Origin of the sequence: Bacillus sp. BF2-3, from assembly GCF_008368795.1 — a bacterium.
GTDB classification, from domain to species: domain Bacteria; phylum Bacillota; class Bacilli; order Bacillales; family Bacillaceae_G; genus Bacillus_A; species Bacillus_A cereus.
The window spans coordinates 230,686-288,356 of record NZ_QOSA01000002.1 but is presented as its reverse complement, the minus strand read 5'-3'; the positions used below and the strand labels follow the sequence as shown (position 1 = coordinate 288,356).

Genomic DNA, 57,671 nt, shown 5'->3' with positions numbered 1-57,671 from the left:
CACTCTTCCATTTATGATTATCTATTTTCGCACGAAATTTAAAGGAAACACCTCTTAAAATTAAAGCAAGAAGCATAAATACAAATGGAATATAAAAACCACTAAATAAAGTTGCATACCAGTGCGGAAATGCCGCAAACATGGCTCCACCAGCACAAACAAGCCATACTTCATTCGCGTGCCAGAACGGTCCTATTGTATTTAAGTAAACTCGTTTTTCAAAATCATTCTTTCCTAAAAACCTCGAAACCATTCCTACACCAAAATCGAAACCTTCCAGTACGAAGAATCCAACAAACAAGATTGCAATAACTAAAAACCACAACTCATTAAGAGATAACATACTCTTCCTCCTTATCAAATGGATCATGGCTTTGATAATCCTTTTTCGTTTTCTTATTCGTGTGGCCCTTAATGGTACGAACGAATAAGTACACACAAATTCCACCCATAATTAAATACATTGATGTGAATGAAATAAGTGAGAATAATACTTCACCGAATGTTACATTTGGTGATACAGCATCTTCTGTTTTCATTACACCAAATACTACCCAAGGTTGACGACCCATTTCAGTCATAATCCACCCTACTGTATTACCGATGAATGGAAGAGAAATTGCATACACCATTAATTTTAAATACCACGTTTTTTCAGCTAAACGATCTTTTCTTGATAAGAACCATCCGTAAGCTCCTAGAAGAAGCATGAATGTTCCACTCATTACCATCGCTCTAAAACTCCAAAACATTGTATGCACTGGAGGAATATAATCTCCAGGTCCATATTTTTCCTCATATTGTTTTTGAATTTGATTCATCCCTTCAACTTGACCGCTAAACTTATCATACGATAATAGACTTAGCATATAAGGGATTTGAATTTCAAACGAATTTTCTTTCTTCTCTGTATCAATTTTCGAAAATACTGTAAATGGTGCTGGATCCTCACTTGTATTCCATAGCGCTTCAGCTGCCGCCATCTTCATTGGATGTGTCTTAATTAATTGTTGCGCTTGTGCATGACCAAAGAATAATACAAGCGCCGTTGTAATTGTTCCAACAATGATAGAAATTCGGAAAGATTTTTTAAATACTACAGTTTCTTGTCCTTTTGTAATTTTCCATGCACTTACACCAGCAATAAAGAATGCACCTGTTGCAATTGCCGCTGTAATTGTATGCGGGAATTGTACCCATAGTTGTGGGTTTTGAATAATGGCTAAGAAATCATTCATTTGCGCACGACCATCAGCTGCCATTTCATACCCGACAGGTGACTGCATAAATGCACTTGCAGTTAAAATCCAGAATGCTGATAACATCGTTCCAATTGAAAGGAGCCAAATACACATTAAGTGAATTCGCTTCGGTAATTTGTCCTCACCGAATACCCATAAACCTAGGAATGTAGACTCAATGAAAAATGCCAGTAATCCTTCAATTGCAAGCGAGGGACCAAATACATCACCTACAAAACGTGAATACGTTGACCAGTTCATACCAAACTGAAATTCTTGTAAAATACCTGTTACTACACCTACTGCAAAGTTAATAAGGAATAATTGCGTCCAAAACTTTGCCATCTTCTTATATACCTCTTGCCCTTTTACCACATACAACGTTTGCATGATCGCAATAATAAAAGCTAAACCAATTGACAGCGGAACAAAAAAGTAATGGAAAATCGTTGTTGATGCGAACTGTATTCGTGCCAATTCGAGCGTTTCCATACTAAAATCACTTCCTTCATAGTTTTTATAATAAAAGTTAATTGAGCAATCTTATCAAACTCAATTATTAAGAAATACGAAAAGACAAAAACATTTTGTATGTATTGTCGAAAAATATGAAGTTTCAGTTTTTCAAACTATTGTAATGCTATTTTTTACCTTTTCACTATTTCTGTAGTGTTTTATTCGTTAATCGAATTGTATAATATACCTGCATAGTAAATTCAGGTTATTTTTGACGTATTATTGACATCATTTTGTCTGAAATATGTCTTTTGTCATTTTTTTGAATCAGATTTTTCTCATTAGCAAAATGTGTTTTTTCAATATACTTCTTACTTTTATATCTATAAAACAATCGTTTTTTCTTCATACGCTTGACTTTTACTCGGAAAAATGTCCTCGAAAGCACCCACGATAAATGCTTATTTTTTGTCAAGAGAAAAATGTATTTTCAAAATTCAAACTCGAAATAATGTTATTCAAAAATAGAAAACAACTTCCCTCTTCCTCGACTAAAAGTTCATTTTTTTGTCATTTTTCCAGAACAAATAAAAAAACTGAGAGTCGATTAAACTCTCAGTTTTTTTATTTATTTTGCTGTATGTTTTCTAACGGCTGGTAAAATTTCAGTAGCAATTAATTCAATATTTTTCTCAATTTTATCAAATGGTACACCGCCAAAATCAATTTGTGCCATAAAGCGTTGTTGGCCAAACAATTCATATTGGTAAAGCATTTTCTCAATGATTTGTTGTGGGCTACCAACCATTAAAGCATCACGGTAATCTATTGCATTTGTAAATTGCTGTTTCGGATACCCATCACCACGCAGTGTAAGCATACCAGCATTAATGTGAGGGTAATATTCACTAAGTGCATCTTGTGAATTTTTTGCCGTATAAAATAAACTCGTTGTCGCAACTGGTAAACTAGCTGGATCAAATCCGCTTCGCTGAGCAGCCTCGCGGTAAGCATCTACTGACACTTTAAAGTTAATTGCTGGACCACCAAGTGTTGTTATCATCATTGGCACACCTGCACGTCCTGCTTTAATTGCACTAGCTGGTGGACCTCCAACTGCACGCCAAATTGGTAAGTTATTATTTTTCGCTCTTGGAATCACCGATGCATGTGCGAGTGGTGCTCTAAACTGTCCATTCCATGTTACATGTTCCTCGTTATTAATTTTTAATAAAAGATCCATCTTCTCTTCGAATAATTCTTCATAATCATTCACGTCATAACCAAGTAAACTATATCCTCCAATACGAGATCCACGACCAGCCACAATTTCTGCACGTCCATTAGAAATCAAGTCAATTGTAGCAAAATCCTCATATACTCGTACCGGATCAGATGTACTTATTATCGTTGCTGAACTTGCAATTTTTATATTTTTCGTAGCTTGTGCAATAGCTCCTAAAATAACTGTATGAGCTTGTGTTGTAAAATGTGTTTGATGACTTTCACCGACAGCAAACACATCAAGTCCTGCCTCATCTGCTAACTTAGCTGTTTCAATTAGTTCATGAATTCTTTTTTCTGGCGTAATTTTCTCCCCATTATGTGGATTTAAAACATGATCACCAATTGAATATAATCCAAACTCAATTCCTTTTCTTGTATCTATACGGTATTTTTCCATAGTTACTCTCCCCTTTAATAAAGTAGTATTAGTTTTTTTCTAAAAACGTTGGTAAGTCAAGTTTATCTCCGTATTACCTACACCATCACTTGATTAGTCAATTGATGGTGTAAAAAAAATTACTCTTGCGGTAATTCTTTTTTTTCACTATGCTTATGAACTTTCGTCATCAGCTCATATAATATTTTCTGCTCTTCTTCATTTAATACATCATCAAAAAACGAAGATTGAAATGCAAGTTGTTCTGGCAATGCTCTCTCTAAAGCTGCTTCTCCTTGCTCTGTAAGACTAATTGTTTTCGTTTTCCAATCTTGTTTTCGTACAATATATCCTTCTTTTTCAAGACGAGTTAACATTCGAGAAATGCCACCTTGTGTAACAGTTACCTTTTCAGCTAACTCCATTTGTGTTAGTGGTTGATACGTACGTATTTGCAAAAGCACATCAAATTGAGCTGTCGTTAAATCAAAACGTTTTAAAAACTCATTTGACATTTGATTACTTTGGTTCGTAAATCGTATTAAACGTAACCATATTAATGATCCTATCGTATTATCACGCATGTTTGATCACTTCCTAGCGTTAATCTTACTATCACTTTACTACGCAAGTGATAAAAAAGCAAGAGAAAATGTAATAAATATAGCGATAAAGTATTGCATAAATAATGATAAGTAAGAATTCATATAAACATGAATTCTTACTTATCATTATTCTTAGCTTTTCATTTCATTCATTACTATATTTAAAGCTGACATAGCTTTTGGCCAATCACTTTACTACGCAAGTGATAAAAAAGCAAGAGAAAATGTAATAAATATAGCGATAAAGTATTGCATAAATAATGATAAGTAAGAATTCATATAATTCTTACTTATCATTATTCTTAGCTTTTCATTTCATTCATTACTATATTTAAAGCTGACATAGCTTTTGGCCAACCAACGTAAAAAGCCATATGTGTTATTAATGCAACCAATTCATTCTCCTTAATCCTATTTTGTTTAGCTAGCTTCAGATGAAATTGTAATTGTTCTGTATTACCGAGACTGATTAGTGCTGACACAGTACACAAATTTCTTTCCCTTAATGTTAAAGTGGCATCCCGCCACACTTCCTCAAATAATATCTTTTCACTATAATGAGCAAATGCAGGTGCCATTTCTCTCATTTTCTTTTTAATATGTACTTCAATAAGTTCATTTTTCATTTTTTTCTCCCTTTATTTTCATCATTTGTGCTATTCCTTGACCAAATGACCAGTTTTCAGCAGCTGTCTCATTTAGTGTAATAAAAATATTCGAAGTTTTAACGTCGGAATATTCCGTAATTTTTAAAGATATCGATTGATACAAATCTTTTTTCTGTTGCACCGTTCTTCCCGGTCCACATGTAATAGAAACATATATCATATTCTCTGTTCTCTTTTCTCCTCTTTCCAACAAATAATATGGATTATATAAAAATTTATTTTGTTGGTAAGGTAAGAACATTTGAAAATAATCATTTTCAGGGATGTTAAAATGTTCAATTAACGAAAGATGGATACATTCCCCCATTTTTTCCAACTCTTCTTCATTTAATATGTTTTCAGGATAATAAATCTTCACAAAAGGCATAGACTTTCATTCCTTTTCTTATTTTTAATATACAACAAAATTTCATCGTGAAATGTGTAAAATCTCATATACTGTAGCACCTTTATTTACTATAATATCAGGCTTCTCTTCATAAAACTCAAACCTACTATATCCCCATTTATCCGGATTATAAACGATTACATTCCCTAAACACTTTTCATTGTTTTGTACATTTTCATTCATCATGTTTAATTGAGTCCCAATCAGCGTTTTACTTTGAGCAATACTTCCTGCATATTCAACAACATATCTACTTTTCTTAAATCCATCACTTAGATTAACAACTAATGGAACACCTATATGTATTTGTTGCCAACCAAACGATTGTAAAATATTATCGTAATACCCTTCAAAGATAAATTTATTCATCCCTTCATGCCCATTCCAAATATATAAAGGTGCATAGCAGTTATAAAAATTCCCGTCTTTCTCCGTTTCCGTAATTAAATACGCTTTAAAATTTAGTGCTTGGAAACCATCAGTTTTATAACCATTATCCTTTACCCTTTTCTTAATAATTTCCATGTCATAATCCTTTGGCAAAATGACCTTATATTGCATTCCAATCATGTTTATCACTCGCTTTCAATCTTATATACATTATGATAAATCGATAAGTAGCTAACGTAAAATAGGTATAAATTATGTTTGGTATCATTTATAATGATAGTGCATAAGGGGCTGAGATATATGGAAATAAATGATCTTATTATATTCAAAACTGTAGCCAGTGAGGGTTCTATTAGTAAAGCTGCTAAAGAGTTAGGTTATGTTCAACCGAACGTAACTGAAAGAATCAAAAAATTAGAACAAGAATTAGAAACACCCTTACTACATAGAGATAACAAAGGCGTTTCCTTATTACCTTCTGGTGACATTTTATTAGATTACACGAATCAAATATTAACTCTATTAGAAGAAGCGAAAGATAAAATTAAAACAAGTGGGTCTTCTTATATAATCGCGACGTCACAATCGATTTTGACTAATTATTTAAGTAAGCGTATTAAAGAAAATTTCATGAATTATCAAATATATGTAGAAAATAGTAGTCATTTGCCAAAATTACTGCAGCAACAAAAAGTTGATATGGTCATCACTTATGAGGATGATTCTGGTGCAGGTTTTAAAAAAGTATTTACTACTTCAATTTCTATAGGCTTACTAAAAGATCAAGAAAAATGTATCATTGACTATTCAAAGGAACTCTTCTTCGTTAGCAATGACAAAAAGTGCCCTTTTAGAAATAAGACGATACAATTTCTAAAAGAAAATAATTTATCTCAGCGTCAACTTCAACAATTAGATTCTTATTCGCTTATGGAAGAGTTTATTCAGGACGGAAAAGGGATAGCCTTTTTGCCGATTAAAAATGATAAATTGGTACCAATTGAAGATGTTCCAGTTGAAAAATTAGCTGTTCATTTTTTTACAAATCAAAACTCTTTCAAACAAATCCCTGATGAACTATTCGGTTAATAAAAAATCCCTCCTTTATGAATCTAAAAGAGGGATTTTCATATTCTATACAATTGATTTTTCACACATTTTGCTCCACCTCTGCACTTTTCTCCTTCTTATTCCGCTTCATATTCTTCAGTCCCTTAACCGTGCCAACTAATCCTTTCGGGAAAACTAGCAATACGATAATGTACAATAAACCAAGAATAATCGTCCATCGTTCAAAGATCGGATACTCTGTAGCTAGTTCTGATAAATAATATTTTAGAGATTCAATAATTCCAGCTCCTGCAATTGCTCCAATTAACGTTCCAACCCCACCAATCATCGTCATCAATAATGCATTTAATGTCATTTCAATTGAAAATACAGTCGTATTAACAAAACGCAATGTGATAACAAATAAACCACCGCTAATCGCAGCTACTACTCCTGCAACAATGCTAGCAATAATTTTATAATGAAGCACTTTATATCCTAGTGCTTCAACACGTTGCTCATTTTGGGAAATTGCCTTTAATACTTTTCCAATAGAAGATTTGGTGAAAAGACGTAACAGAACAAAAATGATAAGTAAACATATAAGTGTTACATAATAAAACGTAAAACGATCACGGAATACGTCTGGTACACCAAATGTAAAACCATCTCCTCCGTGAGTAAGCCCACGCCATTTTTCAGCAAGTACAAAAAATAACTGTGAAATAGCAAGTGTTAACATTGCATAAAAATGACTTTTCAATCGTAAAGAAAGCAAACCAATTATATAACTAACGATTGCCGAAACGATAATTGCAGCTACTATTCCAATTAAAAAGTTCGTTATTGATACGCCTTGTCGATCAAATAAAAGCGCTACCCCATATGCTCCTATCCCAAAGAACATACAATGACCGAACGATACAATTCCTGTATACCCAAGCAATACATCAAAACTCATTGCAAAAATAGCAAAGATGAAGATTTGAGTGAACAAAATTAACAGGCTCCGTGAATCATTTACGAACGGAAATACACTTAAACAAATGAGCATACATACTCCGAAGTATACTTTAATTCGGTCCGATGTGTTGTTCACCATTTCACCCCTTTTCACCAACAAGTCCAGTTGGCTTCACTATTAAGAAAAATAGTAACATTAACATATTAATTGCAAGTGATAAATCTGGTATAAAATACGCTGTAAAAGCACCAGCTAACCCGACAATTAAAGAAGCAATAGCTGAACCTTGAACGCTTCCTAATCCACCGATAATTACTACTATAAAAGCTAAAATTGCATACTGCATGCCCATCTCGGCGAAAATAACGCCCGAATACGGTGCTAATAAGAATCCTCCCAAAGCTGCCATCCCTGCCCCTAATAAAAAGACGAAAGAAAATATCGCTTTTACATTAATACCAAGCGCTTGAACCATTTCTTTATCCATTACACCTGCACGGATCATAAGACCTATCTTCGTCTTTTTGAGTAATAGTAGTAGTGCAATGTAAATAATTATCCCAATCAAAATAACAAATAGACGATATTTAATTAATATAATACCTCCGAATGTAAAACTTCCTTGTAACCATAACGGTAATTTTGCACTAATAGGGTTTGGCCCCCAAAATATTTTAATACACTCACTAAGAACGAGCATTCCTCCAAGCGTAACGAGCAGCTGTCGAACATGATTTCCATATACCGGCCTAATAAGAAACCTTTCTAAAATAAATCCTAGGAACATTCCCATGGCTACTGCTCCAACTAAAGCTAATATATAACTTCCTGTCACATTAAATAACCAAACACCTGTAAATGCTCCCCATGCAAATAAACCACCGTGTGCAAAGTTTAAAACGCTCATTAAACCGAAAATAAGTGAAAGACCTGATGCTAACAAAAAAATGAGCATCCCTGTTGAAATCCCATTTACAAATAAATTGATTAACACATCCATCCTTTTCACCTCGGATTCATGTTAAGAGATTCCTAAATATTTATGACACATTTCCTTATCCTTTTTTAATTCATTCATAAAACCGTTATGAACAATTCGTCCGTTATCCATAATGTAAAAATAATCGCCAATTTGACTGGCCATCATAAAATTTTGCTCAACAAGTAAAACTGTTGTTTTCTCTTTCATCTTCAAAATAGCTACCATTAATTTCTCCACCATTATCGGGGATAGCCCTTTGCTCGGTTCATCAATAAGTAATAATCCATCACTATTAATAAACGCTCTTGAAATAGCCAACATTTGCTTTTGCCCTCCGCTCAAGAGCCCACTTTTCTTATTCCAAAACTGCTTTAAATCCGGAAATAGTTCCAGCATCCACTCTATTTTCCCTTCTACTTCCTCACCTTTTCCCCTAGCAAGAGCGAAAGTTTCTTCTACTGTCAAATCATGAAAAATACCTTGATTTTCTGGTACATACCCTATTCCTTTTCTTGAAATTAAATGTGTAGGTAATCCACTCACTTTTGCACTATCATAATAAATTTCACCATCTGCAATGCGGTGAAACCCCATCACTGAACGTAATGTCGTTGTTTTCCCTGCCCCATTTCTACCAAACAGTACAGTAATCGTCCCTTTCTCAACAGCAAGAGATACTCCTTGCAAAATATGAAACTGATCTAAATACGTTTCTATATTATTCACTTGTAATAGTGCCACTATATAATCCCCCTAAATAAGCACTTTGTACACGCTCATCTTTCATAATTTCTTCTGGCAATCCTTCAGCCAATAACTCTCCATGAAATAAAACGATAAGATGATCTGACAAACCTAGTATCATATCCATTTTGTGTTCGATAAGTACAATTGTGCTCTCTGGATGTTTCTTAATATTTTCAATCACTTGTAATATAGCAGGGACTTCCTCAACCGAAATACCTGCCGTCGGCTCATCAAGTAATAACACATCCGTTTTTAAAGCTAATAACATCGCAAGTTCTAGCTTCCTTTTCTCTCCATGTGCCAAATCTTTCGCTAATACGTTCTCTTTTTCATGAAGTAATACTGTTTTTAAGAAACGTCTCGCCTCTCCAACTTGTTGCTTTAATTTTGCTGAACTCGGGAAAAAACTATAGTAATCTTGTACGAATGATTGAACACTTAAACGGACATTTTCAAGTACCGTTAATTCTGGGAATATGTTTGTAAGCTGAAAAGAGCGACCGATTCCTAAGCGTGTTCGATCTGAAATCGATAGTTTTGTAATATCTTGCCCTTTAAAATACACTTCACCTGTTGTGGGTGAAATCTGTCCACTTAGTAAATTAAATAACGTTGTCTTCCCCGCACCATTTGGCCCAATAATAGAAATGAGCTTTCCTTTTTGGACAGTTAAATTTACATCTTTAATAACTTGATGTTCACCAAAAGATACACTAAGATTTTTCGTCTCTAGCAAATGTGTCACGAAATCCCTCCCTTTAAAGCCGTGAGTATGAAAGAAATATGTATAAAGAGGGTCCCCCCTCTTTATACAAAAACAACAGAAAATTCAGTCTATTTATTTTGAACTGGTGGTTCTGTTTCTTTCATCGTTAATTCTCGCTCTAACACTGGCACCGGATAATCAACACCGTCTTGCTTTTTCAATGTGATAGAATACAGTGTCTGCATCGCTTGGTGGTCCTTCTCTCTAAACTTCATCTTTCCTTTCGGTGTATCAAATTCCATTCCTTCCATTTTCTTAATCAAGGTATCTACATCTGTATCACCTTTTGTTTTCTTTAAGGCTTCTACAATAGAAATTGCTGCTGACATTCCTCCTGCTGTAAACAAATCTGGCACTGCACCATTAAAACGTTTTTTATGCTCTTCAACTAGCCAATCATTCACTTTATTTTTTGGAAGTGTGTGATAATATACAGAAAAACCTTGCATACCTACTAATGCATCCATTGTTTTTAATGCTGGTATATCTGGCGCACCTGTAGAAATTTTAATACCTTGCGCTTCCACATTCATATCTTTCAACTGTTTCCAAGGTGAATTTGCCCCTGCCCAAACGATAAATAAATAATCTGGTTTTGAACTAATGATATTTTGAATATTCGCTGTAAAATCTGTTGAATTTGTATCCGCGTATTGCTCATTCACAATGTTCGCACCTAATTTTTTCGCACCCGCTTTAAATGCAGCAATCCCTTCACGACCAAAAGCGTTATCTGGGGCAAATGTTGCAATCTTTACATCTTTTTTCGCAATTGCTGCTGCTCCTGCAATCGCATCTTGTGAGGAACTTCTTCCAGTTCTAAAAATATATTTATTCCAGTTCTTCCCGGTAATACTATCCGCAACTGCCGGTTCTACAACCATAATCTTTTCATATTCTTCAGCCAGTGGTAAAACCGCTAACGTATCACTTGAACTAGACGATCCAACTAAAAAATCAACTTTCTCTTCTTCTAATAACTTCGTAGCTTTTTTAACTGCTACATCCGCTTTCGTTTCTGTATCTTCTACAACAAACTTAATCTTTTTCCCATCTACTTTCCCAGTTCCACCAGTTGCATAATCTAACCCTAATTCAAATCCGTTCACTGTTTGTTTTCCATACGATTCTAGCGGTCCTGTTAAAGAAGCAAGAACTCCTACCTTAATCGTTTTTTCATCCTCTGTACTTGTTTTCTTTCCTGAACAAGCTGCCGTTATTAATAACGAACCTAAAACACAGCCAGTAAACATTGTTTTTAGCCACTTACGTTTTTTCATCGACATTGTGATCCTCCCCATACTTTACTTTCTGATAGAATCAAACACGCCAAAATCCCCTGTCCGTAATCATGACTAACTAATTCGATAGATAATGGAAAACTCTTGTAGTACCCTCTACATTCGGCACAAATATATAATCACCTTCCTATGTAATGGAAACGGACATACAATCAATATATATTCTGCAATCCAATTGAAAATACTGTTTCATTTCAGTAATGACCATACAAAAAGACTAACTTATTTTTAAGTTAGTCTTTTCCCCTTAATTAGAGTTAAGTTCTACTTTCTCTAACCCTTCAGCCAATTGTTTCTTATCTAGTCCTTCTCCTATTACTACTAAGTTTGTCGGGAAACCGAAGTCTTGTTCTAATAAAGTTGGTACTCCGAACGAATATTGGAATAGGTGAGGGTATTTATCTCCATGGAATTTCACAAAACCTTTCACTCGATAAATACTATCTGGTAAATTCGAAAGCCATTCATATAATTTGTCTTGATCAATCGGTTTCGTAAATTGATATGTCATTGTTTGTATATGTAAATGCTGTTTGACATGTAGTGTCTCGTGTTCCTCATCATTTGGAAATTCTGCTTCTTCTATATCTTTTAAAGATATATTACAATACTTTGTCTCATACATTTTCGCATGATCATTTATTGCCTTTACTTCTTCAAATACTGTATTCTTATCTGCATCTGTTAGTAAATCTGCTTTATTAACAAGAATGTGACTACCAAATTTCAGTTGCTCATGCAATAGCTGTTGTACATTTGCACTTAATATACTTCGATTTAACCACCTTACTGCATCTAAAACGACTACAATTGATTTCACTTCCAGAAAAGGAGCTAAAATTGGCGAGACACACGCGTCTAACACTTCAATTGGATGCGCAACACCTGTCGTTTCTATATAAATTACATCTGGTCTTTCTTGTTGGTATAACGAATGTAATTGTATTTCAAGCTCTTCTTTTAACGTACAACAAATACATCCTTTAAGAAGTTCTCTTAAAACATTCTCTTTTCCAATAATATCTGTATCTACTGAGTATTCACCAATTTCATTCATTAATACTGCAACTTTTCTATTCTTCTTTTTCTCTGCTAACAATAAATTTTGTAATAATGTTGATTTTCCACTACCTAAAAAACCACCTAATATATGAATCTCCACTTTATTCATTCAACCGACCATCCATTTCTTTACTTCAAATGTATTCAAAGCGTAATAATTACGATTTATATTTATCATTTTATTAAAAGAATGACCATTTGTAAATATAAGAGATTCACTGTTCATTTACTTCATATGCAACTCTAACTCCAGACTCAATTGCCCCTTGCATCCATCCATGTGTTAATGTCGTATGCTCTCCTGCAAAATGTACTTTTCCAGATGGTGGTGTAATATACGGAAATAACTCGAGCTCTTGGCCTGGTTCGAAAGCTGTAAATGCACCGCAAGAATACGGATTTTTACTCCAGCTAAAAGATGTTCCAGTGACAAACTCACTATAGACGATGTCACCGTATATTTCCGCTAAATTTTTTAATGCGTACCGAATACGATCTCTTTGCGGGAGACTATCCCATGTTAACGCCTCATCTGCCCACGTATAACTTGCTATAACGATAGCTGGTCCTGGAGTATGAATGCCATAACTCGGATAGTATGTAAACCGTATCGGTAAATCAGTAATAGATTTACCGCCACACTGTCCCGCTTTCTCCCAAAATCTACTTTTAAACTCTATTGCAATTTTAGTTGCAGCAATATAATTTAATTCACGAATTGCTCTTTTTTTAAAATAAGAGAATAAATAGTATGGCTGAACTTCTACAAATCTTAACGCTGAAAATGGAATTGTAATAATAGCAAAATCACTTGTTATTGTAAATTGCTCTAACGTTTGTTCATGATTTCCTTGTAACATTACTTTATTATCTTCTTGTATAATTTTATCAACCTTATACGGCATTAAAATATGTTCCCTTAATTGTGGTAAGAATGCATTCGATAACTTATCCATTCCACCAGTTATTTCATAATATTTCGTTGTTGAAGTAAAGAAAATCATTTCACGTAATACTTCAATTAAGGACATTCCCATATAAGCTTCCATATCAAGAAGTACCCCAATCATATCTATCGCACCATCTGAATAATACTCCATTAAAAATGAACCAAGCGAATACGTTTTATACTTTTTTTCAACGATAAGCCAGTTTTTATCAGGATCCTTCTTAATGTAATTTAGTATTGGTTCTAATACTTCAATCATTAGCTCTTCTGCCGTTTTTCCTCTTTCTTTATCCAAAACCGGATATTCAAGTACACTTGGATCATTTTCAAACACATTCAATCTCGTTTGAATGTTATTCGTATAAATGATATCTGCAAAAGTTTTATTTATAAAAAGGTTTAAAGGTAGTTTAAATTTATGAATATACGCTAAGGTTAACTTATGGGTGTCAGGGATTCTCATCGGTCCCGCATTAAAATATAAACCCACACTAAATGGTTCCCGAATCGTATACACTCTGCCACCTATTCTGTTATTTGCTTCTATAATCGTTACTTCGTGCCCAGCCTCTTTTAATAAAGAACCTGCAACTAATCCAGAAATCCCTGCACCTGCAATCGTAATCCGTTTTGGGTTATTCTTTTTAACAAGCCCTGCATGAATAATATGAAGCATTTCTTCCATTGCTAATGGATTCCCCATGCCATTTCCCCTTTTACAAAGGATTTTACTGAATTATATTCGGTTCACTGAATTCCTATGTTTTGTTCGCGGATTTGCACGGATACATTTTCAAATACTTGAATATCTTTTATAAAATGTAATAAACTAGATATGACTCTATAGAAGTAAGACGTATTATCTTACATAATAAAATCAATGAAATTGCGAGGAATTTTGAAATGAAAAAAGGTATTAACCGTGTTGTATTAGTAGGAACAGGAGCAGTTGGATGTAGTTATGCTTACTGCATGATTAACCAGGCTGTAGCTGAAGAATTTGTTTTAGTCGATGTAAATGAGGCAAAAGCTGAAGGGGAAGCAATGGACTTAAGTCATGCTGTTCCATTCGCACCAGCTCCAACTAGAGTATGGAAAGGCAGCTACGAAGATTGTAAAGATGCTGACCTTGTAGTTATTACAGCTGGATTACCACAAAAACCAGGCGAAACACGTTTAGATTTAGTTGAGAAAAACGCTAAAATCTTCAAACAAATCGTTCGCAGTATTATGGATAGCGGATTTGATGGCATCTTCTTAATCGCAACAAACCCTGTAGATATTTTAACTTACGTAACTTGGAAAGAATCTGGTTTACCGAAAGAACGTGTAATCGGTTCTGGTACAACGCTTGATTCTGCTCGTTTCCGCTATATGTTAGGTGAGTACTTCGATATTGGTCCACACAACATTCACGCTTATATTATCGGAGAACACGGCGATACTGAACTTCCAGTTTGGAGCCATGTTTCCGTTGGTATCCAAAAACTACAAACACTGCTTGAAAAAGACAACACGTATAATCAAGAAGATTTAGACAAAATTTTCATAAACGTCCGTGATGCAGCTTACCATATTATTGAGCGTAAAGGCGCAACTTATTATGGTATCGGTATGTCACTTCTACGTGTTACAAAAGCAATTTTAAACGACGAAAATAGTGTATTAACTGTATCAGCTTACTTAGAAGGTCAATACGGTCAAAAAGATGTTTATATCGGGGTACCTGCTGTTTTAAATCGCGGCGGTGTTCGTGAAATTTTAGAGGTTGAATTAAGTGAAGATGAAGAATTAAAATTCGACCACTCTGTTCAAGTATTGAAAGAAACAATGGCTCCGGTTCTTTAATTAAGATAAAAAGCAATCCAATTTATTTTGGATTGCTTTTTATTTTCATTATCTCCTATGACTTTTTAGTGATTTTCTATCATTTCTTATTTTTTAGTCGCATCCTCATTATTTATATCAAGTACATCTAATAAAAAGATAAAGATTGGTATCCCGATAATAAGCCCCCATATTCCAAGGAAATGCTCTGAGAAGATAAGAATCATAAATGTGTAGAATATTGGTAAATTTGTTTTTGCAGACATAAACTTCGGATTTAAAAAATAACTTTCAAGAGCATGGATTACTGTTATGAATACGAGTATGTATACTACGTACATAACTCCGCCTACGTTGTAAGCAATGATACAAAGTGGAAACAAAGAAATAATCACACCTGCAACAGGAATCAACCCTAGTAAGAAAATCATAACAGCTAATACAAGTAGCTGTGGAAATCCTAAAACGATTAATGCAATGACAGTAAGAATACAATTTACAACGGCAATTAAAAACTGAGCCTCAATTACTTTGCCGAACGATCTTGCAAATCTTTCACCAAAATATGCAATTTCTCCATAAAAGATTTTTAACTTACTATCTTTAAACTTTGATGTAAATGTAATAATACGCTCTTTTTCTAATAAGAAAAATAAGCTTAAAATTAGAGATAATAATATTTGTAAACTTACCTTTCCTATATTTGCTATTGATTGATATATGACGTCTACACCTTGTTCTATATATTTTGATACTTCCATCCCATTAATTGTCGAAAGTACATATTTAACGATTTCATTATCAGGTGGATTTTGAAAAAACAGTTTAAATTGATAAATTAATTGTGAAATTTGTATCGTCAGCACAGGTAAATATTTATATAATGTTGTGCCTATAAAGGAAACTAGTATTATATATAAACATGCAATAACAATTTTCCGGTTTACTTTCAATTTTCTTGAAATAAAACGTTGAAATCGATCCATTAAAAACGTCAGTATAAACGTAATTAATATTAAATTAATCATACTTTTTAATGCGTATAATACAAGCGCTACTATTATTAAAACGAGAAACCGTTGAAACCCTCTACTTCGAAAAAAACTCTTTACTTCATTCATTAAGAATTAACCCCCCCTTCAATGGATGGAAATTGAATATATTACATTTTATGAACTCCTATAGACAATCTTTCTTACTAATTGAGAAGAATCCTTTTTTTCTTTTCATATTGTTAGATTCGTTTAACTGGAATCCACCAACATAATTTCGGTGGCAGTTATTTTTCATATAATCTTTTATAAACTAGGTGATTTTCTATTTTTAGACTGCTGTTCATACGCATATCCAATATTGAAAAGCTCTTTTTCACCAAACTGTTTCCCTACAAACACTACACCGATTGGTTCTCCATTTTTATCATATCCAGCAGGAACCGCTAATTCCGGATAACCAGCTACAGCTGATAGAAGGACTTCATCGTTATTAATCATAACTAGAGAATCCAAACCTTTTTCTACTAAATACCTATCTAGCTCTTTTCTTGCATTTTCTTGACTCGTTTGCACTACGTTTTCAAACTCTTCTTTCGTTATAGCAGATTTTTCAGACCCTTCAATTAATGTTTGTCCGTATTTTATTCGTCTTTTACTATCCTTTTTATTAAACGCTATAATCTCTTCTAACGATTTTACCGGTACATTCTTTTGCTGTGAAAGATAGTCGTTTACATTATGCTTGAACTCATATTCTAATGTTTGCAAATTATCTACACCCTCAGCACTTAACTGGATATTATCAGTTAATATCGCACCTGCATCTTGAAGGTCTTTTCTAATTTTTTCTACTACTACTTTTCTATTTTCATCTTGTTGGTCTACAGAAAAAAGAAGCCCTATCTTTTTCCCTTTTAATCCATCTATTGATAAATCCTTTGTATAATCAATTCTTTCTTTATCTTTCATTTTTTCTGTCATAACATCTTTTTCGTCATAACCTATCATTGCATTAAATAACGTTGCTACATCTTTTACTGTTCTTGCCATAGGTCCTGCTGTATCAAGAGTTTCAGCTAATGGAATAATTCCTGTTCTACTTACCATACCTAAAGATGGACGTAACCCAACTACTGATTGCTGCGCCGCTGGTGCAACAATCGATCCCGTCGTTTCTGTTCCAATTGCAAGCGGCGCAAAATCTGCTGCAACTACTGTAGCAGATCCTGAACTTGATCCTGAAGTATCGAATGTAATCGGACCGTACGGGTTTAAATTTTGTCCTTTCTTCCCGCTATACCCGCTTGGCATTGTAAAAGATAAATAGTTCGCCCACTCAGACATATTCGCTTTTCCTAAAACAAATGCTCCTTCTTCTTTCAACTGCTTCACAATTGTTGCGTCTTGATCTGCAATCCAATCTTTTAATACATAAGTTCCTGCACTAGTCGGCATCACTTTTTCCGTCTGTACATTATCTTTTACAACGACAGGAATACCATATAAATTCGAATTTTTGTTTCTACCCCGCTCTTGATCTAACTTTCTTGCTTCTTCCATCGCATTAGGATTTATCTCTGTAACAGAATTTAATGTTATTCCATTTTGATCATGTTCTTGTATTCTAAAGAGATAAATACTCGTTAATTCTTCATATGACAACTTTCCATCATCAATCATTTTTTGAAGCTCATCTACAGTCGCATTTACGACTTCTCTTTCTTTTATCTTTACATTTTCTATATTGATTCCTTTAAGCTGATTATGTATCGGTTGTAGCACTCTTTCTTTATCATATACAATACGCTCAGGTTCCTTTGGAAAATAATTTTTATACACGTAATATCCGCCGGCACACGCTAATAAGACAATGCCTCCAGTGATAGACAGCGTTACCTTTACCCATTTCTTCATGTTGCTTCCTCCACTCTATAAGATGCTTAGCTATACAAAAAAGAGAGTTACCTTTTACTTAACTCTCTCCAATCAAAATGCTAAATGAAAAAATGAAAGATTTCAATCTAATTACTTCTTTTTTTGCATTTGCTTTGCTAACATTTCTTTCACTTGATTATACGTTAACCCTGAATTTTTATTTAAACGCTTTACTTCCTCAACATCAGTACCTACCACTGTATATTTTTTCTCATCATTCATTTTTCTAATTCCCTTCTCACCGTATTATTTCTTATATTTCTTCCCTAAATGCGCATAAATTAACACCACTACAAAAAAGGAAGCTGTTTTTAAGCACAGCTTCCTTCTCGTTACATATTGTATTTCTTAATAAAATTTCACTACATCTTCAGTAGGCAAGAACGTTCTTTCTGCTGGTTGTTCGTTTGGTTCACCAAATGGCATTTGACCTACTAAGCTCCACTCTGCCGGAATGTTCCAAGTTTCTTTCACTTCAGCATCTACGATTGGGTTGTAATGTTGTAATGACGCCCCAATTCCTTCAGCAGATAATAGCATCCACACAGTATGTTGTAACATCGCATTTCCTTGATGAGACCAGAATGGAAACTGATCTTTGTATAATGGGGCATTTTCTTGCATTTTTTCTACAGTTGCTTGATCTTCAAAGAATAGAACTGTTCCTACACCTGCATGGAAGCCTTTTAGTCTTTCTACAGTCGCTTCAAAGTTTTCTGCTGGTACGCGTGCTCTTAGTGTTTCTTTAACGATATCCCAAAACTTTTCATGCTCTCCATCCATTAATACAACCATACGACCACTTTGCATATTGAAAGATGTTGGTGCATGTAAAGCTGTTTTTAACACTTCTTCAATTCTTTCTTTCGTAATTGCATCGTTTTTTGTTACTTTACGAATTGAACGGCGGTTCACGATTGCTTCTTTTAAGTTTGTTGTAGTTGCTGACATTTTAATTCCTCCAAATGTTTGTTTTATCATTTATTTTGTTATTTCATAACAAGCGAATTAGCAATATCCATCGGTATTACATTGCATACCTTCAAATGAATTTGTTTTATCCTTTTCAATTTCTTTATCAATGACCCTTTCTAGTGTTTCTTTACTAGCAAGCCCTTGAATGACTTCATCTCCAATCATGACAGTTGGAACAGCCATAATATTCGCTTCATCATATGCGTGTTGAATTGCTTCTTGATGCTTTTCTTTATATTTACGAGTTACTAAAGCATCTTTAAATTCCGCCTCAGGAAGTCCTACTTCTACCGCTAATTTTGTTAACACATCAATATCTTCAATGTTTTGCTCTTCTTGGAAAAATGCTGTGAATACGCGGTGATGATACTCATTACCTAGTCCACGTTCTTTCGCAAATTGACATCCTTCGAAAGCTAAATGTGTATATGGATGTGGTGAAACACGTGGCAAGCGCATATCAATTCCTAACTTCTTCGCTGTCGGAAGAATGAAAGCATCCCATGAACCTAATTTTTCTGGTTCATTCCATGGATCTATTTTTGAATATGGACTTGGACGTAATTCAAATGGCATCCATTCAATCTCTACATCTTTCTCTTTCGCTACCTCATCTAATGGACCTTTTGCTAAAAAACAAAACGGACATATAAAATCTGAGTATACTTTCATTTTTACAGTCATAACTTTTACACCTTACCTTATCGTTGTAATCAAATCAGTTACATTGATGATAAAAAAATATAAATATTATTTAAGCATTCATTTTTTCTTGCAAAGTTTCAAACAACTGCCCCATCGTAATATTTCTCAAAACTTCTTCCATCGCGGATTGTGCTTGAATTAAAATAATTTCTAACACCGCTTGAATATTCGCCCCAATTGGACAATCTGGATTCGGTTGCTCGTGAATATGAAATAGCTTGTCTTCTTCGACTACGTTCACTGCATGATACACATCTAACAATGTGATTTCATGTAAATCCTTTAGTAATCCCGCGCCACCCGGTCCACGATTTACGTAAACAAAGCCAGCTTGTTTCAAGTACGACATGATTTTACGAATGACTACTGGATTTGTATTGACACTCTCAGCCATATAGTCTGAAGTACAAAGTGAAGATGGATTGTTTTTCAAAATAGATAAAATATGAACAGCTATGGAAAAGCGGCTACTAATTTTCATCGTAATCACCACCTCGATGTAATCATTATAGTTACAACTAAAAAATAAGTCAATCCTTTTCATAGATTTTTTATAAGCAAATTAAAAAGTGCCCCATTATGATATATGAGACACCCCTTTTTATTCTGCAAATAGCGCTTGAAATTCTTCAATAAATAGCTGTACAGCGATTGAAGAATCCTTTAATGAAGGAACAGCTAAAGCAATTTCTCTCCATACTTGCGGCTCCAATTCTCTCGTTTGCACATTCTGTGGTAAATTCGTTAAAGATAATTCAGCTAATATTGCAATGCCTAATCCTTCTTGAATCATATTTAAAGCTGTAGTAACGGTAGAAATTACATACTCAGCCCGAAGTGGTACGTTGGCTTGTTTAAACATATCAATGATGGGTGGTTCGTATCCGCCCTTACATAATATGATCGGTTCATTCTCCAAATCACGAATTGTAATAGAGTCCTTCTTACAAAGAGGATGATCCTCTCTTAAGATAGCAACCATTTTTCCCTTCGTTAACGGGACAATCTCCATCTCTTTATTAGGCAAAATAACAATTCCTATATCAACAACCCTCGATATTAACCAATCTTCAACTTCTTTAATTGTTCCTTCACAAAGAACGACCTCTAAGCTCGGATACTTCTCCTTAAAATGGTTTATCATTTTCGGTAAGAAATGTGCAGAAGCACTCGGAAAACTCCCAATTCGAATCGTCCCCACTTCGTGTCCTTTCTCCATCGCAACTTCTTGTTCAATCTTCTCTACACCGTTCAAAATCTCTCTAATATGTACAAGAATTCTGTTTCCTACATCCGTAACGAGTAATCCTTGTCGTTTATCACGTATAAGAATCGTAACTCCTAACTCTGACTCAATACTTGAAATGGCATGACTTACAGCTGGCTGCGTCATATTTAACACCCTGGCAGCCTTCGTAAAACTGCCTAACTCAATAGTTTTTATTAATACTTGCAGTTGTGTAATAGTCATAACTAATCACTTATACTCCTTATAAAAAAGATTCATTTTATTTATTACATTCGATATCATATCATAGTGAAATGAATAACAACAAGGAGGTCTTACCGTGACACAGCTTTCTCGAACTAAGACGGCCATAATCCTTACCTTTCTCGTTTTCATGTGGGGAATCAATTGGCCTTTATCTAAGTTTGCCCTGCATTATACACCACCCGTTTTATTTGCAGGCGTTCGAACTTTAATTGGAGGATTCATTTTACTCCTTTTCGCTCTACCCAAATATAAAGAATTACATTTAAAAGAAACGTGGCATTTATACGTTATTTCTTCTTTACTTAACATCATTATATTTTACGGGTTACAAACTGTTGGTCTTCAATATATGCCTGCTGGGTTATTTTCCGCCATTGTATTTCTACAACCAGTTTTACTCGGTATTTTCTCGTGGATATGGCTTGAAGAATCAATGTACGGCTTGAAAATTTTCGGGCTTGTTCTCGGATTTATTGGTGTAGGTGTTATTAGCTCAAGCAGTTTAACAGGACATATTTCTGTTATTGGAATCCTTCTCGCGTTAGGATGCGCTATTGGCTGGGCACTTGGCACAGTATTCATTAAGAAGACTGGTCACCGTGTGAATGCCATTTGGATGGTAACAATTCAGCTTCTTATCGGTGGTCTTTGTTTAATCGGATTTGGCTCAGAATTTGAAAGTTGGTCTAGTATTGCTTGGAGTATGCCATTTGTTAGTGTACTACTCTTTATTTCATTCTTTGTTATTGCAATGGGGTGGCTTGCATACTTCACACTCGTTGGAGCTGGTGAAGCGAGTAAAGTAGGGGCTTATACATTCCTTATTCCCCTTATCGCTATTATTGTAAGTTCAATCTTCTTACATGAAGCCATTACAATGAGCTTATTTATTGGCCTATTATTTATTGTTGTGAGCATTTGTTTTGTAAATATAAAGCCGAAAACACTTGCTGTAAGGCAGCAGGTTGAAGTGAAATAAATATGAGAAAGAGCCTACTATTTGTAGGCTCTTTTTTATATCTTATTTTTTACGACGCACTACAAAAACACACGCACCTACCGAAGATACAATTGCCAAAATAGATAAAACAATTGCTATCAACTGCATATTACTAGTACCTTCATTCTTTTCTACATTAGATACTTCACCATGTTCTCCTGTTAATGACGTACCTTTTGCAATTGTAGTAAGTGAATGCGGTTTTTCAGCTTTCTCATCGCCTGTCCATTCAACAATTTCTCCGTCTTTATATTGTTGATATGCATCCCAAGCTATTTTTTGTTCTTTATCCGGATTTTTAGCGACGAAAGTAAATCGCTGGAACTGACCGGGTAAAATCCCTTCTCCTATTGCTTCCCATACTACAGTTTTCACTTTTCCGGCATTATCTTTCTGCTCTTCCATTTTCCACCCTGGCACTGGTTCATACTGTTGGAATTCCACACCAGACGGTATTTTCAGTGTAACTTTTGTTGTTGCTATATTCTTTTCAACTGGTACTTTTATCGTGTAAGTCTCCCAAGAACCGATGTCAGAAGTTGCTGGCTTCACAGTAACGTGCGCACTAACAGGTAACGAAAACATTCCCATTGTAATTGCTGTTGCGATCATTGTTGTTCCTAATTTTTTTATACGTTCCATTTTCAATTAGCTCCTTTTTATCTATACCTACTCTTTATCCCGCTATTCGCCGGGTAGCCCAATTGATGAGGGCTGCTTAAAGTTTCACTTTATCTGCCACCTACAATAAATTTATAATCCGTATCGAAGCTATCAAGCGATTTCGTTAATCCATGTACTTGTATATTCCAGTTTCCTGTCATGTTAATATACATACCTTCTGCTTCATATTCTCCCGGTGAAACTGCCGAAACTTTAAATGATCCTTTTCCCATATTCATATCTAACGATTGAGTCGTTAATATAATTTGTTCCATATCAGTAACGGGTTGTCCGTTCTCATCCTTTAAAGTAATATGGAATATATTTTGTCCTACTCTATTAGGACTTACATTTAGCGTCATTTCATATTCATTATCTAATTGTTTACTCTCTGTAAAAGGTCCAGTAGGAGGCATCGGTGGTGTTTGTACGTTTGTCATAAAAGCTACGATGACGAAAATGATAATTCCAATGATAAACTCTACTTTCACCGTAGCACCTAATCCTTGCTCCGCTCTCATTTTCCCTTTCACATAATGAATAATTCCCAATATCCCCATGAAAACGAATAAAAGTATCTTTGCTAGTAAAGCTAATCCATACTTCGTATCAAATAACGAGTGGATTGTTGGAATAAAAAATGTACTGTTAAAAAGACCTGTTATTAAAATCACAATGACAGCGCATGTTGCCCACGGTGAAAAACGCTTAATCATATCCCAATACATATTCCATTTGTTATCCTCTTTACGTAACAGAAGAATAATAGACGATAAACCACCAATCCATAATGAAGCTGCGAATAAATGTAAAAAATCCATAACAACAGCAATATCTTTAAACTTTAAACCATATGCGTGACTATTAAATGCTTTCATAACAAGTATTCCAATAAACAGCACTATTGGAATACTCCATACTTTAAAAGACGATAGCTTCTCACGCCTCATCGCAAAATACGTAACGATTATAAGCGAACTAATGAGAACCATTTGAGTAATCCAAACATAACTAAAAACAGAAAGCTGTAACGTTTCTTTTAATAGTAAAGGATTGAATGCTTCTAGCCATGAAACATCAGCATTTATTTTCGCTTGCAGTGGTAGATTGAATAACAAGCTAGTAAATATCCCTAATAAGGAAATCCATATTATGTTCTTACTCCTTGATCGAACCGAGGTTGCATTCCCTTTATACATAATAAGATTAAAGAATAGCACTCCTATAAATAGTGAGAAACTTGTATATAAAATTCCACGTTCCATGATCATATCAATTTGCGGAACATACCCCATCTCTTCCACTTGTACATCGTCTGTTTCCGCTTCCGCTAATCCAATACGGAATGGAATAACCCCTTGAATTGGATGTCCATCAGCTGAAATAGCTTTCCACTGAATAGAGTAGAGACCATTTTTGAGGTTTTCTTTTAATCCGGCTTCTAATAGTTTTTTATTTTTTTTATCAATATGAGCATCTTTTAAATCGACCCTTTTACCTGATGTATCTCTCACGTACAATGTATTAAAACGTGAAACTTGTATGTCCTCATCGAATTCGATTTTTACAACAGATGGTGCTTTCTTCAATGTTTCATTTTCAGTAGGGTTTGATTTCACAACGTACGCATGAGCAGATGCACTTTGCGGGATCAATATGATAAGCACACACACAAGTAATAACAATGTCCCTAACCTTTTCATTACTTTCACACTCATTTCACTTCTTTCTTCCTCATTGCTCTATTTTCATTACTTTAACTTCCAAAGTTTGATTCTGGGCAAAATATTAACCTGATTAAATATAAACTTCTAGAAAGTATAACTCTTTATTTCTCTTCCACCTCTAAACTTCCAATATAATAGTAACTATTATGATAGATACAACTTACATTTTTAAAGCCGATTGTTATTATATCATAAAATATATTTATGTAAGTTATCAAAGAAGAAAAGTTATCGTGAATCATTTGTGAAGAAAATGTGAAATACATAAATAAAAAGGTATTACGTTATTACGTAACACCTTTAAAAAAATATCCCTCTTCTATTTCTCTTCCGGATAATCACAATACTCGATAATCGTTCCTTCAGTATCCGCTGGGTTAAGATAAATTAACCTTCTACCGTGCTTATTAATGCGTAGTGTATGCTCTAATGTCCGAATACCTTGTTCTTTTAACTCTTCTAGAGCCACATCTAAATCATCGACACGATACGCAACGTGATGAACACCTTTACCTTTTTGTTTAATAAAACGGGCAATTGGAGATGTCGTATTATTCGTCGGTGCAAGTAATTCAATTCTATCTCCATCCACTTCAAGAATGGCTACTTCGCTTTCCACACCAGGAGCTTCACTTACGTAACGATCTATTAAAGTTCCTAGTAACACATTTTCATAAAAACGTATCGTACTATCTATATCACGAACTGCGATTCCGATATGATCAATTGTTTTTTTCATTTTATTTCCCCTACTACTTTATTTTTTCTCATTATTAATAGTAACAAAAAAAGCTATAGAAACAAGTTCTATAACTTTTTTTATTTAACCTATTTTCTTATCCGCTCTAGTTGCTGGTTGAACTTGGTTTTTCACTTTTAAAATGCTAAGTCCATATCCGATAAATCCACCGATAATCGCTGGGAAGATCCAGCCTAATCCTACTTCCTGCATCGGAAGGAATTTAGTGAACACTTGGCTTACTACTTCAATGTTAACTCCAGCTGCACTTAATCCATCGAATAAGCTGATGATAAATGTTACGATTAAGCTCACTTGATAAACTTCAGCTCTTCCTTTGAATAATGAATGGAAGAATGTTAAGAAAATCAATACGATTGCTAGTGGATAAATTGCTGTTAATACTGGAACAGAAACTGCGATTAACTGTGTTAATCCTACATTTGCAACAATTGCACTAAATACACATAGCGTGATTGCAATTGCTTTGTAAGGAACATTTGGGAATAACTTATGGAAGAATGAAGAACATGCTGATACAAGTCCCACACTAGTTGTTAAACAAGCTACTGTAATCATTAATCCTAATAATACTCCGCCATATGATCCGAAATAGTAGTTAGAAACTTTCGCTAATACTTCTCCGCCGTTCTCTAAATGTCCAAGCTTTGCAACACTTGAAGCACCCATATAAGAAAGTGCTGTATAGATAATTGCTAAAATAGATGCTGCAATAATTGTCGCTTTTGCACAAACGACCATAATTTGTGTTTTCGTTTTCGCACCTTTTTCTTTAATAGCATTGATAATGATAATCCCGAATACGAATGATGCAAGCGTATCCATCGTTAAGTATCCTTCTTGGAATCCTTTAAAGAATGCATGTGATGTATAAGCTTCCACTGGTGCTTGCATATCTCCAATCGGATGTATAAAAGCAACGATTACTAAAATACCGATGAAAGTCAACTTAATTGGTGTTAAGATTTTTCCAACAATATCGACAATTTTCGCGGGATTTAGCGAAAAAAAACAAGTGATACTAAAGAATATAATTGTGAAAAGAATTAAAGGTGTAGAACCTACTCCTTCTGGCATAAACGGTTTAAGACCAATTTCATAAGAAACATTTCCTGTTCTCGGTATTGCAAATAACGGACCAATCGCTAAGTATAAAACTGTTGTAAACACAATCCCAAACACTGGGTGAGCACGACTAGCTAACGACTGCAAATCATCTTTACCTGAAAAACCAAATGCTAGCACACCTAGTAATGGTAATCCAACACCAGTTACTAAAAATCCAGCGTTAGCAATCCATACATTCTCTCCTGCTGATTGACCAAGCATCGCTGGGAAAATTAAATTTCCCGCTCCAAAAAATAGTGCAAATAACATTAATCCAATAACTACTATGAACGAAAACGGTACTTTATTCGCCATAATATAACCCCCATTCAAGTTTCCTTATCTCATTTTCCAATTTTAACTAATTGAATTTTCTGAACATTTAATTTAAGCATCAACTATTCTTGAACTCATTATAGTTTGCTATATAATATTTTGCAATACTATTTTCGAACTTTTCTTTTATTTTATAAATATACATTTTTTAACATGAAAAATAGACTAAAAAACCAACATGGTCATCCATGTTGGTTTTTCCATTTACTATCATGAATTAAAATTTTGCCGCTACTTTTTTAACGTTTTCTAGACCTTCTTCAACAATTTGTTGTGAACGATCTGGATATTGATTGTGTCCTTCAATTACAACTGTCTCTGGATTTGTAATTCCCCAGAATCCAAGTACCGTTGTTACGTAATTAACTGCCATTTCCATAGGAGCCATTTGCTCTGAAGAGTAATCTGAACCACGAGCACCTAACACAACTACTTTTTTACCACCAACTAAACCTTCTGGGCCATTTGCTGTATATTTAAACGTTTTTCCAGCTTGAGATAAGTATGAAATATATGTGATTAATGGCGCTGGTACTGTAAAGTTCCATAATGGGAATGCAAATACAACCTTATCAGCTTCTAAAAACTGATTTAAATATTGATCTACTGTAGCAACTGCCTTCTCTTCTTCAGCAGTTAACTCCATGCCTTGGCTACGTTTATATCCACCTGAAATCGCGATATTTCCGTAATAAGGAAGATCTAATGCAAATAAATCTAATTCCGTAATTTCTGTATTTGGATTTGCTTCTTTATAAGTACTTACAAATGTTTCATACATTTTTGAACTAACTGCTTGCTCCGCTGGACGATCGTTTGCTTTTACAAATAATACTTTTGACATTGTTTTATTCTCCTCTACTTTTGTATTTTCTTCTTTTTTACCAAATAACGAGCTAAATAATCCCATTTTTTTCACCTAAACTTTCTTATCATATTCATTATTCATCATCACAAAAATTCTTATTCTAAGAAAAAGTTCCAATAGATACCTTAAGTAAAGATACAAAAAACTTTTTGTTATTTAATTACCTTATGTAAGTGATTGTAATATAGTCACTTACTTTAGTCAAGTAACTTTTAATGAAAAATAAAATCTCAATTTAAAAATATTAACTAAAATACAATTGAACACCAAATACATCTTTATTACTTGTATAATAAACTTTGAGAGGAAAATTCATATATAGAAAGGATTTATTCATGAGCACTATAGAGAAGATTCAAACTTTTATTATTCTTTTTGCTGTTACATGCGGCATCGTACTCGGACAATTTAATATGATACATACGTATTCAGACAAATTTATTGTCCCCTTCTTATTTTTCATGCTATATGGATTATTCCTCAGCATTCCATTAAAAGAAATAAAAAACGGATTTCGCAATTTAAAATTTGCTGGAACAAGTCTTACTATTAACTTCTTATGGACACCTTTACTCGCTTGGGGGTTAGGAGCACTATTTCTTTCCGATCATCCAGCACTTTGGGTTGGATTTATAATGTTAATGGTTACTCCATGTACAGATTGGTACTTAATCTTTACTGAAATAGCGAAAGGTAATGTAGCACTTTCTACTGCAATTTTACCTGTAAATTTAATTTTGCAAGTACTGCTCCTTCCCATTTATTTATTTTTATTTGCTGGTGTCATGAAAACTGTAGCGATTTCTGTTTTAGTAGAAAGTATTGTTATCGTAATCGTCTTACCATTTATACTTGCACACGCTACAAAGTTCATTATGAATAAAATGAAAAAAGCTGAAACTCTCGAGAATAAACTCATTCCGTTTTTCAGCTCTGCTCAAATTGTATTTTTAAGTTTAGCAATAGTAGCGATGTTTGCATCACAAGGTAAATATTTACTGCAAAATATGAATGTCGTTTTATTATTACTCGTTCCTGTTCTATTGTTCTTCATCATTAATTTCTTACTAGGACAATTTATCGGGCGCATCATGCATTTATCTTACAAAGATACAGTAAGTCTGAGCTTAACAACGTTAGCAAGAAACTCACCTGTTGCACTCGCTATCGCTGTAACAGCTTTTCCAAACGAGCCTCTTATCGCACTTGCACTCGTTATTGGACCATTGATTGAGTTACCGGTACTAGCTTGTGTGTCACAAGTTTTGTTGCTTATTAAGAAAAAACGGCAATATGCATAATAAAAAACGTCCCATTTTGGGACGTTTTTTATTATGGAAAGATTACATACAACACTTACTTCTTATTTATCAATACAAATGAAATTACCGAAACTACAAACGTAATAATACCAATTATAAATTGATCGGCTCTAAAAATTTTATATGTTATAGAGAATTAACTTTTCGTTACATTAACAGATCCTTTCTAATTAAAAATGATAGGAAACGTAAATATAACGAAAGCTGCCCAAAGTCCGTATATTGGCAAATACTTCGTAACGGCATCTTGGATAGCTTTTGGTCCTGATTTATTTTGCAAGAAACGCATATAGGAAAACATAATCCAAATTAAATTTGCCCAGACCAGTATGTTTACACCTAAAACAGCAAGTCTATTAGGTGTAATCCCGTAAGAAGAAAGTCTGAATACTATGGCTGACAATGCGACAGTGTCAATAATAAGCGCCAGAACAATTAAGGAAAAATTTATATAATCTGAAATGTTCTTTTTCTCGTCCGAGTCACTCTCAACGATAGAAAATATAGTAACAGCCAATACGCCAAGCAGTATTCCGTTGAAGGCCATTAGGAAATTTCGATCCAAGAATGGATTTTTCCCGACCCAAATTACCGTTATAAGATAGATAAGCAAGGTAATCAGGACGAGAGGACTAAAAATTTTAGATATGTATGGTGTAATATTTTTAGCAAGCTTAAGATTCATTGATACTAAGTATGCAGTCACAATAGCGAGAGCCGCTGCTCCAAATAAAACAACATTACTAAAATAGAATTCTCCTATATCTAAGTCAACAAAGCTAAATAAACGCATGGTGAATACCGCAAGTATCATTCCGCTCACTGCCATGCTCCCGTAGAGAAGACAATATTCTAAATTAAATTTAATATAGGCTAATCTTGTACTGCCTTTTGAATATTCATTTCCTGTAAATGCAAGCCCTACTAAGACCCATAAAAATATAGGAAGATGTAAATACGCAAGTATGGTACTGTCTTTATAATTTACTGGCAGCGTATTAAGATAATACCCGGAAATTAGGAACAACGCTGCAAGGGAATAAATAATACTTTTTTTCGGAGTATTATTGTAAACAAAATAAGCAGCAATAAAGGGAATTACACCAAAAGCCAAGTTAATTGGAGCAATTGCTTCCTGCTCAACAAAGTGGAAAATGATCCTGGTGCTTATGCCGGCCAGAATAGCTAAAAGGCCCATGAATAAGAAACCTTTTTGAAACAAAGATGTTTTTTCTTTATTTACTTTCTCCTTGAAATGCAACCTTTCATACCAAGCACCTAGAACTTGAGAATCAGGGTTTTGGTCCCATGCTTGTGAGAATGCTTTTTTAAAAGCTTTCGGATCTTTTCTATACATCTTCTCCAACTCATGGGGGTTATCCATATTTTTAACAATCAAATTGTTAATGTTCATAGTTATACCTCCTCTAATTTTAAAAATAAGGTTGTTACCTTTTAACAAAAGCACCTCACTCATTTATTATGATTTTGATTTTAATACAAGTTTTATCGTTTTACAATAAAAAGTTATTATTTAAAGGATTTTTTTTATCGTTAAATTTTATATAAAAGAAAAACAAAAGAGCATGACAGTTTTATGTCATGCTCTTTTAACAAATTAATTCTCAAATACAAAATTAATCTTATTATCTTTCCACTCTAATTTCGCATCAAACGTTTTCTCGCCCTTTTTAAAGCCTTTAATTAAATCAGTCTTTTCACCTTTTAAGAGCTTTGTCATATTCTTTTGCGAAATTGTTTTACTTAATATCTTCTTTGAAATGGTGAAATCACATTGCGTTGTATTATAGTTAGAACAACCGTAAAACGTTGACTTATCAATTACATCGCCATCACATTTTTTACAGCTACCAACCTTTTTACCCGTTGTAAATTTCGATCCTTTTCGTTCAATCGATTCAACATGTAGTCCAGTGAAATCCCACTTCTCAGACATTTCCACTGCATCTTCAATAATTTTAGCTGATAGCTTTTTCGTCTGTTCCATAAATGTAGCTGGTGAAGCTGTACCTTCACCAATTTCCGCAAGACGTTGTTCCCATTTCGCAGTCATTTCTGGTGAAGCTAGTATTTTATCACCAATTGCGGTAATTAATACTTTTCCTTTATCAGTCGCATACACTTGGTTTTTCTTTACATCTATATACTTACGGTCTTTCAGCATCGTAATAATACCTGCGCGAGTCGCTTCCGTACCTAAACCTTCTGTTTTCTTTAATACTTTCTCCAGCTCTTCATTCTCTAAATACTTACCAGCTGTTTTCATTAACGTAATAAGTTGTCCTTCTGTATAGCGCTTCGGTGGCTGTGTTTTTCCTTCTTTCACTTTCACCTTTACAACTTTTCCTTCTTCGCCTTCAGCTACAATTGGAAGAATGGTTTCGTCATCTTTATCGTCTTGGAAAATAACTTTACGCCAACCTTCTTGAATTTGCTGTTTTCCTTTTGAAATGAATTCAGCACGTTCATCTACAAGCGTTACAATCGTTGTATAGTCAAAGATTGCAACTTCATAATGAGCTGCAATAAGCCTTCTTACGATCATATCGTATATTTTCTTTTCATCACCTGATAGTCTGCTTGGGTTTGTAACTTGCTCTGTCGGAATAATTGCGTAGTGATCTGTTACTTTCTTTTCATTTACATAACGCTTGTTATTCATAATGGATTCAACCGGAGCCGGTAATAAGCCTTTATATTCATCAAACTGACTCAACTTCTGTAAAATATCAGGGAACGTCGCTGCTTCTCCTTGTGTAACATAGTTAGAATCTGAACGTGGATAAGAAACAATCCCTTTTTGATATAGTGCTTGCGTTATATCAAGCGTCTTTTTCGGTGAAAACTTAAAGGCTTTATTTGCCGTTGCTTGCAGTGATGATAAGTTAAATAAAAGCGGCGGCTGAAACTCTTTACGCTCCGTTTTCATTTCCTTCACAACAGCCGGTTTCCCTTGGCAAAATGCCGCAATTTTATTCGCCATATCAGGATCTTTTAAGCGGGATTCATTATCCTTTTCCCATTTTCCGTCATATTTCTTTCCTTCTATATTAAAGGTTGCAAACACTTCCCAGAAAGGCTCTGACTTAAAGTTTTCAATTTCTTTCTCTCGCTTTACAATCAATGCTAACGTTGGTGTTTGGACACGACCAGCAGAAAATACATCATTCATTCCTTTTTTCTTTAACAAAATACTAAAGACACGTGATGCATTCATACCAACAACCCAGTCAGCGCAAGATCTTGTGTATGCTTCGTAATACGTATTAATTGTATCTGATTCATCAAGTAGATTTTTAAATCCTTGGTAAATAGCTTGCTTCGTTAAAGATGAAATCCATAGACGTTTCATCGGCTTTTGCACGTTACAAAGATTAATAATATTTCGTACGATCAGTTCCCCTTCACGCCCAGCATCTCCTGCGTGAATGATTTCTGTTACCTGTGGATTATGTAACAGCTGTTTCACAACGTTAAATTGCTTATACTTTGACTTTGTTACTTCAAATTGAAAACGTTCTGGAATCATCGGTAATGTATTAAGTGACCATTTTTTCCACTCTGCGTGATAATGCTCTGGATTACATAACTGCGTCAAATGACCAATTGCCCATGTACAGTACGCTCCATTTGGAAATAACTCATTCGCTTCTACCTCTAAATATCCATCTTTCCGGCGATATTTAAACTGTGAAACAAGAGCCAACCCTTGATCTGGTTTCTCGGCAATAATTAATTTCATTTTATAACTCCCTATCTGTATTCCAGTGTTACTTTCATTGTCTATATGTTTAGAAGCGATGATAAAACAACAATCTTATTTATCATTCGCGGTTTGTCTCGCAAATGGGAGACCTATAATATTATACGCTTATTCTTTATGGCTTCACAATAGAAACTCATAATATAACAATTTCTTTCACATGCTTATAATTAAAAAAGACGCCCTAAAAAATCAAGCGTTCCTTTGCTTACATCTATGAAATTGTGCAGATAATATGCAGATATTAATAAGCATAAGTACCCTCCATATAAACATATGATGAAATGAACGATAGGACAAGGAGGTATCATAATGTTTGCTTATACGTTAACTACCTTAACACTTTGCTGTACCTCGATTCTTATTACATCCTATATTTCTAAACGTAAGGGTACCCTAATGGAGTATATGGTATTTATTATGTCTTTTAGTATGAGTATCGGTTTAAGTATTGGTTTTTACTTAGGCATTCTCTTTAAGGGGGAATTACTATATTCTACTTTGCTTGCTATTTTAATTAGTGGTTTTATCGGTTTCTTAATCGGTCTACGTTTTCACCTATATACTGCTTTAGAAGGAATGTTCTCTGGATTAATGGCAAGTATGATGGGAGCAATGATTACAGAAATGTTAAACGCTCAACAAGCTCATAGTATATTGTTCATTAGCCTTTTACTTACTATAACGATTACTATGTCCTGTGTGATTCAATTATTATCGGAGAACTTTTCTACTTTTATCCAACAGCGTTTTTTGTTATTACTTTCAATTAGTGTAGTAATTATCGTTGCCGTATTCGCGACATTCCCAGATCATACTCCTTCACCTGGGCATAATCAACATATACATTATTACTTGCAACAAAAATGAATAAGCAGCTATCCAAAGGATAACTGCTTCCTATTATTCTGGCTTATTAGGAATGTTTTGGTTTGGAACATAGTCAGATTTATAATCTGTATAGTTCACTTCCGTTACCATCCCTGCTGAAGCATGGTGTAAATCGTGACAATGGAACATCCACTTACCCGGATTGTCTGCTACAAAGGCTACTTCATATTCTTCACCCGGTTTTAAGTTCAATGTATCTTTTACAATTGGAGAACCTTCTATCGGTTTTCCATCTTTACTCAACACCTGGAAAAAGTGTCCGTGTAAATGCATTGGGTGATCATCCATTTTAGAACGATTTACCAACTTCACTTTTACTAAATCACCCTTTTTCACTTGAATTGGGTCAATATCCGGAAATACCTTTCCGTTAATTGTATATACCATTTCATTTCCATTCATTTGCGTATTTAAGTCCATATTATATGTGGCAGTATACTCTTGATTTAATGTGAAACTACCTAATTTTTTAGTACCATATTTCATTATATCTACTTTCGGTAATTTTTCTTTTTCGTCTGCTTTATCTTTCATCTCTTTGCTGCCATCATACTCAATAACAGCTTTCATTCCTTTTGCACCTTTATTTTTTGAATGGTCTTCAACATACCATTTCCCAGGATTATTAGCAGTAAATTCAATATCATAACGTTCACCCGGTGCGATTGAAATTACTTTATCCTTTATAACTTTTGGATCGTTTATTGGTTGACCATCTGTCGCAATTACTTTTATATCATGACCGTGAACATGTATATCATGTGATAGATAACCAGCATTGACGAGTCGAAGACGAACTTTATCTCCCTTATTCACTTTCAATGGCACTACTAAATCACCGCTTTTTCCATTGATTGTGAATAAATCATACATACTCATATCATGACCTTCCATCTTCATATTTCCATGGTCCATTCCTTCCATATTACTAGAGTCTTTTTTATCACTACCCATGTTCATATCAGAATGATCCATGCCGTTCTTATCATCATTCTTTTCCCCATTTTCATTACCTTTAGATTTATTACCTATTTGCCCTTTTGTCATTTCTTTTAACTGCTTTTTAATTTCTTCTTTATCTGTAACCCATTCATCCAACATTAATGTGTAATCTTTATCATATTTTTCCTTTGTATCTTCTACAATGAGCGCTCCATACAAACCTCTATCTAATTGATTTACAGAATCTTGATGCGAGTGATACCAGTACGTTCCTGGTACGTTCGCTTCAAATTCGTAAGTGAAACTTTTTCCTGGTTCAACTGCATCTTGTGTCACGCCTGGAATTCCATCCATATTATTTGGGACAGGATATCCATGCCAATGAATAGATACTGGTGCAGATAATTCATTTTTTAATGTCACTTTCACCTTTTCACCTTTTTTCACCCGAATTTCTGAACCAGGAGATGAGCCATTAAATGTCCAGACTGGAACAATAACACCGTTACTTAATTTTTGCTTTTCTTCTTTCGCTATTAAAGTAACTTCTGGTCCTTTTTCAACCTTCAATGGTGTTGTAGCTGTTTCAGTCTGTAGTGTTTTTTTATCATTCATATTTTTATGATCATTTGTTGTATTTGTCGTCACAGAACAGGCAGCAATTAAAAATATTACAGAGACTGTAACGGCTGCTAATACAAATCGCTTCATGGAAAATCCCCCCTTTTTCTTTTTCAAAATCATTATAGAAGTTGATTTTCAAGAAAATAAGGAGATGTAATTAGATCTTACGTAAGCTAATTGGAAGATTACTAAAAGCGGAGACATTACAAGAGGCGAATATTTTAGAAATACAAAATATTTTCCTTGTAGCGACTATACTAGCCGTTCTCGTATTTGTTTTGACGTTATTTCTTAAGAAACAATAACACTGCTATTATTAAATAAGAAAAATGTAGCTAAAATACTCTTCACAAAAGAACTTAGATTTTTGTATAATAAGAACTAATGTTCTTTACAGACAATGGACTCAAATTACACAAATATATCAAATAGAAGAGGATTGATATACGATGAAAATTGATAGACCAAAAATTTCACCAGAGTTATCTTCAAAGAATTTTCAAGATATTTTTTATGAAGAAGATCCAACATTAGAAGTCTGTGAAATTATAGACTCCACTTTCGAAAATGAATGTGTAGATAGAGTGCGATTGTATGATGCAGTGATAAAGAATTGTAAGTTTACTAATACAGACTTTAGCAATATTGATATTACAGATGTTTGTTTTGAAAACTGTGATTTATCAAATGTTAATTTAAGCAATTCTTCTGTTCACAGAGTCGAATTTAAAAACAGTAAATTAATCGGAGTAAATTTCACAGAATCTAGCTTAGGAAATGTTAAATTTGAGAATTCAATTTTGAATTTAGCGGCATTTGGAAATTCCAAACTAGAAAAAATCATCTTCAATGAAACTTCATTAAATAATGCAGATTTTTTTGACTGTAAACTTAAAAAAGTTGAATTCCAATTATGTAGTCTTGATGAAGCTAATTTTGATCAGACATCACTGAAGGGGATAGATATTAGTTCTTCTACCTTTGATACACTTACAGTTTCAGTGAACGATTTAAGAGGATGTAAAGTATCAACATATCAAGCTGTTCAGTTTGCTACTTTATTAGGATTAATAATTAAAGATTAGTATTTCGAAGAAAAGAACCCTATCCCGAATCATGGATTTTTTAATTGTCCACGGTTCGAGATAAAGTTCAAATAAATTAGTGATGACTCTTTTATTATTTAACTACAGCTTGGTTTCCTTTTACATGTTCATTATTTACACTCATAAATTCTTCAATTTCTTCAACTTCCCTAATGATATCTTTTGACAAGTTTTCATACCCGTCTTTCGTTACAAGAATGTCATCTTCAATACGAATTCCAATTGATTCTCCTTCAATATAAAGACCAGGTTCAATTGTTATAACCATACCTTCTTCTAACACTCTATCTTTATATGTTCCTACATCATGTGTATCTAAACCAAGGAAATGGCTGACACCATGATAATAGTATTTTGATAACTCTTCATCTTCTTGAATTAAACCAATTGCTTTACACTCTTCTGCCAGTACCTTTTTTGTATGCTCATTTAATGCAGCGAACTTTAATCCTGGCTTAATAAGCGCTGTTGTTTCTTTTAATGCTTTTAATACAATATTATAAATTTGTTTTTGACGACTAGAGAATGTTCCATTTGCCGGGAATGTATAACTAATATCAGCGTTATAGTAGTCTTTTTGAGCACCTAAATCTAGTAATACTAAGTCACCATTTTGAATTTGTGCATCATTATCTTCATAATGAAGAACTGTAGCATTTTTCCCACTCGCCAAAATTGTATTGAACGCATGGTGCTTAATGCCAGATGATTTCAGTGTAAAATCAAATTGAGCTTCTAATTCATACTCCATCATGCCTGCTTTTGCATTTTTTAACACATTGTAAATACCATCTTTCGTTACAGCAATCGCTTCTTTAATAATTTCAATTTCTTCCTCTGTTTTAAATACTCGTAATTCACAAATGTTCGGATATACATTACCAATTGTTACGTGTGGGTATTTTTCTCTTACATGTTTAGCAAATGCTAATGTTTTTGTCTCCGTACCATTCCAATCACGACGTTCTATATCTAAATATAGATGCTTCGCATTTTCTGTAAAAAGTATATTTGACATTGTCTTTTCAAAGCTATCTAAATATACAACTTTCTTTATACCTGAAATTCCCTCTGCTTCTTCGCTAGAAACTGTCTTCCCAATCCATTTTTCCATTACTGGATCTGATTTTTCAATGAAAAGTGTCTCTTCTACACTATTCCCAAACTTTTTCAGCATAAAAATAACATTTGGTTCATCGATTCCCGTTAAGTAATAAAAATTACGATTCGGTACAAATTTATAATGTGCATCAGCTGACATATGCGGTGCTTGTCCCGCAAATAAAATCGTAACGGATTCATCAGGTAATGTTTTCGTTAGTCTTTCTCTATTTTGAGCAAAAAATGTTGATTTCATAATAATCCCCCTAGTGTTCTATGTATGCTTGTAAAGCTAATTGTCCTCTGTTATTCATTTTATTATTGTTATAATTTTTCGTCAATTTTTAACCTTTTAGATGGTGTTGACATAATAAAAATTAAGCGTTAAAATAACTATATATTAGTAAGTAACTAATATAATTAAATCTAACTAGAGGTGAATCAAATGAAAAACATTTTATTCCGTATTAACGAATTGTCAAAAAAAGAAAAAGCAACTGGATTAACAGTTGATGAAAAACAAGAACAACAAATGTTACGTCAAAACTATACAGAAACATTTCGTGGAAGCCTAGATTCCATTTTATTAAACACAAAAATTGTTGATCAAAATGGTCTTAACGTTACACCTGCTGCATTACAAGATGCTCAAATACGTTTAAAATTAAGCAAATGAGTTCCGAGCTAAAGAATTCTAATAAAACATAAAAAGAGCTGGATTTCCTATATAGAAATTCCAGCTCTTTTTATTGTCTTTTTTAATTTAGTAAACGAGCGATACATCGCAATTCTCCACGACACAATCATCGCAAATGCAAGTAAGAAAAACATTCCGCTTAACTCTGCCAAATCAATTGATTGGCTTAAATATGACTTTAATGCCACGCGTACAGCTAATAAGCCTACTAAAATAAATATGAATGCTTTTGACGGTTTCATAAATATATGTTCGCCTTTTATTTCGAACTTAGTTGTTTTAATAAGAAAAATAGAGAAAATAAGCCCTATACTAATTGCCTCGACTATTTCTAACGATGTTAATCGAAACTCTGGTAAAAAGTACATCATTGCGCCTGTACTCATAAAAATTGGCGGCAATATAATTTTCTTTTTCGTTACCGGCTTTTTCGCTGCTTTAAAACGTAGAAACATTACCCCAACAGCCATACAAACTGCTACGACACTTGATAAAAGTGCTATCATACTTTCCACTCCTATCTATTTAAATGACTTTTTTAACAAAATCATAAACCAATAAGTAACTACATGCCACATTATAGAATTTCTTCATTATATTCCTCCTGCTGTAAACTTTCCATATTCGCTGCAATCATTTTACGCAAAGTTTATGAACGGAATATGAACAAAAAAGCCATTCTGCAATTAATAATTGCAAAATGGCTTTTTAACTTATTTTAAATCGTCAATTGTGAAAGCACCTGGAAGTAATTGCTCAACAGTCACTTCTTTTTCATCACCTTTTACATTCGTTAGTAATACAGGCATTTTCGGATCACAGAATTCAGCAATTACTTGTCTACACGCACCACATGGTGAAATCGGTCCATCAGTTTCTCCTGTAATAACTAAGTAACTAAAATCGCGCTCCCCTTCTGATACCGCTTTAAATATTGCTGTTCTTTCTGCACAGTTACATAAACCGTAAGAAGCATTTTCTATATTACAACCAGTATAGACTTTCCCTTCTTTCGTAACTAACGCTGCGCCAACAGGAAATTTAGAATACGGAATATACGCTTTCGATAACATCTTGTTTGCTTCTTCAATATATTTTTTCTTATCCATATTATTTCCCCCTCAAAGTAAATGAAATGATCATTAGTCAGTAATAACTGTATGAACTAATTTAGGAGCCACTGCTGTTTCAGCGATAGAGATGTTCTCATAAATTTTTGCTTTTACATCTTCTACATTTTCACGATTTGCGTAGATTGTTACGAACGGCTCGCCTTCTTTTACTGCATCGCCAACTTTTTTACGTAACATTAATCCTACTGCTAAATCGATTTCATCTTCCTTCGTTGCACGACCTGCACCAAGTAACATAGCTGCAATACCAATCTCATCTGCAACAATGTTAGAAATAACACCTGAAGTTTTTGCAGGTACATCAATTACATACTTCGCTTGTGGCATTTTTTCTGGATTGTCTACAATTGAGCTATCTCCGCCTTGATTGCTTAAGAACTCTTTAAATTTCGCAGTTGCTTTTCCGTTTTTCATCACTTCAATTAGCATTTCACGAGCTTCTTCTAACGTATTTGCTTTTTTCGCAAGTACGACCATTTGACTTCCTAATACAAGTACTAATTCTGTTAAATCTTCTGGACCTTCACCTTTTAACGTATCAATCGCTTCTTTCACTTCTAGAGCATTACCAATCGCAAATCCAAGAGGTTGTGACATATCTGAAATAACTGCCATTGTTTGACGTCCTACGTTATTTCCGATACGTACCATTGCATGTGCTAATTCTTTTGCATCTTCTTCTGTTTTCATAAATGCACCAGCACCTGTTTTTACATCAAGTACGATTGCGTCAGCACCAGCTGCAATTTTTTTACTCATAATTGAACTTGCGATTAAAGGAATTGAGTTAACAGTTCCTGTTACGTCGCGTAATGCATAAATCTTTTTATCTGCAGGTGTTAAGTTTCCTGTTTGTCCAATAACAGCTACTTTGTCACGGTTTACAATATCAATGAATTGTTCTTTCGTAATTTCAACGTGGAATCCTTCTACCGCTTCTAATTTATCAATTGTTCCGCCTGTATGTCCTAAACCACGACCAGACATTTTTGCTACTGGTACATCTAAAGCAGCTACTAACGGTCCTAATACTAATGTTGTTGTATCACCAACACCGCCAGTTGAATGTTTGTCTACTTTAATTCCTTCAATTGCTGATAAATCGATCGTTTCTCCAGACTCAACCATCGCCATCGTTAAATCTGCACGTTCGCGATCTGTCATATCTTTAAAGAAGATTGCCATTGCAAGCGCACTCACTTGATAATCAGGAATACTTCCGTCTGTATATCCATTAATAAAGAATTTGATTTCTTCAGTCGTTAATTCTTTGCCGTCACGTTTTTTTGCAATAATATCTACCATTCTCATTACAATCACCATTCCTTTTTATATTATATAAATCTATTAAAATAATAAGCCAACGATTGTTGCTGATAAGAAACTTACTAATGTTGCACCGAATAGTAATTTCAAACCAAACCTTGCGACTACATTCCCTTGCTTTTCATTTAAGCTCTTAACTGCCCCTGCAATAATCCCAATTGAAGAGAAGTTTGCAAATGAAACTAAAAATACAGAGATAATCGCTGTCGTTCTATCTGAGAAATTAAAGTTTCCTTGTGCTAAATCTGTCATAGCGACAAATTCATTTGATACTAATTTTGTTGCCATAATATTTCCGGCATTAACTGCTTCATGCCAAGGTACACCCATAATAAATGCAAATGGTGCAAATGCATAACCAAGAATTTCTTGGAATGAAATACCGATTACACCTTTAAATACTGCATTAATGAATGCGATAAGAGCAACGAAACCGACTAACATAGCTGCTACTGTAATCGCAACTTTAAATCCATCAATAATGTATTCCCCTAATACTTCAAAGAAGGTCTTCTTCTCTTCTTCTTGTACTTCTAACATATCTTCTTCCTCAGTAACTTCATATGGGTTAATGATAGAAGCAATGATGAAACCACCGAATAAGTTAAGCACTAAAGCGGTTACAACATATTGTGGTTTTAATAACACCATATATGATCCAACGATAGACATAGAAACTGTAGACATTGCTGATGCACATAATGTATACATTCTTTTCTCTGGCAATAACCCTAGTTGTTTCTTAACTGAAATAAATACTTCAGATTGTCCTAAAATCGCAGATGCAACAGCGTTATATGATTCTAGTTTCCCCATTCCATTTACTTTACTTAATGCTAGACCGATAGATTTCACAATAATAGGTAATACTTTAATATGTTGCAAAATACCTATTAAGGCTGATATAAATACGATTGGCATTAATACACTTAAAAAGAACGAAAACTCTTTTTGATTTACTAATCCACCAAATACGAAATTCACACCGTCAGCGGCATATTTTAATAACTCTCCAAAACCATCTGCTATTCCGCTAATTAATATATTCCCTACACTTGTATTTAATAATAGAAACCCCAAAATGAATTGTAATATAACCATCGTTATGATTGGACGATATTTGACTTTCTTTCTATCATTACTAGCAAGCCAAGCGATACCTAAAATCAATACGAGGCCAAAAACACCGATTAAGTATTTCATAAGCCGTTTCCTCCCATTCGTATCCGCTTACATTTTTTTCAATTATTAAAGCAATAGATATACTTTAAACGTATATCTATTGCTTTAACCTTTTATCGATTAGTAGTTATCTGTAGCACCTTTTGCATCATTTAATACGATTGCAACACTAGCACTTGCTCCAACGCGAGAAGCTCCAGCAGCTACCATTTTGTCTGCATCTTCACGTGTACGAACACCGCCAGATGCTTTTACACCAACGTTTGGTCCTACTGTTTTACGCATTAATGCGATATCTTCAGCAGTTGCTCCGCCAGTTGAGAATCCAGTTGAAGTTTTTACGAAATCAGCACCAGCTTTTACTGATAATTCACAAGCACGTACTTTCTCTTCATCTGTTAATAGGCAAGTTTCAATGATTACTTTTACAAGAGCTTTTCCTTTTGCTGCTTGTACTACTTCATAAATGTCTTTTTCAACAAATTCGTTATCGCCATCTTTTAAAGCGCCTACGTTGATTACCATATCAACTTCAGTTGCACCTTTTGCGATAGCATCTTTTGTTTCAAATGCTTTTGTTTCAGTAGTGCTTGCTCCTAATGGGAAACCGATTACAGTACAAACGTCTACATCATGTCCAGCTAGTTCATCAGCCGCTAATTTTACCCATGCTGGGTTAATACAAACAGAAGCGAATTTATATTCCTTTGCTTCTTCGATTACTTTCATAACATCTTCTTTAGTAGTATTAGCTTTTAAAATTGTATGGTCAATTAACTTTGCAATGTTCATTATCTTCACTCCTCATATCTTTTAACAACTTCATTCTAACTCTTAGTTGAACAAATGTAAATACACTTTTGAAATTTTGTTCATTCTTTTTTAAAAAGCATTTTCTTGTAGTAAATAAAGCGCATTCTAACAAAGAACAGTTCATATATAATCAAATTTTCTATGTTAACAATGGTAGTATGTATCTCCATATCCATAATTATTTTTAAAAAGGCAAATTGTGTTCAAAAAAGACTCCTATCATTCATACATAACAAAATAAAAGGAGTTCTCAATATGTTAATTTTGAGAACTCCTTTTATTTCTAACCTTTTTGATAATGTAACAGTTCTTTTGCTGTATGCTGATCGATAATTAATACATTTGCATACCCGCCACGTAACGCACCATCAATTGCTTTTATTTTTCTATTACCACCTGCAACTAAAATAGAGCGTTTCTTTAATTTCAGTTCCTCTAACTCAATTCCAATGGTACGCTTATTGATTTCTTCACTACTAATATTTCCGTCTCCATCAAAGAAACGTGAACAAATGTCACCGACCGATTGTTTTTTGAGTAAATTTGTTTCATCCTTATCGAAATAACCTAATCGGAATAATAGCGCTTCGTCTCGCACTGTTCCTACAGTGAAAATTGCAATATTCGCTTGTTTTCCCATTTCGATAATGTGATGAATATGTCGATCCTGCTCCACTAATTCTTTTGTCACTGCATTATCAAATATAACCGGAAGAGGTAGATTTCTTGGCGTCGTTTGAAAAGCATCTGCAAATAAAGCTATCGTCTCATTCGCATATGTATTTACACTTGAATGACTAATACCACCTTTTAGCTGGACAACCTCTACCCCTTTTACATGTTGCGGTACGATTTTTCTAGCGATTTCATACATAGTCATGCCCCAGCTTACACCAACAATATCACCGTTTTTAACCGTCTTTTCCATATACTCAGCAGCATATTTACTTATATACTCTGTAATCGTTGCATATTCCGGCACTGGAGAAAATACCACATGTGCCTCTAACAAGTTGTACTTTTCTTTCAGTAAATTCCCGACGTTATCTAAATCAGCAAATGGATCAGCGATGCTAATTTGAACAAACCCTTTTTCTTTCGCGTACTTTAACAATCTAGAAATCGTCGGTCTTGAAATATTTAATTTATTAGCAATTTCTTGCTGACTATAATCTGATTGATAATATAATCTTGCAACTTCAACGCTTAATTGTTGTTTATCTTTTTCCATAGTAACTCATTACAAATCCCTTCCTGTATTTCCCTTTCGTTACAAGCATTATACAGCTTTATGCAAAAAAATTCGACTACCGAATTTTATCTAACTGAACTTCTATTCCACTTATTATATACAATGAAACCTTATTGTGTAGATTTACAAACCCAATATAGAAACACTTAAAACATATAAATCGGTTTATATGTAATTCTTTATTGCTTTTCCTGTAGTAACGATAACAAAGCCGTTCAATAAGAAACATGAAACATCGTCTAAAAGCTATTCAAATACCCCTCATAAACAAAAGATACTGTTCATAAGGGGTATGTATTCAATTTAAGTTTATAAAAATCGGATGGAAACACTGCAAGTTCTCACTTATTTAGAATAAGAGAAAAGATGATGTTTTATTTGTTCAATAAAATAATGATGGTGTATATTATCGTTAGATACGCGACTTGCCATAATAGCTCCCTCCATTGAAGATGCAAGAAAAGAAGCGAGCGATATAATATCTATATCTTCTTTAAGTTCTTGTTTCTCTATTCCTTCTTTTATGAGAGAAGCCATTAACATTACTGTATCATCATAACCTTTTGCTGCTGCTTTTTGTAATTCTGGAAATACTCCAGTACTTTCAATTGCGCTATTAAGTAATGGACAGCCTCCAGCAATAGGAGGATTATTAGCTGCATCTTGATATACAAGGAAAATTGCAAGAATTTTATCGATTGCTGTCTTTTTATTTTCCATTGCTTTATGAAAATGACTCCACATAATCTCACCACTTTTGTCATAGGCAGCAAGGACAATTTCTTCTTTACTTTTGAATCTACGATAAATAGATCCTTTAGGTAGTTCAGTAGCTGTCATTATATCCTGTATGGATGTGCGAGTTATCCCATTAGTATTAAATAAATATAAAGATGTTTCAATAATTTTTTCTTTAATCTTATCAACTTTAGTCATACTTTGTAATCCTCCTAATAAAAACGAGCTTAATATTCCAGGTGATATTTACCATCTATTTTCTTGAATTTTTTTGTAAGTATAAATAAGTTTGGAACAAAAATATATTATCCATCCCTATATTATGTGAACCTCAAACCATACAGTTTGAAAAGAGGTAATCAAATTGTATTACCTATATCATTAAAATGAATTTTCTGTCAAAATTAACATGTCCAATTATTTAATTCAGTCCTGTTATACAACTAATTTCACCTACAATCGTAGAAGGTGTAAAAATATATAGTTAATTTTAACGTATAGACTATGATTATTATATATAATTTTTATTAATATGTTTAGCTAAAGTGTTTGAACTACTCCCACTTTCACTTCGTATATTAGGATATCTCCCGCAGTCCTTGCAGTTAAAAGCCTTATCACTTCATTCTATAAAAAGCTAATTGTCAAAAATTAATGAGTACTGAAATTTGCTTGTAAATAAGCAACTGAGATATAAATATATTTGTTATTTACCATTTTTATTTTATTAATAATTTATAAAAGGGGTTTAAAAAACTAGAAACTTATAGTATCATTAGTTTCCGAACCGAACGGTCCGGTTCGGTATTAAATAAATATATTTTAGAAGGAGAACCTAATGCAACAAGAAAAATCAAAGATTCTAAGTAATTTCATTATGGAGGTAATAAAGTGAGCTTTATAAAAATGAATACAAAAGAACTTGTTATGCTAATAGTTTATATACTGTTTGCACTACTTCAAATTGGCTTGTTCATATTATTTGGCATCTCCCTTTTAACTAACAGCAACTTAGTTGAATCAGAATTTGCTCTTAGTGCCATCGGTTTGACTGTACCTGCTATTGTAGGAATCATTTTCTTTAGGAAAGAAATTATTGAAAGTTTTACTTATTTTAAAGAGAAAACAATTTTGAAAATAGTAAGCATTCCTATGGTAGTTTTACTTATGATAATTGTGGAAAATTCTATTATGCATTTTCTAAATACAGGTCAGCCAGAGAACCAAGAACAGATCCTTACAAATGGCGCAGAGATGCCTATTATATTCACATTACTTCTATTTGGGATTATAGGACCAATAATTGAAGAAATTATATTTCGTCATATATTAGTAAATCGTTTTTCGGAATATGTTGGTACTGCTATTGCATCCATCGTTTCGATTATAATTTTTGCAGGTCTTCATTCAAATCAACTTTCGGATCTTGCTATATATTTACCTGGCACGGTGATGCTTACTGCGGCTTATCTTATTTCTAATAGATCCCTTGCATATGTTATAGCGATACATATGTTAAACAATTTTATTCCTTTTATTTAATTGCATATGTCATAACAAGACATATGTAATTGAAGGTTTTGATGCAAAAATACTCTATGTTTCTATCGAGTATTTTTGGTACCAGAACCACTTTTTCTAAGGCATAAGAAATCTTATCAAAACTACAACTTATTAGGAGAGTGTCGGTCATGATTGTAACAACAACTTCTGGAATTCAAGGTAAAGAAATTATTGAGTATATTGATATTGTAAATGGTGAAGCTATTATGGGCGCAAACATTGTCCGCGATTTATTCGCTTCAGTTCGTGATGTTGTCGGTGGCCGTGCTGGTGCTTATGAAAGTAAGCTAAAAGACGCTCGTGATATTGCAATGGACGAAATGAAAGAACTTGCAAAACAAAAAGGTGCGAACGCTATCGTTGGTATTGACGTAGATTACGAAGTTGTACGTGATGGAATGTTAATGGTTGCTGTCAGTGGTACAGCTGTACGTATATAAGTAAATTAAAAAACGGTCCTCCCTTGGAATTTATACTTTGAGGAGGGGCCTGGTTCTGTTGCAGATTTTAAAGAATAAAAAGAGATGTTGATAAAGCATTATACGTCGAAAAAACACAGTTTGAGTGTAAACTGTGTTTTTTTATATAGAAGCCTCATCCCATCACTATCAAGCTAAAATTTTGTGTTAACTTGTAAAAAATGTACATTTTTTACTTTGGGGTATTTTTGAATCCTTAAGCTTATGGGCATGTGCTGGTACCCTCTAATACTGTACAAATTTTTTATAAATGGTTGTAAGGTTCTACGTTTTTGACCATTCTGTACAACGATAACTTTGGTTTATTGATTTCACCTGTAATCTGGTAGCCTATCCTCTGATACAATTTAATGGCAAGTTGGTTCTCTTTCTTTACCGTCAGAGAGCATTTGGCAAAGCCTTGCAGCGAAGCTTGTTCCTCAGCAAACTCAATTAATCTGGTACCTATCCCTAGTCCTCGACTTTCGGGCAGTAAGGCAATTGTTCCGATGTGAAACTCGTCATCTTCTCCCTCCTTCAAGGTAAACATGGAATAAAGCATTTTGATATTCAGAATGTTATAAACAACAAAACCTAGCTTTCGGAACGAAAGCAGCTGTTTAAAAGTGGGCCAGGCAAGACGATTTAAAACGGGTATGGGATAGCAAGTAATCATCCCTAAAGTTTTCCCGTCCATTTGAGCTTCATAGGCGTATTGATGACTAAAACGGTTGTTCTCCTGCCGCCATAGCTTACAAAATGTCCAATCGACTGTGTTCTTCTCCTCAGATCCTGCAAGTGGAAACGCCATGTATTCCAATGCCATTACATTTAGCTGGGCGCCGACCATGGATTGATGAACAGCCTTTACAATAGAGATTTTATTCATTATCCTATTGCTCCTTTTCACTTTCTATATTATTAATATTAATTATCATGGATTTGAATCAGTTCACTTCCCTCTCAATTCATCCTTAGCTTTGAAACCATAATAAAATGTATTTAAAACAAGCTCTGCAGCAGATTTTTTAGCCACATTTCCTTCATGTACCTGTTCCCAGGTATGGAAAAGCAGAGCATAAAGCGTATTCAAAATCCATTCACTGCTAACTGTTTGCTGAAAGTAACCTCTTTGTTGTAGCAATTCAATAACGCGTCTTAAGGGTTCCCTCAGCTTCTCTTCTGCTTCACCTAATTCTTTGTTGTTAAATACAGATGCATCATGACCTAGAAAATAGATTTTGTCACCTAAAGGGATTAACGCTTCAATAAGTTCCGGGATATAGTTTTCGCTTCTTTCCTCATCCAGTGGAATCTGGTTTACAGTATCACTTACCAGTTGTATAGCCCGATGGCCCAAGAACAGCATCAATTTCTCCCTGCTTTCGACGTAGCGATGGAGTGTAGCAATTCCAATTCCCGCATATTCCGCAATTTCATTCATCGAAGCAGTAGGATTTTCAACAAGCAATATAGTAGCTGAATCAAGAATTGCATTAAATCTCGCTTCCTTCAACGCTGACAAGTCTTTCTTCATCGTCAATCTCTCCCTTTTTCTGTATAAAGTCGTCATTTTTGATAGATAAATATATCATTTGATATTATAATAAACAATCTCAAATAAAGTGTCCAGCTGCTGAATGTAGCTTTTCAAAAAGAATTATATTCCTGAAACTGATAGTACTTTGAATGTTTCATTTTTAGCATTTCATTATTTAGATAACGATGAAGAAATTAAATTCTTTAATGTAATAAATACAAGAGCCAAAGGAAATGGTACGAGTTACTTTCTGCATAAAGTTATCGGTTTATTTTAAAATTCACTTCCGGGTATTGGGTTATCAGCCTTTTAAGGGTTGAGCCGTCATCCTTCTGTTTTACATACTGGTCAAAAAATGCCAGGCTGAATTCGTTAATAATACGATGAACTTCCTTTGGATTTTCACCTGGGCTCTGCAACAGAGGTGAGAACAAATGTAAATCGGTAAAGCTTGTATGATCCGTATGAGGAATGACCATTGACATACCACCGCCAGCTAACCCGCGTCCGTATCGCTCCCTCACTTCAAAGGGATCTGCTTCATCAGGCTCTTCTGCATTCATGAGCAGAAATGGTTTTCCAATGCCACTTTCAGGCAAGATTTCACCATACAATGTACCATCCATATTGATAGCTGCTTTGACACGAGAATCTTTTGCAAGTATTTGTGCTGCGGTAGCTCCACCGTAAGAGTGGCCAAACATTCCAATTCGCGAGGTATCCAGTCTTCCTGTAAAGAAACCGGTCTCATCGTTTTCGTTAAGTTTCTCTATCTGATTAAGGATAAAGCTGACATCTTCCTCCCATAATTTTATGTGACTATCTCCTTCATCAGTTAAATTGATGGGCTGTACGTAAGCAGTTCGACCACCTGGAAAGACGGTAGCTGCAGCATCAAAGGTATGATCGATACTTAGAACAATATATCCTTGACTAGCCAACTCCTCAACTTGAAACGTGTTTTGATTACGAAAACCATTAAAACCATGAGAGAAGAGTAATATGGGATAGTGATTCTCTGAGTCTGAGAGTTGTAAATCCATAAACGAATGAGACTTTACCAATTCCATGTGGCTGAATGCAAATGCAGGAATAGACAATGTTTTTTCCAATCCCTTGGAGAGCTCATTTATGTTACGAATATAAGGTTCTGGATCCCCCTTGCTTTTTTCAGCTGCAGGATACCAAATTTGCACCATCAGTTCGCGCCGATCGTTTGGATTTTTTGAATATGGTTCATTTCTCTGATGATCAACCCAATGATATAGCTTCGTACCGACCCTATGTGGACCAGTTGGTTCTTCAAATGAAAATACTGGCATAAGTAAGGGTAGCGCAACTGCTACAGACAAATAGATACATAGTAACGAAGTCTTAACTATGAATATACCCGAACTTCTAAAGCCCTTTTTCCGCCCAGCTAATAAATAGCATAAAATTAAGATAACTGGGGATACATATGCCGGAATCATCTGCCACCTAAAACCTTCTGCCAATAACTGAACTGTAACCATTACAACGGCAATCAAAGTAGCTAATTTAGACCACTTTTTCGTTTCTCTGCCTATTAACAGTATCCAACTCAATAGACTAAAATTCACTACTATCAAAACAACTTCCCAGAAATTCATTGGCCTATCTCCTTTGCATGCATTTTATTTCTAATTAAAGAGGTAGTTTTCAGCCTAAGCAAAAGCAGATGAAACACCTATATAGTTGCACTAATTATGCTTAGTAACCGTTTCATCCACTCTACTCCTTTATTCAAATTAAAAACTTAAAATGCCCAGCTACCTTTACGGAAAATTGGTTCTAAAGTTCCATCTGGTAGAATACCGTCGATGTCCATCTCACTGCTGCCAATCATAAAGTCCTCATGTGTTACTGAAATATTTGCCCCTAACGTTTCAAGTTGATCGTTTTCTAAATCTCTTCCACCCTCTAAGCAAGTTGGATAAGCTTTACCAATCGCTAAATGGTTCGATGCATTTTCATCAAACAATGTATTAAAATATAAAATTCCCGATGCTGAAATTGGTGATTCATGTGGTACAAGTGCTACTTCACCTAAATAGCAAGAGCCTTCATCCACATTAATAAGCTCTTGTAATAAATCATGTCCTACCTGTGCTTCAGCTTTAACAATTTTTCCTTCTTCAAATGTCAGTTTAAAGCCATCGATAATATTCCCTTGATAAACTAATGGTTTTGTATTGCTTACATAGCCATTTACACCTTGTTTCATCGGTAACGTATAAACCTCTTCTGTCGGCATATTAGCCATAAAGATAGTATCATCAGGAGTTTTACCACCTCCAGTAACCCATTTATGCTGTGGTGCTAATGCAATTGTTAAATCAGTACCTGGCGCTGTATAGTGAAGCTTCATATATTTTTTATCGTTCAGTAGGACCGCACGAGATTCTAAATTTGTTACATGTTCACGCCATTTTTCAATAGTACTGCCTTCACCAATACGAACAGCTTTAAAAATAGCCTCCCATAATGCTGGTACTTGATCCTCTGCTGCTAAATCCGGGAACACCTTCGATGCCCACTTTGGTGAAGGAACTGCTACCATCGACCAAGCTATTGAATCCTTCATTACGGCGTTGCGATTGTTTCTCAGAGCAGCTCCTGCTACCTTTTGATAGGTAGCTAGACGCTCAGATGAAATACCTGTAAATTTATCAGGATCTGTAGCATCTATCATTAATAGTGCTCCTTTACGTTCGATCAGCTCATCATTCATTTTGACTATCCACTCTGGGAAGCGATTAAATTCTTCATCTGAGGCATAATCAAAGTAAGCACGTTCCATTTCTTCATCCGAAAAATTAACATGAACACGCCCTGCCCCAGCCTTATAAGCCTCTTTCACAACTATACGGGCGAAATCCAATGCATCCACTGATGTATTGACTAATAAGTATTGCCCTGGTTGAATATTGACACTGATTTTCACCGTAAGTTCTGCATATGCTTGTAATTTTTCTTCAAAAGTCATATTATTTACCTCGCTTTTATTAAATTGGTTTTGAATTCCCCTCACTAACTTACTTTCTGAACAGGTTTTCTCAGAATTTCCATTTCCCATTTTTTATTAGAACATGATAACAACTAATGGATTTTTTCTACTACTCATATATTAAATTTCTAAACTTTGATTCAATTAATATTGATTTGTTTTTCAAATAATCTAATCGAAGGGTATCAAACACTACATAAAGTTATAGATTTCTTTATTGTGAAAGCTCACTCATTTCTTCTCAATCTTTTCAATGCTGCTGCACCTAAAGGCTTACCATCAATGGGGCGCTTAACATTCTCAATCACTCCTTTATCTTTACAAAGGAATTTTGATAGATAAACATATCATTTGAAATAAGATTAAATCATTTTAAACGAATTATCAAGCTGTAAAATTTAATTTTTAAAAAAATTCAGTAAAAAACCTATATGAAAATGGATTCTATCAAAGGGAGCGATAACGAAAAGATTTTTATACACACATGGATAAAACACATGACAAACTTATATATAATTGCAAGTTCAACCCTTACAAAAAAACAAGATAAAAAAATAAACAGCAGAACTAGTCCACTGTTTACTTCGCCACGCCTTCATGTAATTTTTCTGTATAATCTTTTACATCTTTCCAGCTATCTTTCGCTGTATGTAAATCTTCTTTTATAAACGTAAACTCTTCCGGACTAATTCCTTTTACGTTTTGTAGTAAATTATTATATTTTGCACCTACTGTATACCATTGATTTGATATGTTTTGTAGTGCTGTAATTGCTGCATCAATTGTTTCTGTCATGTTTGTTGTTTTATTTTTTACATCAGTCAAAATTAAGACTTCTGCTTGCGCTCCTGAAATTCTATCTTTTAAATTAGCGATTTCTCTTTCTGCATTTGCGATATCTTTTTTCGCAACCGCAATCATCGGCCCGCCAGCAAGACATGTTATTAGAGCTACGCAAAGTACGCCACCAGCAATGACCATATCATTACTCTTTTTAATCGAATCGTTATATGTATTTATTTGTTGCTCTAGAGCTGGAATACCAGCATTCGTACTTGCCAATATCGCTGTTAACTGATTTGTATCTTCTTTGAAACTATTTGTATCTTTCGCCATTCTATTGCGAAAAGCTTTCAAATTTCCTAATAATCCATCTACCTCATTTTGATTCTTTACAATATCTGCATACAACTTTTCTAAATCCGCTTTTAATTTTCCGCTATCCTTTTGATCAATCGCTATTAACATGTCATTATAATACGATTGAAAAGTATTATTGTAATTTATAATATTTTGATCTGTTTTCATAATTTGAGGCTTCATATTATTTAACCAATATGCTGCATTAACTTTTGCATCTCTTTGATGCTGAATCATATTCCCTTTAAATTCACTATTAATCGAACTTATTTTACTTAAATCCGTCTCTTGTTGATTTTGAATTAATTTTGCATATGAATCCATTGCAAATATACTTGATGTTGTTTGTGCCATTACTTCTTGGAATCCAGCTGGTCCAAGAGAATAGTTTTTCACATTTTCTTGTAGCACCTTTACATTTTGTTCTGCTGCAAAAGGATGTAAAGGAAATACGTTACTCGTTGCCACCCCAGCAATCATTACCGCTAAAAGACATTTTTTATAAAATCGTTTCTGCATATTTTTCACCTATTCTCTTTATAAGGATATCAAAAGCTCCTGCTCACAACTGAACAGGAGCTTCAAATCATTCATCAACACTTAACGCTCTAACGATTCGTATTCGATTATGCTTTTTTCGTATCTACTACTTTAATATCTTCAGCATAAATCTTTTCTGCATAGTCTTTAATGTTTTTCCAGCTATCTTTCGCAATGTTTAAATCTTCTTTAATGAAAACTAGGTCGTTTGGACTAATAGAATCTACATTTTGAAGTAAAGAATTGTATTTTGATCCCATTGTGTACCATTGGTTTGAAATATTTTGTAACGCTGTAATTGCAGTATCAATCGTATTTGTTAAATACTCAGTTTGTGTTTTAATGTTCGTTAACCCAGCTACTTCTAATTGAGCAGTTGTAATTTGTCCAGTTATTTTTTGAATTTCAGCTTGTGCATTGTCAAGTTCTTTCTTCGCCAATACGATACCAGCTGTACCACCGCCTACAGCTGCTGCACCACCTGCAATTAATGCGACTCCTAGCGGTGTTCCTGCGCCCGTAGCAATAACTACTGCACCACCGATAATTGCAATTGGTCCTAGAGCTGTCGCAACAGATGAACCGATAATAATTGCATTATATTTACTAATCGCTTCATTGTACGTTGTAATTTGATTTTGCAGAAGCGGAATTCCCGCATCTTGACTAGCTAATATAGATGTAATTTGATTTGCATCACCCTTGAAGTTTTGCGTATCCGAAGTCATTTTATTTCGGAATTTCTTCAAGTCTTCTACTAACTGATCCACTTGCGCTTTATTTTCATTAATACTACTTGATAATCTAGTTAAGCCTTTCGTAAGAGTCGCTTTATCCTTTGCATCAACTGCAGCAACTAAAGTATCATAATAGTTTTGGAATTTCGTATTGTAGTTAATGATATTTTGATTCGTTGAAATAAGCTGTGGTTTTAATACATCTAACCATTGCTTCGCATTTCCTCTAGCTGTATCTTGGTGCTGAATTACTTTCCCTTTTAAAGCCGCATCAACAGACGATACATTTCCAAAGTTAACATTACCTTGTTTAATAATTGTTAAAGCGTACAGATCCATTACTAAAGCATTTGAACCTGTTCTTTCCATTGCATCTTTCAAGCCTTCTGGTCCTAATGAGTATTCTTCATAGTCATTATAAGCTTTTGCTACCGCATGAACTGGAGCTTGTTTCACTGTACTTTCAGCTGCATACGTATGAGCCGGCATAATATTTCCTGCTGCAAATACTGCCATCAGTGCTGATAGAGCCATTACTTTATAAGGTTTTTTTGTCATTTTTCTTCTCTCCCTATATCGCTAATTATTTTTCTGTTTAATGTACTTCAACGTTTGTAACGTAATCTTCAAATTGATTTGTTTGCTTATTCATTTCATCACTTACTTTTTTAATTTGATTGAAATGTTTTTGAAGTAAACTACTGTCTGTATACGTACCTTCTTCAACATTTGTTTGAATTTGAATCATATTATTATTTAAAACTTTCCAATCCGTTAATAACGTTTCTAAAGTTGTAATTTGACGATCAATTAATTCTGTAAAGCTATTTACTTGATCTTCAACGAATGTAATTTGAGTCGCCTCTGCTTCAGTTTGTGATAACTTTTGAATAAGTGGTAATAACTCTTTTTGCTTTTGTTGAATGCGAAGAGCTGCTTCTCTCGTTTGACTATCTGCAGCATTTACAATTTCATTACTTAAAGTACCGATAGAAACAAAATCAATTGTTTTCGTTTGTGCAGTTTGATTTGTGATTGTAAATACTTGTTTACCGATATTAATAGAACCTTTAATGATTTCTTGAGGTCTATTCAAAATAGTAGTTAGTTCAGCTTGAATTTCTCCTTGAATTCTTTTAATATCTTCTCTTAATTTCACAATATCTCCACTTGATCCTTGTAGTGTTTTTATTGCTTCATCGGCTTTAATTGATAAGTTGTTACTATCTTTGTCTAATACTGTTTTAAATCGATTTAACTCTAATAAATCTTGCTCCATACTCTCTTGGATGCTCTGTACTTGCAATTGTAATTTTCCATATGCACTCATAAAATCTGCTTTTGCTTGCTGATCTTCATTTACGTTTCCTGCTAGTTCATAGAGCTTACTATAATAGCTATTAAATCTAGTGCTGTATCTCATCATCTCTTGATTTAAGTCAATTAGCTTCGGATTATATTCATCAATCCACTCTCGTACATTCGCCTTTGCAAACTTTTGATGATTCGTTAAGCTACTCATCGCATTTACCTTAATGTCTGGCTGTTGCAAAATAATTAATCCGTATGCTTGAATAAGCGGTGATTGTGATCCTAACATTCTAATTGAATTGGATAATGTATTTGGAGCAATTACATTTTGCGCATATACTGTTTTCACTTCTGTTTGCCCCTCCTTAGCGTAAGCGCTTACAGGAATGAAGCAACTCGTAGATACTGCTGTAACCAATAACCCTGTAATTAAAGTCTTTTTCACTTTAACCCCTCCTATGTATTAGCAACTATTACTATCGCATTTTATTATTCTATTTTCTTGCCCATAATTTGAGATGGTTAAAATAGAGAACGTTCTCACCGTGATCCATGTATGAACCACCTCTCTCGTATTGCTACAGTACTTACTTATCGTCACAAAACATTTTATTATTTTTCATATGTGTTTAGTATGAATAATATTGTATAAATTTTCTATTTTATAGAAATTCCCACATTCACATAGTGAATATATTACGTAAAAATATTATTCATTTCAAACTAAACAACATGCGTAAATATGAAATTTCGTTTTGTTTTCATATATGTTTTGTACTGTAAGGTCATTTAAACACAGCTGTTTATATAACGTAAAGAAGTATTTTCATTCCCTTTATTTTCAAGCTTTCATGTCCTTATTTCAAAATATAATCCGATTCACTTTATTGATTGAAATATCTACATATCACAACAGAAAACACTACTTGCAAATAACCGATAAAATTATATAAATATAATTTTTAAACTCATATGCAATTATGCATAGCATATACACAAAAAGGATAGCTTCATTTTCACGAAGCTATCCTTCAAAAATCTTCTTATTTTTTCAAATGATATGGAACTGTCGTAATAACAACATTTCTTTTATAAAGTAAATACGCACGTATGAGTAAACTGGATTGATTATGAAGAATGTTATGCCAACCTTTTTTCGGAATGAACTGTGGTATAACGACCGTAACGCGGTAATTCGATTCACTTGCCTTATATTGCACTGTATCAATGAACTTCGTTAGCGGCTGAATAATACTTCTATAATGAGAATGTAATGTAACAAGCCTTACTTCAGGTTGCCACTTCTTCCATTTCTCTTCAAATTTCTTTTCTTCTTCTCTGTCAAAAGCAACATATACAGCGATAACTTGATCTGCCGAAAGAGACTTCGCATAGTTCAATGAATTTTCTACTACATGCGTCATACCTGCTACAGGAACGACAATTACATTCCCCTCAATTGGAATAAGAGGCTCGCAAGTTTTTAAACTTAATTGATCACCCACTGCATCATAATGCTTCTTAATTCGATGGAATAAGAAGATAATAACTGGTAAGAAAATAAGAATCGACCAAACTTGTGCAAATTTAGTTAAAAAGAACATGCTCATTACGATAAAACTAATAACTGCACCAATTAAATTAACCGTTAATCTTAAAGCCCATCCTTCAGGCTTTTCGCGAAGCCATTTTAATACCATTCCTGTTTGAGAAAGTGTAAATGGAATAAATACACCTACTGCATATAGTGGAATTAAATGTTCTGTTTGTCCTTGGAAAGCTACAATTAAAATAATCGAAGCAACTCCAAGTATAATAATACCGTTTGAGTAACCTAGACGGTCTCCTCTAATCGTAAACATTCTCGGTATGAATTTATCTTTTGCCAGGTTAACCGCTAATAAAGGAAATGCAGAATAACCTGTATTAGCAGCAAGAATTAATATTAAAGCTGTTGTACCTTGTATGAAATAGTACATGAAATTACGTCCAAATGTTTGTTCAGCAATTTGAGAAACAACTGTTACTTCTTTACTCGGAGTCACTCCGTAATAATAGGCTAAAAACACAATTCCTGAAAATAACACAGCAAGTAATGCACCCATTGCAAGCAATGTTTTTGCAGCATTGTTTGGCGCAGGATCTTTAAAGTTCGGAATTGCATTTGAAATTGCTTCAACACCTGTTAAAGCAGAACTACCTGATGCAAATGCTCTTAGTAATAAAAATAAACTAATCCCTGCAACTGGTGTACCAATCGGCGCATGTAAAGTGGGTGAAACATGACCAGTTAAAATATTATATATGCCTACACCAATTAATATAAATAATGCTAAAACGAATAAATAAACAGGATATGCTAAAACGGAAGCTGATTCCGTTACTCCTCTTAAATTTAAGATCGTAATTAATATAACAAATATAACCGCAATAATTACGTTGTGTGCATGTAAGCTAGGAAATGCAGACGTAATTGCATCTGTACCAGCGGACACACTTACCGCAACAGTTAAAATATAGTCAACTAATAAAGATCCTCCAGCAATTAAGCCTGGATTCATCCCTAAATTTTCTTTTGATACAACATACGCTCCCCCGCCATGCGGATAAGCAAAAATTATTTGACGATAAGATAAAATAAGGGCTGTCAATAATACTAATACCCCAACAGCGATCGGAATGGAATACCAATAAGCGATCGCTCCAACACCTGCTAAAGCAATTAAAATTTGCTCTGGACCGTAAGCAACTGATGACAATGCGTCAGAAGATAAAATAGCTAAAGCTTTCGTTTTATTAAGCTTCTGTTCTCCAAGCT

The 57,671-nt window shown here is 34.1% G+C and carries 54 protein-coding genes (2 of these 54 only partly in view); 9 read left to right on the top strand and 45 right to left on the bottom strand.

Annotated elements, in window-relative coordinates:
* The 7 genes from cydB to DN401_RS03560 form a co-directional block, all read right to left on the bottom strand.
* On the bottom strand, nt 1-343 hold the beginning of the coding sequence (gene cydB / locus DN401_RS03590; protein ID WP_000950085.1) for a cytochrome d ubiquinol oxidase subunit II. It extends 674 nt beyond the left edge of the window; 343 of the gene's 1,017 nt are visible here — the first part of the coding sequence; its start codon is at nt 341-343; the stop codon falls past the left edge of the window.
* Nucleotides 330-1,733, bottom strand: coding sequence for a cytochrome ubiquinol oxidase subunit I (cydA, locus tag DN401_RS03585; RefSeq protein ID WP_000448870.1), 1,404 nt, complete (start codon nt 1,731-1,733; stop codon nt 330-332). Before cydA ends, cydB begins: the two co-directional genes overlap by 14 nt.
* A gap of 592 nt (nt 1,734-2,325) precedes the next feature.
* A complete protein-coding gene (locus DN401_RS03580) occupies nt 2,326-3,381 on the bottom strand; it encodes an LLM class flavin-dependent oxidoreductase (protein ID WP_000417547.1) in 1,056 nt (351 codons plus the stop codon).
* Nucleotides 3,382-3,500: 119 nt separating this feature from the next.
* Nucleotides 3,501-3,944, bottom strand: coding sequence for a MarR family winged helix-turn-helix transcriptional regulator (locus DN401_RS03575; RefSeq protein WP_001205523.1), 444 nt, complete (start codon nt 3,942-3,944; stop codon nt 3,501-3,503).
* Nucleotides 3,945-4,267: 323 nt separating this feature from the next.
* Complete coding sequence (locus tag DN401_RS03570; protein ID WP_149287521.1) at nt 4,268-4,591, bottom strand: carboxymuconolactone decarboxylase family protein; 324 nt, start codon at nt 4,589-4,591, stop codon at nt 4,268-4,270.
* Nucleotides 4,581-5,000 carry a tautomerase family protein gene (locus DN401_RS03565; RefSeq protein WP_001117232.1) on the bottom strand — a complete coding sequence of 140 codons (420 nt, stop codon included), beginning with the start codon at nt 4,998-5,000 and terminating at the stop codon, nt 4,581-4,583. Before DN401_RS03565 ends, DN401_RS03570 begins: the two co-directional genes overlap by 11 nt.
* Before the next feature lie 42 nt (nt 5,001-5,042).
* Nucleotides 5,043-5,591, bottom strand: coding sequence for a DUF4865 family protein (locus DN401_RS03560; protein ID WP_000579893.1), 549 nt, complete (start codon nt 5,589-5,591; stop codon nt 5,043-5,045).
* Nucleotides 5,592-5,711: 120 nt separating this feature from the next.
* On the opposite strand from DN401_RS03560, the gene DN401_RS03555 reads away from it, so the two are divergent.
* Entirely contained in the window at nt 5,712-6,500 is a 789-nt protein-coding gene (locus DN401_RS03555) for a LysR family transcriptional regulator (RefSeq protein ID WP_000405005.1), read from the top strand.
* Nucleotides 6,501-6,561: 61 nt separating this feature from the next.
* Here DN401_RS03555 and DN401_RS03550 read toward each other — a convergent pair whose 3' ends face one another.
* The 7 genes from DN401_RS03550 to DN401_RS03515 form a co-directional block, all read right to left on the bottom strand.
* Nucleotides 6,562-7,515 carry a branched-chain amino acid ABC transporter permease gene (locus DN401_RS03550; RefSeq protein WP_002040965.1) on the bottom strand — a complete coding sequence of 318 codons (954 nt, stop codon included), beginning with the start codon at nt 7,513-7,515 and terminating at the stop codon, nt 6,562-6,564.
* Nucleotides 7,516-7,564: 49 nt separating this feature from the next.
* On the bottom strand, nt 7,565-8,425 hold the full coding sequence (locus DN401_RS03545) for a branched-chain amino acid ABC transporter permease (protein ID WP_000382805.1): 861 nt from the start codon (nt 8,423-8,425) through the stop codon (nt 7,565-7,567).
* Between the two features lie 21 nt (nt 8,426-8,446).
* A complete protein-coding gene (locus DN401_RS03540) occupies nt 8,447-9,148 on the bottom strand; it encodes an ABC transporter ATP-binding protein (protein ID WP_001196696.1) in 702 nt (233 codons plus the stop codon).
* Nucleotides 9,126-9,899 (bottom strand): ABC transporter ATP-binding protein, encoded by a 774-nt coding sequence (locus tag DN401_RS03535; protein ID WP_000149338.1) that lies wholly within the window; start codon nt 9,897-9,899, stop codon nt 9,126-9,128. The genes DN401_RS03540 and DN401_RS03535 overlap by 23 nt, the downstream gene beginning before the upstream one ends.
* 89 nt (nt 9,900-9,988) lie before the next feature.
* Nucleotides 9,989-11,206, bottom strand: coding sequence for a substrate-binding domain-containing protein (locus DN401_RS03530; RefSeq protein ID WP_000061996.1), 1,218 nt, complete (start codon nt 11,204-11,206; stop codon nt 9,989-9,991).
* Between the two features lie 262 nt (nt 11,207-11,468).
* Entirely contained in the window at nt 11,469-12,392 is a 924-nt protein-coding gene (locus tag DN401_RS03525; protein WP_121868385.1) for a CobW family GTP-binding protein, read from the bottom strand.
* 106 nt (nt 12,393-12,498) lie between these two features.
* Nucleotides 12,499-13,935 carry a flavin monoamine oxidase family protein gene (locus tag DN401_RS03515; protein WP_000528002.1) on the bottom strand — a complete coding sequence of 479 codons (1,437 nt, stop codon included), beginning with the start codon at nt 13,933-13,935 and terminating at the stop codon, nt 12,499-12,501.
* 200 nt (nt 13,936-14,135) lie between these two features.
* Here DN401_RS03515 and DN401_RS03510 point away from each other — a divergent pair, with 200 nt between their 5' ends.
* The gene (locus DN401_RS03510; protein ID WP_000715321.1) at nt 14,136-15,080 is read left to right on the top strand and encodes an L-lactate dehydrogenase; all 945 of its coding nucleotides are present in this window, start codon (nt 14,136-14,138) and stop codon (nt 15,078-15,080) included.
* A gap of 86 nt (nt 15,081-15,166) precedes the next feature.
* Here the strand turns inward: DN401_RS03510 and DN401_RS03505 are convergent, their stop codons facing one another.
* The 7 genes from DN401_RS03505 to DN401_RS03480 all read right to left on the bottom strand — a co-directional run bounded on the left by DN401_RS03505 (nt 15,167) and on the right by DN401_RS03480 (nt 21,140).
* Complete coding sequence (locus DN401_RS03505; RefSeq protein ID WP_149287520.1) at nt 15,167-16,180, bottom strand: AI-2E family transporter; 1,014 nt, start codon at nt 16,178-16,180, stop codon at nt 15,167-15,169.
* A gap of 177 nt (nt 16,181-16,357) precedes the next feature.
* Nucleotides 16,358-17,968 (bottom strand): amidase family protein, encoded by a 1,611-nt coding sequence (locus DN401_RS03500; RefSeq protein WP_149287519.1) that lies wholly within the window; start codon nt 17,966-17,968, stop codon nt 16,358-16,360.
* Nucleotides 17,969-18,079: 111 nt separating this feature from the next.
* Nucleotides 18,080-18,211, bottom strand: a complete 132-nt coding sequence (locus DN401_RS30085) for a hypothetical protein (protein ID WP_000997344.1) — start codon at nt 18,209-18,211, stop codon at nt 18,080-18,082.
* A gap of 126 nt (nt 18,212-18,337) precedes the next feature.
* Nucleotides 18,338-18,940 carry a nitroreductase family protein gene (locus DN401_RS03495; protein WP_001277021.1) on the bottom strand — a complete coding sequence of 201 codons (603 nt, stop codon included), beginning with the start codon at nt 18,938-18,940 and terminating at the stop codon, nt 18,338-18,340.
* Between the two features lie 57 nt (nt 18,941-18,997).
* Nucleotides 18,998-19,648: a DsbA family oxidoreductase gene (locus DN401_RS03490; RefSeq protein ID WP_000216673.1), complete on the bottom strand. Its 651-nt coding sequence runs from the start codon at nt 19,646-19,648 to the stop codon at nt 18,998-19,000.
* Nucleotides 19,649-19,718: 70 nt separating this feature from the next.
* Nucleotides 19,719-20,150: an Rrf2 family transcriptional regulator gene (locus tag DN401_RS03485; RefSeq protein WP_000704073.1), complete on the bottom strand. Its 432-nt coding sequence runs from the start codon at nt 20,148-20,150 to the stop codon at nt 19,719-19,721.
* Between the two features lie 120 nt (nt 20,151-20,270).
* Nucleotides 20,271-21,140: a LysR family transcriptional regulator gene (locus tag DN401_RS03480; RefSeq protein WP_000156743.1), complete on the bottom strand. Its 870-nt coding sequence runs from the start codon at nt 21,138-21,140 to the stop codon at nt 20,271-20,273.
* Between the two features lie 97 nt (nt 21,141-21,237).
* Between DN401_RS03480 and DN401_RS03475 the strand changes: the two genes are divergently transcribed.
* The gene (locus tag DN401_RS03475) at nt 21,238-22,143 is read left to right on the top strand and encodes a DMT family transporter (RefSeq protein ID WP_000192812.1); all 906 of its coding nucleotides are present in this window, start codon (nt 21,238-21,240) and stop codon (nt 22,141-22,143) included.
* A 42-nt stretch (nt 22,144-22,185) separates the two neighbouring features.
* Here DN401_RS03475 and DN401_RS03470 read toward each other — a convergent pair whose 3' ends face one another.
* The 5 genes from DN401_RS03470 to DN401_RS03450 form a co-directional block, all read right to left on the bottom strand.
* Complete coding sequence (locus tag DN401_RS03470; RefSeq protein WP_000439685.1) at nt 22,186-22,806, bottom strand: YcnI family copper-binding membrane protein; 621 nt, start codon at nt 22,804-22,806, stop codon at nt 22,186-22,188.
* 89 nt (nt 22,807-22,895) lie between these two features.
* Entirely contained in the window at nt 22,896-24,545 is a 1,650-nt protein-coding gene (locus DN401_RS03465) for a copper resistance CopC/CopD family protein (protein ID WP_000114307.1), read from the bottom strand.
* Between the two features lie 328 nt (nt 24,546-24,873).
* Nucleotides 24,874-25,293, bottom strand: a complete 420-nt coding sequence (locus tag DN401_RS03460) for a VOC family protein (protein WP_000750850.1) — start codon at nt 25,291-25,293, stop codon at nt 24,874-24,876.
* An 84-nt stretch (nt 25,294-25,377) separates the two neighbouring features.
* Entirely contained in the window at nt 25,378-26,736 is a 1,359-nt protein-coding gene (gene brnQ, locus DN401_RS03455) for a branched-chain amino acid transport system II carrier protein (protein WP_001284786.1), read from the bottom strand.
* 238 nt (nt 26,737-26,974) lie between these two features.
* Complete coding sequence (locus DN401_RS03450) at nt 26,975-27,667, bottom strand: FMN-dependent NADH-azoreductase (RefSeq protein WP_000522517.1); 693 nt, start codon at nt 27,665-27,667, stop codon at nt 26,975-26,977.
* A gap of 293 nt (nt 27,668-27,960) precedes the next feature.
* Here DN401_RS03450 and DN401_RS03445 point away from each other — a divergent pair, with 293 nt between their 5' ends.
* Complete coding sequence (locus tag DN401_RS03445) at nt 27,961-28,926, top strand: arsenic resistance protein (RefSeq protein WP_000103810.1); 966 nt, start codon at nt 27,961-27,963, stop codon at nt 28,924-28,926.
* Between the two features lie 187 nt (nt 28,927-29,113).
* On the opposite strand, the gene DN401_RS03440 is transcribed toward DN401_RS03445, so the two are convergent.
* Entirely contained in the window at nt 29,114-30,361 is a 1,248-nt protein-coding gene (locus tag DN401_RS03440; protein ID WP_001024722.1) for a DUF4153 domain-containing protein, read from the bottom strand.
* A 204-nt stretch (nt 30,362-30,565) separates the two neighbouring features.
* A complete protein-coding gene (gene topB, locus DN401_RS03435) occupies nt 30,566-32,710 on the bottom strand; it encodes a DNA topoisomerase III (protein ID WP_000766771.1) in 2,145 nt (714 codons plus the stop codon).
* A 333-nt stretch (nt 32,711-33,043) separates the two neighbouring features.
* Here topB and DN401_RS03425 point away from each other — a divergent pair, with 333 nt between their 5' ends.
* Nucleotides 33,044-33,601 (top strand): hypothetical protein, encoded by a 558-nt coding sequence (locus DN401_RS03425; protein WP_100650754.1) that lies wholly within the window; start codon nt 33,044-33,046, stop codon nt 33,599-33,601.
* Nucleotides 33,602-33,634: 33 nt separating this feature from the next.
* Here the strand turns inward: DN401_RS03425 and DN401_RS03420 are convergent, their stop codons facing one another.
* Nucleotides 33,635-35,275: a multicopper oxidase family protein gene (locus DN401_RS03420; protein ID WP_100650752.1), complete on the bottom strand. Its 1,641-nt coding sequence runs from the start codon at nt 35,273-35,275 to the stop codon at nt 33,635-33,637.
* Between the two features lie 362 nt (nt 35,276-35,637).
* On the opposite strand from DN401_RS03420, the gene DN401_RS03415 reads away from it, so the two are divergent.
* On the top strand, nt 35,638-36,273 hold the full coding sequence (locus DN401_RS03415; RefSeq protein WP_000687265.1) for a pentapeptide repeat-containing protein: 636 nt from the start codon (nt 35,638-35,640) through the stop codon (nt 36,271-36,273).
* A gap of 94 nt (nt 36,274-36,367) precedes the next feature.
* Here the strand turns inward: DN401_RS03415 and DN401_RS03410 are convergent, their stop codons facing one another.
* Nucleotides 36,368-37,651: an aminopeptidase P family protein gene (locus tag DN401_RS03410; protein ID WP_149287518.1), complete on the bottom strand. Its 1,284-nt coding sequence runs from the start codon at nt 37,649-37,651 to the stop codon at nt 36,368-36,370.
* Between the two features lie 189 nt (nt 37,652-37,840).
* On the opposite strand from DN401_RS03410, the gene DN401_RS03405 reads away from it, so the two are divergent.
* Nucleotides 37,841-38,071 (top strand): DUF896 domain-containing protein, encoded by a 231-nt coding sequence (locus tag DN401_RS03405; RefSeq protein ID WP_000789782.1) that lies wholly within the window; start codon nt 37,841-37,843, stop codon nt 38,069-38,071.
* A gap of 47 nt (nt 38,072-38,118) precedes the next feature.
* Here the strand turns inward: DN401_RS03405 and DN401_RS03400 are convergent, their stop codons facing one another.
* The 7 genes from DN401_RS03400 to DN401_RS03370 all read right to left on the bottom strand — a co-directional run bounded on the left by DN401_RS03400 (nt 38,119) and on the right by DN401_RS03370 (nt 44,734).
* Complete coding sequence (locus tag DN401_RS03400; protein WP_000561075.1) at nt 38,119-38,598, bottom strand: CcdC family protein; 480 nt, start codon at nt 38,596-38,598, stop codon at nt 38,119-38,121.
* Nucleotides 38,599-38,805: 207 nt separating this feature from the next.
* Entirely contained in the window at nt 38,806-39,201 is a 396-nt protein-coding gene (locus tag DN401_RS03395; RefSeq protein ID WP_000358545.1) for a cytidine deaminase, read from the bottom strand.
* A 33-nt stretch (nt 39,202-39,234) separates the two neighbouring features.
* Complete coding sequence (locus DN401_RS03390; RefSeq protein ID WP_002093946.1) at nt 39,235-40,536, bottom strand: pyrimidine-nucleoside phosphorylase; 1,302 nt, start codon at nt 40,534-40,536, stop codon at nt 39,235-39,237.
* A 36-nt stretch (nt 40,537-40,572) separates the two neighbouring features.
* The gene (locus DN401_RS03385; protein WP_000876188.1) at nt 40,573-41,754 is read right to left on the bottom strand and encodes a NupC/NupG family nucleoside CNT transporter; all 1,182 of its coding nucleotides are present in this window, start codon (nt 41,752-41,754) and stop codon (nt 40,573-40,575) included.
* 99 nt (nt 41,755-41,853) lie between these two features.
* The gene (gene deoC, locus DN401_RS03380) at nt 41,854-42,525 is read right to left on the bottom strand and encodes a deoxyribose-phosphate aldolase (RefSeq protein ID WP_001017436.1); all 672 of its coding nucleotides are present in this window, start codon (nt 42,523-42,525) and stop codon (nt 41,854-41,856) included.
* A gap of 304 nt (nt 42,526-42,829) precedes the next feature.
* Nucleotides 42,830-43,777, bottom strand: coding sequence for a sugar-binding transcriptional regulator (locus tag DN401_RS03375; protein WP_000409781.1), 948 nt, complete (start codon nt 43,775-43,777; stop codon nt 42,830-42,832).
* Between the two features lie 366 nt (nt 43,778-44,143).
* Nucleotides 44,144-44,734: a TetR/AcrR family transcriptional regulator gene (locus DN401_RS03370; RefSeq protein WP_000169640.1), complete on the bottom strand. Its 591-nt coding sequence runs from the start codon at nt 44,732-44,734 to the stop codon at nt 44,144-44,146.
* Between the two features lie 693 nt (nt 44,735-45,427).
* Between DN401_RS03370 and DN401_RS03365 the strand changes: the two genes are divergently transcribed.
* Nucleotides 45,428-46,078: a CPBP family glutamic-type intramembrane protease gene (locus DN401_RS03365; protein WP_000008141.1), complete on the top strand. Its 651-nt coding sequence runs from the start codon at nt 45,428-45,430 to the stop codon at nt 46,076-46,078.
* Between the two features lie 149 nt (nt 46,079-46,227).
* The gene (locus DN401_RS03360) at nt 46,228-46,539 is read left to right on the top strand and encodes a heavy metal-binding domain-containing protein (protein ID WP_000637505.1); all 312 of its coding nucleotides are present in this window, start codon (nt 46,228-46,230) and stop codon (nt 46,537-46,539) included.
* A gap of 283 nt (nt 46,540-46,822) precedes the next feature.
* Here the strand turns inward: DN401_RS03360 and DN401_RS03350 are convergent, their stop codons facing one another.
* The 8 genes from DN401_RS03350 to DN401_RS03315 all read right to left on the bottom strand — a co-directional run.
* Complete coding sequence (locus tag DN401_RS03350; RefSeq protein ID WP_001033856.1) at nt 46,823-47,446, bottom strand: GNAT family N-acetyltransferase; 624 nt, start codon at nt 47,444-47,446, stop codon at nt 46,823-46,825.
* Nucleotides 47,447-47,509: 63 nt separating this feature from the next.
* A complete protein-coding gene (locus tag DN401_RS03345) occupies nt 47,510-48,094 on the bottom strand; it encodes a TetR/AcrR family transcriptional regulator (RefSeq protein ID WP_000710981.1) in 585 nt (194 codons plus the stop codon).
* Between the two features lie 263 nt (nt 48,095-48,357).
* Complete coding sequence (locus tag DN401_RS03340) at nt 48,358-49,728, bottom strand: alpha/beta hydrolase family protein (protein ID WP_149287517.1); 1,371 nt, start codon at nt 49,726-49,728, stop codon at nt 48,358-48,360.
* Between the two features lie 146 nt (nt 49,729-49,874).
* Nucleotides 49,875-51,104: an aminopeptidase gene (locus tag DN401_RS03335; protein WP_149287516.1), complete on the bottom strand. Its 1,230-nt coding sequence runs from the start codon at nt 51,102-51,104 to the stop codon at nt 49,875-49,877.
* Between the two features lie 600 nt (nt 51,105-51,704).
* On the bottom strand, nt 51,705-52,784 hold the full coding sequence (nheC, locus tag DN401_RS03330) for a non-hemolytic enterotoxin NHE subunit C (RefSeq protein WP_001171998.1): 1,080 nt from the start codon (nt 52,782-52,784) through the stop codon (nt 51,705-51,707).
* A 107-nt stretch (nt 52,785-52,891) separates the two neighbouring features.
* Entirely contained in the window at nt 52,892-54,100 is a 1,209-nt protein-coding gene (gene nheB / locus DN401_RS03325; RefSeq protein WP_000162967.1) for a non-hemolytic enterotoxin NHE subunit B, read from the bottom strand.
* A 37-nt stretch (nt 54,101-54,137) separates the two neighbouring features.
* Nucleotides 54,138-55,298: a non-hemolytic enterotoxin NHE subunit A gene (gene nheA, locus DN401_RS03320; RefSeq protein WP_000751828.1), complete on the bottom strand. Its 1,161-nt coding sequence runs from the start codon at nt 55,296-55,298 to the stop codon at nt 54,138-54,140.
* A 598-nt stretch (nt 55,299-55,896) separates the two neighbouring features.
* Nucleotides 55,897-57,671: the 3' portion of an APC family permease gene (locus DN401_RS03315; protein WP_000254887.1), read on the bottom strand. It continues 52 nt past the right edge of the window; only the last 1,775 of its 1,827 coding nucleotides appear in the window; the start codon falls outside the window, past its right edge; the stop codon is at nt 55,897-55,899.

What these genes read in the sequence shown, in the direction of transcription:
- cydA (WP_000448870.1), bottom strand. Translation starts at nt 1,733, where the DNA reads ATGGAAACGCTCGAATTGGCACGAATACAGTTCGCATCAACAACGATT.
- DN401_RS03580 (WP_000417547.1), bottom strand. Translation starts at nt 3,381, where the DNA reads ATGGAAAAATACCGTATAGATACAAGAAAAGGAATTGAGTTTGGATTA.
- DN401_RS03575 (WP_001205523.1), bottom strand. Translation starts at nt 3,944, where the DNA reads ATGCGTGATAATACGATAGGATCATTAATATGGTTACGTTTAATACGA.
- DN401_RS03570 (WP_149287521.1), bottom strand. Translation starts at nt 4,591, where the DNA reads ATGAAAAATGAACTTATTGAAGTACATATTAAAAAGAAAATGAGAGAA.
- DN401_RS03565 (WP_001117232.1), bottom strand. Translation starts at nt 5,000, where the DNA reads ATGCCTTTTGTGAAGATTTATTATCCTGAAAACATATTAAATGAAGAA.
- DN401_RS03560 (WP_000579893.1), bottom strand. Translation starts at nt 5,591, where the DNA reads ATGATTGGAATGCAATATAAGGTCATTTTGCCAAAGGATTATGACATG.
- DN401_RS03555 (WP_000405005.1), top strand. Translation starts at nt 5,712, where the DNA reads ATGGAAATAAATGATCTTATTATATTCAAAACTGTAGCCAGTGAGGGT.
- DN401_RS03550 (WP_002040965.1), bottom strand. Translation starts at nt 7,515, where the DNA reads ATGCTCATTTGTTTAAGTGTATTTCCGTTCGTAAATGATTCACGGAGC.
- DN401_RS03545 (WP_000382805.1), bottom strand. Translation starts at nt 8,425, where the DNA reads ATGGATGTGTTAATCAATTTATTTGTAAATGGGATTTCAACAGGGATG.
- DN401_RS03530 (WP_000061996.1), bottom strand. Translation starts at nt 11,206, where the DNA reads ATGTCGATGAAAAAACGTAAGTGGCTAAAAACAATGTTTACTGGCTGT.
- DN401_RS03525 (WP_121868385.1), bottom strand. Translation starts at nt 12,392, where the DNA reads ATGAATAAAGTGGAGATTCATATATTAGGTGGTTTTTTAGGTAGTGGA.
- DN401_RS03515 (WP_000528002.1), bottom strand. Translation starts at nt 13,935, where the DNA reads ATGGGGAATCCATTAGCAATGGAAGAAATGCTTCATATTATTCATGCA.
- DN401_RS03510 (WP_000715321.1), top strand. Translation starts at nt 14,136, where the DNA reads ATGAAAAAAGGTATTAACCGTGTTGTATTAGTAGGAACAGGAGCAGTT.
- DN401_RS03505 (WP_149287520.1), bottom strand. Translation starts at nt 16,180, where the DNA reads ATGAATGAAGTAAAGAGTTTTTTTCGAAGTAGAGGGTTTCAACGGTTT.
- DN401_RS03500 (WP_149287519.1), bottom strand. Translation starts at nt 17,968, where the DNA reads ATGAAGAAATGGGTAAAGGTAACGCTGTCTATCACTGGAGGCATTGTC.
- DN401_RS30085 (WP_000997344.1), bottom strand. Translation starts at nt 18,211, where the DNA reads ATGAATGATGAGAAAAAATATACAGTGGTAGGTACTGATGTTGAGGAA.
- DN401_RS03495 (WP_001277021.1), bottom strand. Translation starts at nt 18,940, where the DNA reads ATGTCAGCAACTACAACAAACTTAAAAGAAGCAATCGTGAACCGCCGT.
- DN401_RS03490 (WP_000216673.1), bottom strand. Translation starts at nt 19,648, where the DNA reads ATGACTGTAAAAATGAAAGTATACTCAGATTTTATATGTCCGTTTTGT.
- DN401_RS03485 (WP_000704073.1), bottom strand. Translation starts at nt 20,150, where the DNA reads ATGAAAATTAGTAGCCGCTTTTCCATAGCTGTTCATATTTTATCTATT.
- DN401_RS03480 (WP_000156743.1), bottom strand. Translation starts at nt 21,140, where the DNA reads ATGACTATTACACAACTGCAAGTATTAATAAAAACTATTGAGTTAGGC.
- DN401_RS03470 (WP_000439685.1), bottom strand. Translation starts at nt 22,806, where the DNA reads ATGGAACGTATAAAAAAATTAGGAACAACAATGATCGCAACAGCAATT.
- DN401_RS03465 (WP_000114307.1), bottom strand. Translation starts at nt 24,545, where the DNA reads ATGAGTGTGAAAGTAATGAAAAGGTTAGGGACATTGTTATTACTTGTG.
- DN401_RS03460 (WP_000750850.1), bottom strand. Translation starts at nt 25,293, where the DNA reads ATGAAAAAAACAATTGATCATATCGGAATCGCAGTTCGTGATATAGAT.
- brnQ (WP_001284786.1), bottom strand. Translation starts at nt 26,736, where the DNA reads ATGGCGAATAAAGTACCGTTTTCGTTCATAGTAGTTATTGGATTAATG.
- DN401_RS03450 (WP_000522517.1), bottom strand. Translation starts at nt 27,667, where the DNA reads ATGGGATTATTTAGCTCGTTATTTGGTAAAAAAGAAGAAAATACAAAA.
- DN401_RS03445 (WP_000103810.1), top strand. Translation starts at nt 27,961, where the DNA reads ATGAGCACTATAGAGAAGATTCAAACTTTTATTATTCTTTTTGCTGTT.
- DN401_RS03440 (WP_001024722.1), bottom strand. Translation starts at nt 30,361, where the DNA reads ATGAACATTAACAATTTGATTGTTAAAAATATGGATAACCCCCATGAG.
- topB (WP_000766771.1), bottom strand. Translation starts at nt 32,710, where the DNA reads ATGAAATTAATTATTGCCGAGAAACCAGATCAAGGGTTGGCTCTTGTT.
- DN401_RS03425 (WP_100650754.1), top strand. Translation starts at nt 33,044, where the DNA reads ATGTTTGCTTATACGTTAACTACCTTAACACTTTGCTGTACCTCGATT.
- DN401_RS03420 (WP_100650752.1), bottom strand. Translation starts at nt 35,275, where the DNA reads ATGAAGCGATTTGTATTAGCAGCCGTTACAGTCTCTGTAATATTTTTA.
- DN401_RS03415 (WP_000687265.1), top strand. Translation starts at nt 35,638, where the DNA reads ATGAAAATTGATAGACCAAAAATTTCACCAGAGTTATCTTCAAAGAAT.
- DN401_RS03410 (WP_149287518.1), bottom strand. Translation starts at nt 37,651, where the DNA reads ATGAAATCAACATTTTTTGCTCAAAATAGAGAAAGACTAACGAAAACA.
- DN401_RS03405 (WP_000789782.1), top strand. Translation starts at nt 37,841, where the DNA reads ATGAAAAACATTTTATTCCGTATTAACGAATTGTCAAAAAAAGAAAAA.
- DN401_RS03400 (WP_000561075.1), bottom strand. Translation starts at nt 38,598, where the DNA reads ATGATAGCACTTTTATCAAGTGTCGTAGCAGTTTGTATGGCTGTTGGG.
- DN401_RS03395 (WP_000358545.1), bottom strand. Translation starts at nt 39,201, where the DNA reads ATGGATAAGAAAAAATATATTGAAGAAGCAAACAAGATGTTATCGAAA.
- DN401_RS03390 (WP_002093946.1), bottom strand. Translation starts at nt 40,536, where the DNA reads ATGAGAATGGTAGATATTATTGCAAAAAAACGTGACGGCAAAGAATTA.
- DN401_RS03385 (WP_000876188.1), bottom strand. Translation starts at nt 41,754, where the DNA reads ATGAAATACTTAATCGGTGTTTTTGGCCTCGTATTGATTTTAGGTATC.
- deoC (WP_001017436.1), bottom strand. Translation starts at nt 42,525, where the DNA reads ATGAACATTGCAAAGTTAATTGACCATACAATTTTAAAAGCTAATACT.
- DN401_RS03375 (WP_000409781.1), bottom strand. Translation starts at nt 43,777, where the DNA reads ATGGAAAAAGATAAACAACAATTAAGCGTTGAAGTTGCAAGATTATAT.
- DN401_RS03370 (WP_000169640.1), bottom strand. Translation starts at nt 44,734, where the DNA reads ATGACTAAAGTTGATAAGATTAAAGAAAAAATTATTGAAACATCTTTA.
- DN401_RS03360 (WP_000637505.1), top strand. Translation starts at nt 46,228, where the DNA reads ATGATTGTAACAACAACTTCTGGAATTCAAGGTAAAGAAATTATTGAG.
- DN401_RS03350 (WP_001033856.1), bottom strand. Translation starts at nt 47,446, where the DNA reads ATGAATAAAATCTCTATTGTAAAGGCTGTTCATCAATCCATGGTCGGC.
- DN401_RS03345 (WP_000710981.1), bottom strand. Translation starts at nt 48,094, where the DNA reads ATGAAGAAAGACTTGTCAGCGTTGAAGGAAGCGAGATTTAATGCAATT.
- DN401_RS03340 (WP_149287517.1), bottom strand. Translation starts at nt 49,728, where the DNA reads ATGAATTTCTGGGAAGTTGTTTTGATAGTAGTGAATTTTAGTCTATTG.
- DN401_RS03335 (WP_149287516.1), bottom strand. Translation starts at nt 51,104, where the DNA reads ATGACTTTTGAAGAAAAATTACAAGCATATGCAGAACTTACGGTGAAA.
- nheC (WP_001171998.1), bottom strand. Translation starts at nt 52,784, where the DNA reads ATGCAGAAACGATTTTATAAAAAATGTCTTTTAGCGGTAATGATTGCT.
- nheB (WP_000162967.1), bottom strand. Translation starts at nt 54,100, where the DNA reads ATGACAAAAAAACCTTATAAAGTAATGGCTCTATCAGCACTGATGGCA.